The 57671-nt window shown below is 44.5% G+C and carries 58 protein-coding genes and 2 tRNA genes (1 of these 60 only partly in view); 47 read left to right on the top strand and 13 right to left on the bottom strand.

Going from position 1 to position 57671, the window contains the following annotated elements:
• Positions 1-59 precede the first annotated feature (59 nt).
• The 3 genes from NLX78_RS20650 to NLX78_RS20640 all read left to right on the top strand — a co-directional run bounded on the left by NLX78_RS20650 (position 60) and on the right by NLX78_RS20640 (position 2376).
• The gene (locus NLX78_RS20650; RefSeq protein ID WP_250261995.1) at positions 60-1121 is read left to right on the top strand and encodes an SPFH domain-containing protein; all 1062 of its coding nucleotides are present in this window, start codon (positions 60-62) and stop codon (positions 1119-1121) included.
• Positions 1118-2119, top strand: coding sequence for an NAD(+)/NADH kinase (locus NLX78_RS20645; RefSeq protein WP_254351402.1), 1002 nt, complete (start codon positions 1118-1120; stop codon positions 2117-2119). The genes NLX78_RS20650 and NLX78_RS20645 overlap by 4 nt, the downstream gene beginning before the upstream one ends.
• 77 nt (positions 2120-2196) lie before the next feature.
• Positions 2197-2376 (top strand): hypothetical protein, encoded by a 180-nt coding sequence (locus NLX78_RS20640; protein WP_013309345.1) that lies wholly within the window; start codon positions 2197-2199, stop codon positions 2374-2376.
• A gap of 76 nt (positions 2377-2452) precedes the next feature.
• On the opposite strand, the gene NLX78_RS20635 is transcribed toward NLX78_RS20640, so the two are convergent.
• Positions 2453-3544: a LuxR C-terminal-related transcriptional regulator gene (locus NLX78_RS20635; RefSeq protein ID WP_254351433.1), complete on the bottom strand. Its 1092-nt coding sequence runs from the start codon at positions 3542-3544 to the stop codon at positions 2453-2455.
• A 172-nt stretch (positions 3545-3716) separates the two neighbouring features.
• Here NLX78_RS20635 and NLX78_RS20630 point away from each other — a divergent pair, with 172 nt between their 5' ends.
• The 11 genes from NLX78_RS20630 (at position 3717) to NLX78_RS20580 (ending at position 12458) form a co-directional block, all read left to right on the top strand.
• Positions 3717-4484, top strand: coding sequence for a class I SAM-dependent methyltransferase (locus NLX78_RS20630; protein ID WP_250267847.1), 768 nt, complete (start codon positions 3717-3719; stop codon positions 4482-4484).
• Positions 4471-5556: a saccharopine dehydrogenase family protein gene (locus NLX78_RS20625; protein ID WP_254351401.1), complete on the top strand. Its 1086-nt coding sequence runs from the start codon at positions 4471-4473 to the stop codon at positions 5554-5556. The genes NLX78_RS20630 and NLX78_RS20625 overlap by 14 nt, the downstream gene beginning before the upstream one ends.
• A 302-nt stretch (positions 5557-5858) precedes the next feature.
• The gene (locus tag NLX78_RS20620) at positions 5859-6416 is read left to right on the top strand and encodes an SMI1/KNR4 family protein (RefSeq protein ID WP_061829100.1); all 558 of its coding nucleotides are present in this window, start codon (positions 5859-5861) and stop codon (positions 6414-6416) included.
• 46 nt (positions 6417-6462) lie between these two features.
• Positions 6463-6633: a hypothetical protein gene (locus NLX78_RS20615; RefSeq protein ID WP_250267849.1), complete on the top strand. Its 171-nt coding sequence runs from the start codon at positions 6463-6465 to the stop codon at positions 6631-6633.
• Between the two features lie 33 nt (positions 6634-6666).
• Entirely contained in the window at positions 6667-7380 is a 714-nt protein-coding gene (locus tag NLX78_RS20610) for an HAD family hydrolase (RefSeq protein WP_254351400.1), read from the top strand.
• Positions 7377-7964: a GNAT family N-acetyltransferase gene (locus NLX78_RS20605; protein WP_250261990.1), complete on the top strand. Its 588-nt coding sequence runs from the start codon at positions 7377-7379 to the stop codon at positions 7962-7964. The genes NLX78_RS20610 and NLX78_RS20605 overlap by 4 nt, the downstream gene beginning before the upstream one ends.
• Before the next feature lie 222 nt (positions 7965-8186).
• Positions 8187-8669 carry a ribosomal maturation YjgA family protein gene (locus NLX78_RS20600; protein WP_165176205.1) on the top strand — a complete coding sequence of 161 codons (483 nt, stop codon included), beginning with the start codon at positions 8187-8189 and terminating at the stop codon, positions 8667-8669.
• Between the two features lie 60 nt (positions 8670-8729).
• A complete protein-coding gene (locus NLX78_RS20595) occupies positions 8730-9941 on the top strand; it encodes a rhamnogalacturonan acetylesterase (protein WP_254351432.1) in 1212 nt (403 codons plus the stop codon).
• Positions 9942-10056: 115 nt separating this feature from the next.
• On the top strand, positions 10057-11001 hold the full coding sequence (locus NLX78_RS20590; protein ID WP_250261989.1) for a class I SAM-dependent methyltransferase: 945 nt from the start codon (positions 10057-10059) through the stop codon (positions 10999-11001).
• 309 nt (positions 11002-11310) lie between these two features.
• Positions 11311-11868, top strand: a complete 558-nt coding sequence (locus tag NLX78_RS20585; RefSeq protein ID WP_250261988.1) for a hypothetical protein — start codon at positions 11311-11313, stop codon at positions 11866-11868.
• A gap of 29 nt (positions 11869-11897) precedes the next feature.
• Positions 11898-12458 (top strand): GNAT family N-acetyltransferase, encoded by a 561-nt coding sequence (locus NLX78_RS20580; protein WP_061829107.1) that lies wholly within the window; start codon positions 11898-11900, stop codon positions 12456-12458.
• 2 nt (positions 12459-12460) lie between these two features.
• On the opposite strand, the gene NLX78_RS20575 is transcribed toward NLX78_RS20580, so the two are convergent.
• On the bottom strand, positions 12461-12802 hold the full coding sequence (locus NLX78_RS20575) for a GIY-YIG nuclease family protein (protein WP_069291460.1): 342 nt from the start codon (positions 12800-12802) through the stop codon (positions 12461-12463).
• Between the two features lie 33 nt (positions 12803-12835).
• Positions 12836-13594: a DUF2087 domain-containing protein gene (locus NLX78_RS20570; RefSeq protein WP_254326444.1), complete on the bottom strand. Its 759-nt coding sequence runs from the start codon at positions 13592-13594 to the stop codon at positions 12836-12838.
• Positions 13595-13802: 208 nt separating this feature from the next.
• On the opposite strand from NLX78_RS20570, the gene NLX78_RS20565 reads away from it, so the two are divergent.
• The 5 genes from NLX78_RS20565 (at position 13803) to NLX78_RS20545 (ending at position 17097) form a co-directional block, all read left to right on the top strand.
• On the top strand, positions 13803-14291 hold the full coding sequence (locus NLX78_RS20565) for a HEAT repeat domain-containing protein (protein WP_254351399.1): 489 nt from the start codon (positions 13803-13805) through the stop codon (positions 14289-14291).
• Between the two features lie 162 nt (positions 14292-14453).
• On the top strand, positions 14454-14966 hold the full coding sequence (locus NLX78_RS20560) for a hypothetical protein (RefSeq protein ID WP_254351398.1): 513 nt from the start codon (positions 14454-14456) through the stop codon (positions 14964-14966).
• A gap of 135 nt (positions 14967-15101) precedes the next feature.
• Complete coding sequence (locus tag NLX78_RS20555; protein ID WP_254351397.1) at positions 15102-15470, top strand: barstar family protein; 369 nt, start codon at positions 15102-15104, stop codon at positions 15468-15470.
• Between the two features lie 332 nt (positions 15471-15802).
• Complete coding sequence (locus NLX78_RS20550) at positions 15803-16177, top strand: hypothetical protein (protein WP_254327682.1); 375 nt, start codon at positions 15803-15805, stop codon at positions 16175-16177.
• Between the two features lie 197 nt (positions 16178-16374).
• Positions 16375-17097: a hypothetical protein gene (locus NLX78_RS20545; protein ID WP_254351396.1), complete on the top strand. Its 723-nt coding sequence runs from the start codon at positions 16375-16377 to the stop codon at positions 17095-17097.
• Between the two features lie 644 nt (positions 17098-17741).
• Here the strand turns inward: NLX78_RS20545 and NLX78_RS20540 are convergent.
• A complete protein-coding gene (locus NLX78_RS20540; RefSeq protein WP_016820594.1) occupies positions 17742-17954 on the bottom strand; it encodes a helix-turn-helix domain-containing protein in 213 nt (70 codons plus the stop codon).
• Between the two features lie 284 nt (positions 17955-18238).
• Here NLX78_RS20540 and NLX78_RS20535 point away from each other — a divergent pair, with 284 nt between their 5' ends.
• A complete protein-coding gene (locus NLX78_RS20535; protein ID WP_254351395.1) occupies positions 18239-18643 on the top strand; it encodes a hypothetical protein in 405 nt (134 codons plus the stop codon).
• A gap of 42 nt (positions 18644-18685) precedes the next feature.
• Here NLX78_RS20535 and NLX78_RS20530 read toward each other — a convergent pair whose 3' ends face one another.
• Positions 18686-18991, bottom strand: coding sequence for a hypothetical protein (locus NLX78_RS20530; protein WP_076158061.1), 306 nt, complete (start codon positions 18989-18991; stop codon positions 18686-18688).
• A 165-nt stretch (positions 18992-19156) separates the two neighbouring features.
• Here NLX78_RS20530 and NLX78_RS20525 point away from each other — a divergent pair.
• Positions 19157-19230 (top strand) — tRNA-Pro (locus NLX78_RS20525).
• 247 nt (positions 19231-19477) lie between these two features.
• Here NLX78_RS20525 and NLX78_RS20520 read toward each other — a convergent pair.
• Positions 19478-20749 carry an MFS transporter gene (locus NLX78_RS20520; protein ID WP_254351394.1) on the bottom strand — a complete coding sequence of 424 codons (1272 nt, stop codon included), beginning with the start codon at positions 20747-20749 and terminating at the stop codon, positions 19478-19480.
• 523 nt (positions 20750-21272) lie between these two features.
• On the opposite strand from NLX78_RS20520, the gene NLX78_RS20515 reads away from it, so the two are divergent.
• The 3 genes from NLX78_RS20515 (at position 21273) to NLX78_RS20505 (ending at position 26138) form a co-directional block, all read left to right on the top strand.
• Positions 21273-24164, top strand: a complete 2892-nt coding sequence (locus NLX78_RS20515; protein ID WP_254351393.1) for a 2-oxoglutarate dehydrogenase E1 component — start codon at positions 21273-21275, stop codon at positions 24162-24164.
• A 5-nt stretch (positions 24165-24169) separates the two neighbouring features.
• A complete protein-coding gene (odhB, locus tag NLX78_RS20510) occupies positions 24170-25468 on the top strand; it encodes a 2-oxoglutarate dehydrogenase complex dihydrolipoyllysine-residue succinyltransferase (protein WP_254351392.1) in 1299 nt (432 codons plus the stop codon).
• 139 nt (positions 25469-25607) lie between these two features.
• The gene (locus NLX78_RS20505; RefSeq protein ID WP_302057454.1) at positions 25608-26138 is read left to right on the top strand and encodes a YfiT family bacillithiol transferase; all 531 of its coding nucleotides are present in this window, start codon (positions 25608-25610) and stop codon (positions 26136-26138) included.
• A gap of 96 nt (positions 26139-26234) precedes the next feature.
• On the opposite strand, the gene NLX78_RS20500 is transcribed toward NLX78_RS20505, so the two are convergent.
• The 4 genes from NLX78_RS20500 to mnmL form a co-directional block, all read right to left on the bottom strand.
• Positions 26235-27242, bottom strand: coding sequence for an alpha/beta fold hydrolase (locus NLX78_RS20500; RefSeq protein ID WP_235307870.1), 1008 nt, complete (start codon positions 27240-27242; stop codon positions 26235-26237).
• 25 nt (positions 27243-27267) lie between these two features.
• Complete coding sequence (locus NLX78_RS20495) at positions 27268-28242, bottom strand: type I phosphomannose isomerase catalytic subunit (protein ID WP_254351390.1); 975 nt, start codon at positions 28240-28242, stop codon at positions 27268-27270.
• A gap of 169 nt (positions 28243-28411) precedes the next feature.
• Positions 28412-28993 carry a tRNA 5-(aminomethyl)-2-thiouridylate-methyltransferase MnmM gene (gene mnmM, locus NLX78_RS20490; protein WP_250267863.1) on the bottom strand — a complete coding sequence of 194 codons (582 nt, stop codon included), beginning with the start codon at positions 28991-28993 and terminating at the stop codon, positions 28412-28414.
• A complete protein-coding gene (gene mnmL / locus NLX78_RS20485; RefSeq protein ID WP_250267864.1) occupies positions 28994-29947 on the bottom strand; it encodes a tRNA modification radical SAM protein MnmL/YtqA in 954 nt (317 codons plus the stop codon). It lies immediately after the preceding gene.
• Positions 29948-30253: 306 nt separating this feature from the next.
• On the opposite strand from mnmL, the gene NLX78_RS20480 reads away from it, so the two are divergent.
• Both NLX78_RS20480 and trmB read left to right on the top strand, forming a co-directional pair.
• Positions 30254-30451 (top strand): hypothetical protein, encoded by a 198-nt coding sequence (locus NLX78_RS20480; RefSeq protein WP_013309373.1) that lies wholly within the window; start codon positions 30254-30256, stop codon positions 30449-30451.
• A 104-nt stretch (positions 30452-30555) separates the two neighbouring features.
• On the top strand, positions 30556-31269 hold the full coding sequence (gene trmB, locus NLX78_RS20475; protein WP_250267865.1) for a tRNA (guanosine(46)-N7)-methyltransferase TrmB: 714 nt from the start codon (positions 30556-30558) through the stop codon (positions 31267-31269).
• Positions 31270-31310: 41 nt separating this feature from the next.
• On the opposite strand, the gene NLX78_RS20470 is transcribed toward trmB, so the two are convergent.
• Entirely contained in the window at positions 31311-32444 is a 1134-nt protein-coding gene (locus NLX78_RS20470; RefSeq protein ID WP_414126425.1) for an MGDG synthase family glycosyltransferase, read from the bottom strand.
• Positions 32445-32495: 51 nt separating this feature from the next.
• Entirely contained in the window at positions 32496-33023 is a 528-nt protein-coding gene (locus NLX78_RS20465) for a phosphatase PAP2 family protein (RefSeq protein ID WP_061829122.1), read from the bottom strand.
• A gap of 612 nt (positions 33024-33635) precedes the next feature.
• Here NLX78_RS20465 and NLX78_RS20460 point away from each other — a divergent pair.
• The 9 genes from NLX78_RS20460 (at position 33636) to NLX78_RS20420 (ending at position 42054) form a co-directional block, all read left to right on the top strand.
• A complete protein-coding gene (locus NLX78_RS20460; protein ID WP_069291469.1) occupies positions 33636-34874 on the top strand; it encodes a glycosyltransferase family 2 protein in 1239 nt (412 codons plus the stop codon).
• Positions 34875-35185: 311 nt separating this feature from the next.
• Positions 35186-35683, top strand: coding sequence for a translation initiation factor IF-3 (gene infC / locus NLX78_RS20455; protein WP_013309378.1), 498 nt, complete (start codon positions 35186-35188; stop codon positions 35681-35683).
• 20 nt (positions 35684-35703) lie between these two features.
• Positions 35704-35904, top strand: a complete 201-nt coding sequence (gene rpmI / locus NLX78_RS20450; RefSeq protein WP_013309379.1) for a 50S ribosomal protein L35 — start codon at positions 35704-35706, stop codon at positions 35902-35904.
• A 52-nt stretch (positions 35905-35956) separates the two neighbouring features.
• The gene (rplT, locus tag NLX78_RS20445) at positions 35957-36316 is read left to right on the top strand and encodes a 50S ribosomal protein L20 (protein ID WP_007429517.1); all 360 of its coding nucleotides are present in this window, start codon (positions 35957-35959) and stop codon (positions 36314-36316) included.
• A gap of 378 nt (positions 36317-36694) precedes the next feature.
• Complete coding sequence (locus tag NLX78_RS20440; RefSeq protein ID WP_061829124.1) at positions 36695-37732, top strand: BMP family lipoprotein; 1038 nt, start codon at positions 36695-36697, stop codon at positions 37730-37732.
• A gap of 141 nt (positions 37733-37873) precedes the next feature.
• Positions 37874-39412, top strand: coding sequence for an ABC transporter ATP-binding protein (locus NLX78_RS20435; protein WP_023987756.1), 1539 nt, complete (start codon positions 37874-37876; stop codon positions 39410-39412).
• Positions 39405-40484, top strand: coding sequence for an ABC transporter permease (locus tag NLX78_RS20430; protein ID WP_069291470.1), 1080 nt, complete (start codon positions 39405-39407; stop codon positions 40482-40484). The genes NLX78_RS20435 and NLX78_RS20430 overlap by 8 nt, the downstream gene beginning before the upstream one ends.
• Before the next feature lies 1 nt (position 40485).
• A complete protein-coding gene (locus NLX78_RS20425; protein ID WP_010349245.1) occupies positions 40486-41445 on the top strand; it encodes an ABC transporter permease in 960 nt (319 codons plus the stop codon).
• Between the two features lie 261 nt (positions 41446-41706).
• The gene (locus NLX78_RS20420) at positions 41707-42054 is read left to right on the top strand and encodes a hypothetical protein (RefSeq protein ID WP_023987757.1); all 348 of its coding nucleotides are present in this window, start codon (positions 41707-41709) and stop codon (positions 42052-42054) included.
• Between the two features lie 34 nt (positions 42055-42088).
• Here NLX78_RS20420 and NLX78_RS20415 read toward each other — a convergent pair whose 3' ends face one another.
• Positions 42089-42529: a GNAT family N-acetyltransferase gene (locus tag NLX78_RS20415; protein WP_250267868.1), complete on the bottom strand. Its 441-nt coding sequence runs from the start codon at positions 42527-42529 to the stop codon at positions 42089-42091.
• Between the two features lie 613 nt (positions 42530-43142).
• On the opposite strand from NLX78_RS20415, the gene ilvB reads away from it, so the two are divergent.
• The 12 genes from ilvB to abc-f form a co-directional block, all read left to right on the top strand.
• Positions 43143-44888, top strand: a complete 1746-nt coding sequence (gene ilvB, locus NLX78_RS20410; protein WP_061829126.1) for a biosynthetic-type acetolactate synthase large subunit — start codon at positions 43143-43145, stop codon at positions 44886-44888.
• 1 nt (position 44889) lies between these two features.
• Positions 44890-45375, top strand: coding sequence for an acetolactate synthase small subunit (gene ilvN / locus NLX78_RS20405; RefSeq protein ID WP_023987760.1), 486 nt, complete (start codon positions 44890-44892; stop codon positions 45373-45375).
• A 163-nt stretch (positions 45376-45538) separates the two neighbouring features.
• Positions 45539-46531 carry a ketol-acid reductoisomerase gene (gene ilvC, locus NLX78_RS20400; protein ID WP_013309387.1) on the top strand — a complete coding sequence of 331 codons (993 nt, stop codon included), beginning with the start codon at positions 45539-45541 and terminating at the stop codon, positions 46529-46531.
• A gap of 124 nt (positions 46532-46655) precedes the next feature.
• Positions 46656-48197 carry a 2-isopropylmalate synthase gene (locus NLX78_RS20395; RefSeq protein WP_025724101.1) on the top strand — a complete coding sequence of 514 codons (1542 nt, stop codon included), beginning with the start codon at positions 46656-46658 and terminating at the stop codon, positions 48195-48197.
• 204 nt (positions 48198-48401) lie between these two features.
• Complete coding sequence (leuB, locus tag NLX78_RS20390) at positions 48402-49478, top strand: 3-isopropylmalate dehydrogenase (protein WP_069291471.1); 1077 nt, start codon at positions 48402-48404, stop codon at positions 49476-49478.
• Positions 49479-49800: 322 nt separating this feature from the next.
• On the top strand, positions 49801-50340 hold the full coding sequence (locus NLX78_RS20385; protein ID WP_023987763.1) for a peroxiredoxin: 540 nt from the start codon (positions 49801-49803) through the stop codon (positions 50338-50340).
• Between the two features lie 260 nt (positions 50341-50600).
• A complete protein-coding gene (locus NLX78_RS20380; RefSeq protein ID WP_013309391.1) occupies positions 50601-51017 on the top strand; it encodes a hypothetical protein in 417 nt (138 codons plus the stop codon).
• Between the two features lie 337 nt (positions 51018-51354).
• Positions 51355-52458, top strand: a complete 1104-nt coding sequence (locus NLX78_RS20375) for an ATP-binding protein (protein WP_061829128.1) — start codon at positions 51355-51357, stop codon at positions 52456-52458.
• A 341-nt stretch (positions 52459-52799) separates the two neighbouring features.
• A complete protein-coding gene (locus tag NLX78_RS20370) occupies positions 52800-54941 on the top strand; it encodes a bifunctional diguanylate cyclase/phosphodiesterase (RefSeq protein ID WP_254351389.1) in 2142 nt (713 codons plus the stop codon).
• Between the two features lie 106 nt (positions 54942-55047).
• Positions 55048-55118 (top strand) — tRNA-Gly (locus NLX78_RS20365).
• 310 nt (positions 55119-55428) lie between these two features.
• Entirely contained in the window at positions 55429-56430 is a 1002-nt protein-coding gene (locus tag NLX78_RS20360) for a polysaccharide lyase family 1 protein (protein WP_254351431.1), read from the top strand.
• Between the two features lie 365 nt (positions 56431-56795).
• Positions 56796-57671, top strand: the start of a protein-coding gene (gene abc-f, locus NLX78_RS20355; protein WP_254351430.1) for a ribosomal protection-like ABC-F family protein. The gene runs 975 nt beyond the window's last position; 876 of the gene's 1851 nt are visible here — the first part of the coding sequence; the start codon lies at positions 56796-56798; its stop codon lies off the right edge, out of view.

Here is a 57671-nt window from a genome sequence, read left to right as displayed (position 1 = left end):
TAACAACAAAATGATAATAACAAAATATTACAAACTATAAAGAAAGCAGGGAAGCGGCTATGTTTGGATTTAATTTTGTTAAATTTCAGCCCAGTGAATATGTGATGAAGGTGAAAAACGGGAAGGTGGTTCGGGAGGGTGTTGGATTATCTTTTTATTATTACGCCCCGACCACCTCGGTCGTCGTCGTGCCCGTCTCTTCCATTGATGTACCGTTCATGTTTGAGGATATGACGAATGATTTTCAGGCGGTGACGGTGCAGGGGCAACTGACTTATCGGATTGTGGATTACCGGAGAACGACGCAGATTTTAAACTATACGTATGACTTGAAGGAACGACGCTATATTTCGGATGATCCGAGCAAGCTGGCCCAACGGGTGATTAACATCGCCAAGGTGCTTACCAAAAAGTATTTGGAGCGTGTCCCGCTCAAAGAAGCTGTTCAGTCCAGTGAACGTCTGGCCCAAAATATGACGAAGGATATTGCTCAGCATACGGAAATGGAAAAGCTCGGCATTGAGGTTATGGGGTTGTCGATTTTGGCGATTCTACCCAATAAGGAGACGATGAGAGCGCTGGAGGCTCAAGCGAGGGAAGAGATTCTTCGCAACGCGGATCACGCTTTGTATGAGCGTCGTAATGCATCTATTGAGCAAGAGCGGCGTGTGAAGGAAAACGAGCTGAACACCGAGATTGCAGTGGAGACGAAAAAGAAACAAATCCGCGAAACTCAACTCGATGCCGAGCGTTCTGTGAAGCAAAAGCAAAGCGAGATGAAAGAGGAGCAGCTACGATTTGACACGGCCTTGGAGGAGAAAAAGCGTGAGCTGATTGAACTGACCGTAACGAATAAAAAGGCAGAAGCCGATGCCAAGGCCTACGAGCTGACAGCAGTCATGAAATCGTTGCAGGATGTTGAGCCGAACGTACTTCAAGCTATGGCCAACATGGATATGAGCCCGGATAAGCTAATTGCGATAGCATTCCAGGAGCTTGCAGAAAATGCAGGGAAAATCGGTCAGCTGAATATTACACCGGATCTGCTGCAAGGTCTCATGTCAGATACGGGAGCAAACGGATCAGCAGGATCGAGAGGGTCTGGAGGAAGAACACGATGAGCAGCCGAATGACAGAGCAAAAGATCATTTTAGTGAAGCGTAAAACGCGACTGGAGGAACTGATTGTTCGATACAATACGGTGCAGCAGGCTCGCTTCTTTATGGAACGGCTGGGTGCGGATTTCAGTGATTATGTGCTGGAGGACGAAAATTACCGCAGGGCGGTGGCAAAGGCTACGTCGGAGTTAACGGCCTTGGGTCGAGTTCAGATTGTGGAGCGGGAGCATGTGCCGAACTTTATTTTTGGTGAGCAGGATACAGTGGTGGTGCTGGGTCAGGATGGGCTGGTAGCCAACACGTTAAAATATTTGACCGAGCAGCCGCTTATCGGTGTGAATCCAGATCCATTGCGCTGGGACGGGGTATTGCTGCCGTTTACTGTATCCGATCTGCGCTGGGTGGTGCCGGATGTATTCGTGCACAGACGGCCAATTAAGGAAGTTACGCTGGCTAAGGCCCAATTAAATGATGGCCAATCCTTGTATGCTGTAAATGATTTGTTCATTGGGCGCAAAACTCATGTCTCCGCGAGATATGAGTTAAGACTGGAGGATCAGGTAGAGCAGCAATCCTCTAGCGGCATTATCGTTTCAACCGGATTGGGAGCGACAGGCTGGCTGACCAGCGTGCTTGCTGGAGCGGCCGGGATTGTCGGCAGTGCTACACGGCATCCAATCTCGCTGACTCCAGGCCAGCTGATGCCAGGTGCAGCCTTCAGTCAGGAAGGGGCTGTAGACGGAACGAGTCAGGATCATCGTGCAACCTGGAGTTTGCCATCACTTTATTTTACAGTGAGAGAACCCTTCCCCAGTCGAACGACTGCTGCGGATCTTGTGTTTGGTCAGGTAGCAGCCGAAAAGCCGTTACGGATTGCATCGCAGATGCCGGAAAATGGAGTTATTTTCAGCGATGGAGTGGAAAGCGACTTTCTGGAGTTTAATGCTGGCATTGAGGCGACCATTGAACCAGCGGAGAAAAAAGGACATCTGGTCGTGTAGAGGTTTGTACAGGACGGCAATGGGTAATTATGAGTAAGGTACAACCATCAGATGAAATTAAAAAAGGAGGAATCAACATGAGCGATCACACTCAAGACGAAGCGAAAATCCGCAACAAGAAGGACGAGGACGGAGATTCCTTGATGGAGAAAACGAAGCTGGAAAATGGCGTGGATATCGAGCCTGAGGCTGATGAATGGATTGCGAAGCCCTCACCAGTGTCATACGATGATACGAACTCCTCTTCGAAGAAATAAGGCTCTTGTGTCCAAATAGAGCAGTGAAGCAAAGACAGATGACCCCTAATTGGGTCATCTGTCTTTTTTACATAGGTTAGTTGAATCTGGAATATACCTTCCATACGAGCTCACGACGGCTGCTTACATCTGTTTTCAAGAAAATCGCTTTCAGATGATCCTGCACCGTGTAGGCAGTAATATGAAGTGCGCTGGCCAGCTCCTTGGTCGAAAAGCCTTGAACAATGAGCTGGACAATTTGTCTCTCTCGTTCGGACCATGAGTACACCTCGGTCATAAGCGGCAGCATGTCAGTTGCTTTAGCAGCCTCAAACCATACGGCTAGCTGTTTCTGGCCCGTATGCTCCTGTCCGCCTTGCAAATGGGTGGCCCTGATGGTTACCCATGGGGTTCCTGCGTCTGCGGAAGGAATACATAGTCGGGCTGGTGCAGTGGCAGTGGATAGCGCTCGCAAGCATACCGCCCGGACAGGAGCCGGAAGGCTGTCTTCATGGATTCCCTCCTGCTGCCGAAGCAGCTGTAGCCACTGCTCTGCTACTGTATTGGATGAGATCGGTTCTAGCTTATCAGAAAGTATGAGAACTCCTGGTTCAAGTTCATTTTCCGTAATCATGGCAGGGGCTGGAGATAGACCGACACTGGCCTGACGCAGATGGTAGGCAATGGATGGCGCTAACGCTTCAAGCAGTTGTTGCTCTTCCTCGCTGAATACAGGTTTTCCATGATGACGGAACAACGTAAGAAATCCCCAACAGCTCCCTTTGTACATAAACGGAACACGTAGCTCGTCCCCGAATCCAGCGGGGTGCAAAACATCTCTATATCGTGTGCTCCGATCCGGTTGGCCTTGTGTAGACCCATGTAGCGTGGCTACAGACTGTCCGTCTCGCACCAACTGATCATACTTCATCATATCGTCGTGCAGATATTCGTATTCTAGCAGTTTGTTATGAATGTCCTCCACACCCGATTCTGTAAATGCCCCCGTGGAAAGCAGCGTACGCGGATCTACTGAGGTACAGCACGCCGCATCGAAAGCAACCTGAGTACGCAAGCGGTCGATTAGGGTGTGCTTGTACGTTAGGGATGAGGGGGCTTTTTTCCCCAGATTAATGATCTGCTGTCGAGCGTCCTTAAGCTGTGCAAATGGCGTGTAATGTGCGTTCATCATTTACTCCTATCGTGAAAGCTGGAGATTCTCAAGCACGATTATTAAATCCCACATTTATGGGATGGTGGATATTCGTATTGTCTTTATAATTGAGAATGATTCTTAATTAAATCAACAATAAACGAATGGTCTGAGAAGATCAAGGCTAAATGTTTGGAGGAAAGCACATATGAAACATACCCCTATTGGAAATACGGACTCAAATCAACCGATGAGCTGGAATCATCCGAATGTGCATAAGTACGCGGATACGATTGCTTTAAAAATACCTGGATATGCTCATTTGTACGAGATGACAGACTGTTTGATAACCGCACAGCTTGAGGCACAAGCTCATACTCGAAATATAGATCCAAATGTGCTAATTGTCGGTGCTGGAGGCGGTCAGGAATTGATAACGCTCGGAGGGCGCCATGAAGCATGGTCCTTTACGGCAGTTGATCCCTCTGAGCACATGCTTGATTTGGCACGTAAGCGTGTGACACATGCGGGCATCAGTTCAACAATATCGTTTGTTGCAGGTACGTTGGAAGAGTCATCCAGAGGACCGATCTATGACGCTGCAACCTGCCTGCTGGTGCTTCATTTTCTTCAGAGCTTGGAAAGTAAACAGGCATTGCTACGCCAGATATCTGCTCGACTCAAGCCGGGTGCACCTTTTTGTCTAGCTTCTATTAATGGGAATTCGCAGGAGCCTTCTTTTTCTATCCAAATGCAGGCGTGGAAGGGTCATATGCTGAGTCAGGGCATTTCACTGGAGGATTGGGAACGATTCGCTGCTTCCATCGGTCGTGAGTCAAACCCGGTGTCCAATGCGGCAATACAGGAACTGTTGATAGATGCAGGCTTTACCCATATCACCCGGTATTATGGCGCTTTTTTAATAAATGCATGGTTTGCGGTTAAAGAGGGAGAGACGACTTATGACAAAGGATAACATCATCATCATTGGCGGGTATGGCCATGTTGGAAAAATTGTATGCACGGAGTTAAGTGAAATGTTTCCCGACAAGGTATTTGCCGCAGGTCGTAGTCTGGAGCGGGCCACTGAATTTAGTAGACAATCGAATGGTAAGATACGGCCCTTGCAGCTAAATATTCATGAGCCGATGGACCCGTCGATATTAGAGCAAGCTAAATTGGTTATCATGTGTCTGGATCAGGACAATACGGCCTTGGTACGTGCCTGTCTACAACATGGGGTGCATTACATGGATATTACAGCGAATGCGGCCTTTTTGAGTCAGGTGGAGCAGTGTCATCAGGAGGCCCGAGCTTATCAGGCCACAGCCCTGTTAAGTGTAGGATTAGCTCCGGGCCTGACCAATCTGTTGGCACTGCAAGCGACACAGCTCATGGATCAGACAGATGAGTTGAACATATCTTTGATGCTAGGCTTGGGGGATCGACACGGTCAGGCTGCCATTGAGTGGACAGTAGATCAGATTCATGCCGATTTGGAGGTTATAGAACAGGGACGCCCTGTGACTCGAAAAAGCTTTACCGACGGCATAGTGGCAGACTTTGGTGCAGGAGTGGGTCGTCATCGGGCGTATCGATTTCCTTTTTCGGATCAGCAGACACTTCCTCGTACGCTCAAAGTTCCTACCGTTAGCACACGCCTTTGCTTTGATTCGCGCTTGACCACCCGGCTTCTGGCAGGTCTTCGGACGATAGGAGTATCAGGTTTACTCCGACAGCAAACCGTGCGTGATGCGGTGGTTCGCAGCTTTGGCAAGGTACATATAGGAGGGAATGCTGTAGCGGTCAAGGTAGATGCCCGAGGAACGCTCAATGGCAAAGAGACGAAGGTTGATTGCCGGCTAAGGGGCCACCATCAGTCTGATTTAACCGCTAAGGCAGCCGTCTTTGCAGCGCTCGCCCTGTACCGTTCAGAACTTCCATATGGTGTATTTCACATGGAGCAGGTTTTTTCGTGGAATCGCATGCGGGCTTGGTTGGGGCAGCAAGTATCCGTAGATATTCAGGTGAACGGACAGCATGTATAGAAGTCATATTTTCAAATAAAGGACTCTCATATAATCCAAGCTTATTCAGCAACGCATTGCGGATAGGTCTTGGATTTCTTTTCCTGTTAGATTACACTAGAATGAAGTACATATTTTTGGAAAAGACCTAAGGGGATGATATGAAATGTGGAACCCCTATGAAATAGCAGACAGCATACGCAGGAACGAGGGGATATTTTATGGAAGGCCCGCGCCGTGTTGGTGAAGTTGAAGTTACAAGCCTGGTAGGCCTCTTGACGAATCCGGTCAACTAGCTAGCTACTGAGGAGTCGATAAGAGAGATGGATATCGCTTATATCATAGATTTATTACGTAAACACGATGTGACCTTAGCTCCAGGCTTATCCATGCAAGAGGTTACCGATGTCGAAGGCAGGTATGATATTCACTTCCCGCCCGATTTGAGGGAGCTTCTGATGAGTGTTCTTCCCATCGGTAAAAGCTTTATCCCTTGGAGAGATACGTCACCACAGCGGATGGGTGTAATTCGGCAAAGGTTGAATTGGCCGCTGGAAGGTATGATTTTTGATGTGGAGCAGCATATATTCTGGCCTCCCGAATGGGGCGAAAAACCGACAGATTCGGCGGAAGCCGTTGATATATGTAAACGTGAGATTTTACGTGTGCCCAAGCTAATCCCGATCAACGGACATCGATATATCCCAGAGCAGCCATCTGAAGAAGGAAATCCGGTATTTTCAGTGTATCAAACGGATATTATCGTGTATGGGGAATGTTTGCAGGAGTATTTCAAGCTGGAATTTGGAGAGAAGCCTTATGAACAAATTGATTTTAATGCCGTAAAAAAGGTGCGTTTTTGGAGCAACTTTTGTGAGTGAGTGTCAGGAAGATGAATAAGTCGAAACGAAGGAAGGGGAGCATGATGTGAAGGTGGAGCAGGATTTGGAAGAAATCAAAGAAAGGTTGACCCAGATCGAGACCAAACTGGAACAAAAGTCGACCTCCAAGAGAATCTTGAAGTACATGATCATCATTTTCTTGTCTATTTTTTTTCTTTTATTTCTAATAGGAATTATTCAATTTGTTTCAACCTAATCGGTGCAAGAGGATGAAGGAAGGGAGCTATTTATGTCCATAGAAGCGATTATTTTTGATCTGGATAATACTCTTATTCATCGCAAACAGGCGTTTGCGGCATATACAGAGTGCTTTATAGAACGATTTATTGTGGCAGAAGAACCTGCGATCCGCGCGGCTGTCGTTGAACAGATACGTTTGGCGGATCAGGACGGATATCGGGATAAGAGGGAACTGTATACCGAGCTGCATGCAGACTTGGAACTGAAAAATCCCGATACGTCAGTACAAGAGATGTTGGGCTTTTGGTATGGTGAATTTCATAAGTTTACGGTGTTGATGGACGGGGCCAAGGAAGTGCTGTCCGAACTGCGGTCGCGTGGCTTGAAGCTTGGTATTATTACCAACGGCTCACTCCGTACGCAGCAAGCGAAAATCGACCGAGTTATGCTGAGGGATTATGTGGATTCTATTATCGTATCGGGCGGCGTCAACATCCAGAAGCCTAATCCTCGAATTTTCGAGTTGGCTCTGAATGAGCTGGGCATTGTCGATCCCGGCCATGCCTGCTATGTAGGCGATCACCCGACAAATGATATTCGTGGTGCACAAAGTGCAGGATTGCATACCATCTGGCTGGAAGGCTTTATGACGTGGCAGGAAACGGGCATTGTACCGGACTATCAGATTGGGAGTTTGCGTGAAATCACAGGTTGGCTGGATCGTCGCAGTTATTCAACGAATAAGGAGGAGGGTGCATCATGAGTATGGAGCAGCAACCGAATCCCATTCTCTTATCGTTCCCTGACCAATTCCAGACGGAACGATTGACCATACGTGCCCCGCAGTGGGGGGATGGGGCGGCAGTCAATGAGGCGATGCGAGAGAGTGCGAATGAACTGCGGCCTTGGCTTCCGTTTGCAAGAAATCTTCCTACGGCAGAGGAATCTGAAATCCGTTCGCGCCAAGCCAGACTTAAATTTCTGGATCGGTCTGATATGATGTTGTATATATTTGATACGGTTTCGGGAGAATTTGTAGCCAGCAGCGGTCTGCATCGTATTGATTGGGATGCACGAAGATTTGAAATTGGGTATTGGCTCAGAACATCATGGACCGGAAAAGGCATTATCACAGAGGCCGTGCACGGTATTACGGATTTTGCCATACAGCATTTGAATGCCAATCGGGTGGAGATTCGTTGTGATTCCAGAAACACACGCAGCGCCAAGGTAGCGGAACGTGCAGGTTTTACACTGGAGGGGATTTTAAGAAACGTCGAGTATGATGAAGAGGGAAGCATGGCACACGAAATGGTTTTTGCCAAGGTGCGTGGTATTGAATTTTAGTATCCTCACATGAACAGTTTGGAAGTTGCTGATGGTTTGTACGATATTACGGAGGCTCATTATGATTAATTATATTATGAAAAATACAGACAAGTTAGTGTGCATACAATATGTCATCAGCAAAAGGTTCAGCAATCTTGCAAGCGCTATCCAAGAGAGGATGATTTACGAATTTCCAGCAGCTTGGCGAAGATGTCCCAGCATTAGGACAGGTGATTTAGCATGAGGAGCGTTCGTAAGAGCATCATCAGGAAGGCCAATCGGGAAATAAAGGCGAAATTCCGCTGGAAGGCCCGCGCTGCGTACCTAATTGCTGTGCTGGTCACGATTTTGTTGGGTTTGGGAAGCCGGGTTTTCTCCTCCCAGTTGCCTGAATTCGTTGCTAATCACTTTGGGGATGCTTTGTGGGCGTGCATGATTTATTTTGGGCTGAGAATGTTGTGGGTGAATCGTCAATTGTCTGTAGCCCTGTGGGGCAGCTTGCTGTTTTGCTTCGCCATTGAGTTCAGCCAGATGTACCAGGCTCCCTGGATTAACCATATTCGGGCAACGACGCTGGGCGGCCTGGTGCTTGGGAAAGGGTTCCTAACCGCGGATCTGATCAGGTACACGGTTGGCATTGTGGTATCCTGGGCGCTGGATCAAGGTTGTCAAAAGCTGGCGGGGAGCAATACACGTAGAGACAATGACAAACCACTCAAATAACCTGAAAAGCGAGGGTTGCGCTTGAAACAAAAGGGAAAGCGTCACAGGTTGTTCGGTAAGATGATTGGATTATGCGCAGGGTTCAGCTTGTTGTTTGCAACCATACTTATCCCAGGGCAGGCACTGGCCGAAAGACAGCTTGCGGCGCCTCTTCGATTTGACTTTGGCCCTGGGAACGTAGCTGACGGCTACACCCAAGTCACTGCCAAGGATGTTTACACGCCTGAGCGAGGCTATGGATTTACCGATCTTTCCAAAGTGAATGAAGAGGATCGTGGTGGAAGTAATGCTATACGCTCAGATTTTGTTCGTGTTCAAGGATCATCATTTGTCGTCAATTTACCACCTGCGGATTACACGCTTTCCCTAATTGCCGGAGATACTGCCGGAAACACAGACATTACGGTTAAAGCCGAGTCCATCGTCAAGGTAGAACCTACTGCCAAAACAGCAGGACAATTTGTCGAGGCTGGATTTGAACTTGCACTCATCGACGGTCAGCTCGAATTGTATTTCTCAGGTAATGAAGCGAAGATTAACGCTTTGGTTATTACTCCAAAGGATGCTCGAACGGCTGGAGAACGCCCTTCGGTATATCTTGCGGGAGATTCTACGGTTCAAACCTATAAATCCGCGATGAAGCCTCAAGCGGGCTGGGGGCAAATGATTGCTCCGTTCTTCACAGATGAGCCTATTTTTGTGAACCGTTCTATTGGTGGACGAAGCACGAAAACCTTTCTGGTACAAGGGCGGTTAGATGATATTTTACGCAATATCCGTCCAGGAGATTATCTGCTCATTCAGTTTGGACATAATGATGCCGCGATCAACAACCAAGAGCGTTATGTTTCACCCGCGGATTACAAAGTTTACTTAAAAACCTACATCCAAGGAGCCATCCAACGCGGTGCAACACCTGTGCTAATTACTCCTGTTGGCCGCCGGGATTATGATGCGGCAAGTGCCTCGTTTCGGATTAGTTTCCCGGAATATGTGCAGGCCATGAAGGAAACAGCATCGGAGACAAATGTTGCACTGGTCGATCTTAGCCGCTTGAGTGTAGCGTACTATGATACACTTGGCCTCGAAGGAACACTTCCGTTATTTTTACATGTGGAGCCAGGGGTGTATCCTGCATTTCCTGATGGAGTGAAGGATGATACACATTTTCAGGAATACGGTGCGGAGCAAATAGCTCGGCTGGTAGCTCAGGGAATACGTGAGTTGAATATTCCTTTATCCTCTTATGTACAGGCGGAAGATTCGCAATAAAACATTATTTCCATAGTCATGGTATACTTAGAAAATAAGCTGGCCCTACCCAAAGATAGCATTGCTTAGGCTTGGGTAGGGCTTTAATGTTCTGGATCTTAAGGAGGAAGCGAGAATGACAGTCGCTCAACTTCATAATCTTATTAACGGTCAACTCCTGTACAATCAGCATCGGAGTTTATTTTATATGCGCGAGGGTTCTGTTCTGTTAGGACCTTCAACAGAAATGACGTACTGGTTGACGCAGAGAAGCTCGGAGCTGATCCTCATGCTTCAAAGCTTGAAGCGCCAGCATACGTATAACGCTTTTGTGACGGATGTAGCGGCTAAAATACTGTCCCAGTTTGTAAATACCAATCAGTATCTACATTTTCACACAGATCATGCGAGGGAGCTTACGGAGCTGTATGATCGACTCTTCACTCGGATTGAAAAGTTGTTCCAGAAGAAATCTATAGATAGAGCAATCCTGGACCTGCTGCTTCAGCAGCATTACGGACATTTGAGAGATTTTTTAACTCGTACCAATGGACGTGAAATGTTTGCTAAGTATGCAGAGTGTGAGTATACCTTTTGGATACCTTGTGAGGAATATACGCCGGAGTTGCAAGCTAATCTACTAGGATTGGATATTGCTCGTTTACAAGAGCCTGTTCTAGATGTTGGTTGCGGATCTGAGGCACGGTTAATTACTTATTTACGTGCCTGTGGAATTGAGGCTTACGGAACAGATCGGCTGGCTGAAACAGAAGGTTGTGTCACTCGAGGAGATTGGTTAGAGACCACCTTTGGAGAAAGTGCATGGGGGACGATCATTTCACATATGGCATTCTCCAATCATTTTATACATCATCATCTGAAGGCAGATGGTAATATTCATGAGTACGCTCGCAAATATATGGAATTGCTTAGAGCCATTCGGCCAGGAGGGAGTTTTATTTACAGTCCGTGCCTGCCGTTTATGGAAGAGCTTTTGGATGCCCGAATGGGTTATCAAGTAGAGTATATCCAGTCATCTGAAGGTTACAGGGCCACGAAAATAACGCGTGTACATTCATAAGCGCGAGTAGTAGTCCATTCATTTGTCAGATTCATTCTTGGAATGGTAGTATAAGGATAGATATTACTCTATTTGGGATTCTGTTAATGATAAAGATTCTCATGAAGCTAATTAGACACCATTAGAGGATGATCATTAGCTGTATGGCTGCACTGAATAATAATAATTAGCTTACGGATAACGGAATTTTCAGGAAAGATTAAATCATATTTTCCTAAAAGCCGATATATGGGAATGAGGCGAGAACATACTGTTATTATACCCGCCCGAAAATGGAAGTATATAATTTGGGTTAGGAGAGTAGAAGAAGTGTCAGATCTGTATACGAAAAAAGAAGTAGAAGATTATGTAACGAACGTGGTTTTCGAACGACCTTTAGGTGTAAGCATTTCAGCCATTTTATTGATCTTTAATGGGGCACTTCTGTTGGTGACCCAGCTATTGACGCTTAATGCATTAAATGAGGCTTCTACGTTAGTAGGCATTTGTAGGGGCATGTTTCAAGGATTTATCGCGTTACTCGGTTTGGCAGGGACGACTGCCGGTGTCGGTATGTTATTTGGTAAGAAGTGGGCTTGGTGGCTGGCAGTATTTTATTTTACATATGAGACCATGCGTTATACGTGTGCAATTCTGTTTATTCCAGATGTCCCTCCAACGTTGGGCGGTGTACAGCTAAACCCTGCTCTATACTACGTAAAATATGGTATGCGTATTATTTGGAATTTGTTGTTTACGTTGTTCATGTGTCGTAGTAAAGTCACAGGTTTTTTTCAAACAAGTGGAATCCACAAGTGGAGAGCATGTATTGTATTATTCTTCATAAATGGAGTGATGGTTGGGATTGGCTGGTGGCTGATAAGATAGGTTCTTCGATGTAAAGGAGGAGATGGATAATGTCAATGGAAACGTTTCCGATTTTAGAAACCGATAGGCTTCGTTTAAGACAGCTTACAGTAGGGGATGCGGAGGATGTGTTCGGCTATTTTTCCAAGGATGAGGTCACACAATATTATGACTTGGAAAGCTTTACAGAGGTAGAGCAAGCCGAAAAATTTATTCGTTCGATGCTAACCAGATATGAGAAGCAAGAGGGCTTTCGTTGGGGGATTACGTTAAAAGAAGCTCCTGAGCGGATCGTGGGTACAATTGGATTCCATAACTGGCACAAGGAGCACTCCCGTATTGAAATTGGGTATGAGCTGGCACCGGAATATTGGCGGCAAGGTCTGATGACAGAAGCGATGAAGGTGGTCGTGAATTATGGCTTTCAATTGCCGCAGGTTCACCGTATAGAAGCCTTCATTGATCCAGATAACGAAGGCTCCAGACGGCTACTGCTCAAAAGTGGCTTTACTAAAGAAGGTCACCTGAGAGACTATTTTTATGAAAAAGGTCAGTTTGTCGACGCTGTTATTTTTGGCTACCTTCGGAAGGAGTTTTCCGTGGATCGGTAAGTTTACAAATATCCCTTGTCTCCGTATGGCTGGAGTCGATCAAGCCAGGTCTGCTCCAGCTTTGTCAGTGCATCTTTGACATCAAAGAACGCTGAGTCCTTTTTCTTCAAAACGTCCAGCACTTCAAATTCAAACGAATCTTCGCCATACTCATTCCATTCCTGTTGCAGTTGTTTATTCTTAAATCCACCCATGTTCAGCTCAAAACGCCGTCCATTCAGCGACTTTAAATTCGGCGTGGAAGAGACGAAAATTTTCCCGTTACGTGTATTTCGAATGCAATAGATTCCTGCCTCTGTCTTCATCTCCATGTACTGCTGCACCAATTCTTTTCTTCGATTCATTGTCGAATCCTCCTATTGTATAAACGTTAAGATTCAAGATTCCTTCAACCAATATTCACTGCCATCCGGCTTACGATCCAATAGATTGTATTCAATCATATATCTTCGCACCGTGACATAATCGTCATATACTTCCTGTAAAATCGCATTGATATCTTTCTCATGATATATTTGTCCATTTACAAAACGGCCCGCAATTTCACGCAGCACAATCAGCTTGTGCTTTTCTTGCATTTTAAAGGTCTTTAGGCGTCCGTCTGTCCCATTCGGAAAATACTTCGTGAGTACCTTTTGCCGCTCGTTTTCCGTAATGTTGTAGCGTTCGTCCACCATCCGTGCTTGTACTGGTACTTCTACAATGGCAGGAGCGTGTCGGTCTTTCTCCTTTAACAGCTCCATTAATGTGAGAAAAACCTTGGCCTGTCGTTCTTTTTCTTTGAGACCAAAGCGATGATTACGTATGGTGGATGCGCTGCCGATTCCAGTTTCCTTTTGAATATCCGCATCGCCCATGCCTTGATAAAATAACTGAAGCAACCGATTCTGATGATCCGTCAGTCCAGTCAGCTTTTTGTCCAGACCGATCAAATAGTCAAAGACCGAACCGTACGTCCGCTCAATATGAAGTCGCATGTACCTCTCCGCGTCATAAAATACCCCTTGATCCTGATATATGATGCCTTGCTCAAATCGCTGTCCGTCCAGCAGGCAAATTACCTGTTCTTCTTGGCGAATATATCCTCGCTTCAGTTCTTCGATTCCAGCATTCCAGAACAGTTCGGAATGATCCATTTTAGCAAACACCTCAATTAAATGATGATTATTTTATAGACAATATAACATTTTGTTTGTTTTAAATCAATGAGTGGATATTTATTTAGGGTCTCAACAATGTTCGCTATATACAAAAGAGACATCGGATTGTTATCATATGTAAATTATTGAATTGCTTTAAGACTGGATAGTTGCTATATATTGTAATAAGGTGGGTTGGTAAACTATGAACAAAATGCGATTAGAAGAAGTCATAGAAAGTGGAGATTTAAAGGAAGCGGTAAAGATTATAGAGGAGATAGGTGAAAAGCTGGATTATACATTCACTCCAATATTATTGAGATATTTAGCAACGACGGATAGTGTATTGCTAAGAAATGTAATCGCCATTACGTTAGCTGATCTAGGAGACCGTGAAGCGGTGTTGCCTCTTATCGACTTGTTAAGAAATCCAAAGACCAAGGGGAATAGAGGAACACTGTTATATGCTTTAGAATTTTTTGACGTATCTACTCATGTTGTGGCGCTGGTAGATTTACTGGATGATACCTTTGAAGCGAGTAGACATTCTTATCAACTGATAAGTAACGTGCAAGATAAAATCTCTGAGGCTCAAAAGGACATATGTAGACAAATGATAAGAAGAAAGCTGACCGATCATAAAAACAAATATAAGCGTGACTTTTTGCTAGAATCTTTAGAGCTTTTTACATGATTCTTTTATTAGAGAGGTTTGGTTGGAGTGGTAAAAAAAACTGTTTTATTCGTGATCATCATTGTAATTGCATATACAGTTGTATCCATTACAACAGGAAGTCCGATAGAAAGAGTCCAATTTCGGAGTAACGTCACTGACTACCTACATAAAACGTACACTATGAACTGGAAAATTGATTCAGTTGATTATGATTTTAAGAATGATAAATTTATAGCTAATGTGATTTCTGACTCAGGGATTTCTTTTTTGGTGGATGAAGACTATTATGGGCAAATGATGGATAACTATGCCTGTTCTATTTGGATGGATGAGATAAAAACTGCCGTGACCAAAAAAGCAAAGCAAGTTACAGGATCAGATGCAGAAGTGATAGTAGATATATATAGTCTTGGAAGTCATACTATAATATACCGCGATGAAATTCCAAGCTATTCTACTGTTAGCCGAGCCTTCTCATCAAACGCTACAATTTATATTAAAGGTAACTTTTCAGCCACTCATTATCTTCAAGAGATGTTGGAAATAAAGCAGTGGATTGTTGAAAAGAAGTATGATGCTTCGTTAACGTTTGAGCCCAAAGATAAGGATGTTTACTTCTATTTACCTACTGAAGATCTGAAAAAAATTAAAAAGCCAGAGGATCTCAATCCTTATCGCCTTCAAATTAATTAATTATTCTACCCAAGAACTTGAAACAGAGCCCTCCCCTGTGGAATTAAGATTATGGGAGTTTTTAAAGGGTGCTCAGTCGCTTGATAATAATATATGGCAAGGCTTTTCTAAAGAAGAACGTCTGGGTGGCTAAACGTGACTAGAATACATTCTGCATCTAATCATTTTACCAGACAGGATAAACGAGGAGAAGTCTACACCTTAGACGGCGAATACATATCTGATTTTAAAACATTTTTTATAGCACTTGGTGAAGCGATGAATGGGCCTGGAGGGTACTATGGATTTAGCTTGGATAGTATATCGGACTGTCTCTGTGGAGGTTTTGGGACAGTAGGACCGTTCACGATCCATTGGAAAAACGCACATTATTTTTTGGAAAGATTTAAGGAAGAATGGGATCAAGAAGAGAGATGTTATGGATTTTTACCACAGCAATATTTTATGGATCTTCTCACGATCTTAGTATCAGGTGATGTTACCGTGAATTTTTCTTCGCATTAAGATGGCAAAGCAAGAAGGGAATTTTGAATGGAATATAAATTAATGCAACCACCTTTTGACATGAAATAATACTCTGAAATGAGTAAAAACGAAGGGAAAGAACATTTAGAAGCAGATGAACTTGTGGCAAATTCCTTAAAAGAAATTTTAATCCGGGAAATGGAACGAGAAATCTAATAAGAGATATTAATTACTTAAGGGGGAAAAAGGAGCAAGAGTGTTTTTTAGAATGAATAATGGCCAAATGAACATTTTGGCTAAGGCTAATATGGCTAACGAACAAACAGTTATTGATATCATATATAATGTTTATGGTAAATGAGGAGGCCCAAATGAGAGTGAAAAAAATTGTATATCCAACTTCACTATCTCAGATAGCAGATATTGAGGATGATAATATAGATGTATTTATTGAACTTGAAGATGGGACTAATATTTCTGTTGCTGTATGTACCCCAAAAAATCTAATTAGTTATATGACCAAAGAGAATATTAATTTTATTCCTGCATCGCCACCAGATATTATTGTGAAGTCATTAACAGAAGAAACTATTGAACAAGCTATTGAAAATTACGCTCAGGAGGATGCTTTCTGGCTAAAGTTGTTTTTTGTAGCTGGCGTTGATAAAACAGTCATAGATTTAGACAGAATTGATTTGTGCCTTAAAGAAATGAAAAGAATAAATCAGGAACTCTTGAACGATTAAAAATTAATTGTATAGTTAATTTGACCATATGGAGTATAAAACTCTATGAGGTTTCTTTTTAGCTCCTCATTCTGAAAATATATAAATTAGGAGACAACATGCTCTAAGATGATCATTTGCTCGTTAAATTGAGAGTAGGATGATTTTTTCCTGTTCCACGGATGCATGTTCCAATTATCTTGTAAGGAGAATATTTTGTGAAAATATCAAATATTATCAGAAAAACCATAGGGAACAAATTAGCTGCTTTGAACTTTACTTATGAGCATTTAAACAATACTTGGTTTTTTACAAGAGTAGTCAATGGATTTAAGGAAACAATCCAAATCGATAAAAGTTATTGGACAGAGAATGCAATACGCATTACTTTTATGACTGAGTCCGAATCAGTGTATAGCTTTTATTTCATTGATGGATCAAAGATGGAGAAATTTCATTATTATGAGGATGAAGAGTCATTACGAGATATATTTATCACCCTAGAAAAGATTATTGATCAGTGTGCTCTAAAATGGTTTGAAGAGAATGTGCCTAAAGATAATCTTCCTCCTGCTAACTTTTTAGATAAAGGATGGTTTGAGAAGCTACAGAAATTTGTCGAGGTAAATAATCTGAACTTTAAAGATGAAAATTCATTAAAAACCATCGAAGCTTTGCTAAGTTCAGAACCGACGGAGGAAAACGTTCTGTTATCAAGCTATTTCTTGGGAGAATTTTTTATCCATACGTTAGATGGTGAGTGGTACTACGATCAGAATTATGGTCCTTCTATTAAAAATATAGGTGGAATTAGTAATTTTAATAGAGAGCCATACCAAATCTCTAATAGTTTTGCTTCTAATCCTCAAAACAACTCAATTATTAATCACTATCAAGCCATTGCTGGAACTGTAAAGAATCTTCAAGGTAATAGGAAATAATCAAATTAAATTGAGAGCAAAAACATGTTCCGATTTTTTATTCGGTCTAAGATGATTCTTTAATAGTGAGTTTGCACTCCAACCACATGGATTAATTCTGTGTGGTTTTTCTTTTCTAAGGGTTTAAAAGGAGTTAAAGGAGGAAAATATATAAGTGAACTATAAATTATGCAACCACCTTTTGTCATGAAAGAATACTCTGAAATGAGTAGGAGAGACTGTAAAAAGTAATCACAGTGGGTTGGATTGGGGAGTTATTTTTGAACCAAAGTCTTATATTAGCGTTAATCGCCCAGTTATTATTGGATTCAGGAACAAAGAAATGGATGTGATCAGGATTGTATCGAATAAAATGTACGTAATTTTAAAAGGAAAACGTAACCCTAATGCATTATTTGATATTTATCATACGTGTGAAGAGTTTATTTGAAATCGCTGATAGGAAGGGATTATGATCTTCAAGCCTAATTTGAATGGGAAGATCGTTAAAAATTTGAATATTATATAAAGAACAGAGAGCCGTTAAGCGTGTTAACGGCTCTCTTCGTCGTCTTCCGGCAAATATTCGATCAGTTCACCAGGGAGTCGCCAAGGGTTCTAAACCTAATTGAAACAGTTTCTCATAACAACAGAAGTTCATTTTACTAATTTGTATCATCCTCTACATACTCGATAACATCTTGAACATGGCAGTCTAGAGCTTTACAAATTTTATCTAGCGTATCAAATTTCACACCGTCTGTTTCTTCGTTGTAAAGTTTGGTGATTCCGTTTCTATGTAATCCAGTCATGCGGGAAAGCTCGGCAATATTTATTCGTTTTTCGCCCATAATACGGGAAAGATGAATCTTTATCATATTTTCCTCCAGCTAAATGCATTCTATAGTGTTAAAAAGAAACATCAAAGTATTGACAATAAACACTGTTCGATGTATTCTGGAAACAACAAAAATAACACTGTAATGTGCATTTGGTTTATTGAAATGTTATTTGTGAACGTCGTAGTAATATGCTTATCGTACCAAAACGTTTTACAATTAGCAATTAATTATCGTTCAACCACCTAGTTTGAAAAACTACCTGTAGAAGAAAGTATATTGGCAAATAAGAAACTTTGAACAAAGGAATGGAGCGAGGATGTATGACAGAATCGGTAATGGAATTGGAACGGGTATCCATGGTTCAGGGGCCGTATGATTACCCTCATATGTATGAGATATGCGAAGGGGTTCTTTATGACCATCAATATTTCTTTTACCTCGAAAATGGCATACTGTGTTTGCGCCATGTGAAGAAGGTGGAGCAATCATATCATACGCATCTTTATCTGGATGGAGAGAGCGGAGGCTTGCAACTGGCAGAGGGCGTACAAGGGGAAGTTATGCAAGTTGTTACGGAGATCATCGAGCGCTTACGCGCTAAGGATGGACTGACATTTTTATTCGATGAACTGCTGTGGCTACATGGGAGGGGCCCCATTGAATTAAACCTTTTCAATAAGAAGGATGGAGTGACCCCGAGTGGCAGACAACTTGCTACGAAATAAATGATTCTTATGCTCTATATCATGGAACTTGTAGAAAAAAAATTATGATTTCAGTGAATGTACCAGTTGTTGACTGATAAAAATGAGCGGATACCGAATCAATATGGTCAATTCCACTACAACAGCATCACCAGAGGGAGTAAATCCAAAATCACCTCCCAATAATATGTTTTGCTGCTGCTTTGATGAAGGAAATTCCGGTTCATCCAAGCCATATTGTTCTTTGATTCTCTCTTTTGTTTCATGATCTATGACAAGGTTATCCTGTGCAAAGGTATAGAAGATAGGAACACTTAACTGTATTAAAAGAAGTAATGCAACGGGTATAAGCACTTTTTTGCTTTGCATGGTTAGCTCCTATGATCTCTGTTTTTGACCTCTTAACTTTTGTATCTACCATAATGAAAACAACTTAAAAATGCAACGGAAGGATGAGAAAATAATCCCTTTACAGGATTTTATGACCAGAATATAATGGTAAATAACAGCATCGATCTACATACACTTGGTTATCGGGGTATAGCGCAGCTAGGTAGCGCGCACCCTTGGGGTGGGTGAGGTCGTGGGTTCGAATCCCGCTACTCCGATTTCAATCAAAATGTCCTGTTGATGCAGCTAATGCGTCTGCCGGGCGTTTTTTTTGAATATTACATACCCTATCGGTCTATGTATCTACTGGGTTGTGACGAGCTAGTCGTATGCAACGAATGTGTGTACTTGTGGAGCATTTGAGAGGAGATATGATGAAGCCACCTCTGCACTGGATTTGGAGGCAGAAGTGGCAACTCAACAATCGCTGGCGGAATGGTCTGCTGTTTGACTTTTTTAATTTGCCTATAAAGATTCCTGAAGGGTCTTGGAAGAAGTGCTGTAATCAGCATAACGGGGAAGCACAATAGTGTAATATATTCCTACAATAACGGTACAGACCCCAACTAATAAAAACAAGAACTCAATTGAAATAAATGAAGGAAAGCTTATAGCAATGAAACCTAATGTAAGAGACTGGGACAGCATCATTAACGGATTAATCAAGCCTTGCACACGTCCCATCATTTGAGGATCTACAATACGAGGAAGCCATCCTCCTATGCCAATGTTAATGAACGGAAGTATCAGTGCAATGACAAAATTGATAATCAGAAAGGCGTAGATGTGGTTAACAAATCCAAGTATGCACATACCTATTCCGGCTACCAGAACTCCCGCTGCAATCATTTGGTGTAGCTTTAGCTTGGCGGAGATGAGAGAAGCGATTAGGGTACCAAGCAACACACCAGCTCCAAAAATAATACCTGTCCATACCATATACTGCTCATAGTTGCCCGGAGCTAGCTTATATTTAAGAATAAACATCGGTAAAACGCTAAATCCACCATTTAAAATACCGAACATAAAAAAGCCTGAAACCAACCAAAGCAGTAGTCTGTTGCGTAATATGTAAAGAAACCCTTGTTTAAAATCGATCATGACAAGTTTGAATTTTAATTGTTTGAAATGATGTGCCCCGTTCGGAAGGCGTACTTCCTTTGGAATTTTGCAGGAACGAATAAGCAGTGCAGACACAATAAAAGAAATAGCATCAATTAGGATGGCTCCAGTAATTCCAAAGTGCCAGTAAACGACGGCCCCCAGAGTTCCTCCAAATAACATGAAAAGACTCCCCATCATTTGATTGAGGCCTGCGGCAATAGTGTAATCATCTTCGCTTAATATTCCCTGTATAATGGCACTTTCGGCTGGGAAGAAGAATTTGGAGGCAGCACTACGGATAAAGAGAAGGGCAAATATCAAAGGAATCGAATCGACCCAAATAAAAATAAGCAAACATAAGGATAAAAAAGCGCTGATCCAGTCACAATTAACAGCAATTTTTTGTCTGTCCATCCGATCTGCCAGCACTCCAACCACGAGAAACACTACCAGCATCGGGAGCGAATACATTAACTCGGCAAGCGTTGCATAGTATGGCTGGTTTGTAAACCGTTTCAACAAATAAAACATGAATGCAGTAACCCCGATAATTCCTCCCATTTGTGAGGCGAAGGTTGCCAGAAAAAACCTGACATAATTCTTGTTTCTGAGTACTTGTTTTAATCCAGTCACAGTTCCATCCCTTTCGCTTTCAAAGCGGTTTTTAGATGCCTAATTAAAATAATAGTGAAAAGTAGGAATATTGTACAGAAAAGTGACTTTAATGTCACTTTAAGTTTGAATTTGCATCGTATCGGACCCTCTACCTTTTAAATTCTGCTGTTAACGATAATCATAGTGAGGTGGACTGGGAAGTTGTTTTCAAAATGGTTTGGCGTAGTATGAGGAGCAATATAAACTTAAATAACCAGCCGACGGTTGATATCCAACGGCTGGTTATTTAAGTTGCCAGGTGTTTGATTACAGATTAGCCCGATTCATCTCATTTACGCATGGATATGTTGAGAAAAAGGAAATGCTCCTAGCTAGAAAACTTTATACAATGGAAGAGAAATAAGAATTGTGAAATTCGACTTTTGATGAAGGATTTCATATAATGTGAGCATATTGTGAACAACTTAAATTGAAGACTTAATAAAAAATGAAAATGATTTCCGTCCAGCTATGAATTTCAAAATTTGACGGAGGGAACGAGATGACAATGGAAGAGAGCAGCAGACAGGTACCTTGGCAGGCGTATTATGGACCTAATCTAGGTTATGTGCAGGACCAGTATGAAAAGTATGTAGCGGACCCCGGAACGGTTGATCCGGCTTACCGCGAGCTGTTTGATCAATGGGGTGAGCCGCCACAATCCGAATATTCGGCTGCTTCCATGATAGACAACAAATTGCAAGGCCCCCCCACAAGTGCTTTGGGGCACCTTGATTCAAACACATTACAGAAAGCGGTTACAGCGGGGAAAATGGTGTGGAATATCCGTGAGTACGGACATTTAGCCGCCCAGATTGATCCGCTGGGACTGGATGCAGAGCAGGATACACGCTTGCTTAATCCAGCATCTTACGGTTTAACTGAACAAGACTTAAAGGCTTTTCCAGCCTCTTTAATATGGGATAACGCTCCTGCGGGAACACTTAACGGATGGGAAGCCATTCAACGGTTACGTGTAGCATACACAGGTCCGATTGCCTATGAATTTAGTCATATTCACAACGAGGAGGAACGCCGCTGGCTGAACAGCTATGCAGAATCTGGCTGGTCCTCCAAGCCACTTACAACACAGGAACGCAAGTCGTTGCTAGGCAGATTGGTAGAAGTAGAACAGTTCGAAGAGTTTTTGCATAAAACATTCGTCGGACAGAAACGTTTTTCCATCGAGGGTAATGATGTGCTTGTCCCTGTTCTCGACGAGATTATTCGTCTAACCACAAATGCAGGAGCAAGTCATGTCCTGATGGGTATGGCGCATCGCGGCCGTTTGAATGTACTGGCTCATGTGCTGGGCAAGCCTTACAGTAAAATTTTCTCTGAATTTCATCATTCGCCGAATAAGGATTTGATCCCGTCGGAAGGTTCCACAGGAATTAACTACGGCTGGACTGGCGATGTGAAATATCATCTGGGTGCTGATCGTTTTGTAAAAGATGGGGGAGCAGTGCAAGCCCGTCTAACATTGGCGAATAACCCGAGTCACCTGGAATATGTAAATCCGGTAGTACAAGGATTTTCACGAGCTGCACAGGAAGACCGCAGTGAGGCTGGTTATCCGAAGCTGGATGTGAGCAAGGCAGCTACAATTATTATGCATGGTGATGCGGCTTTCCCAGGTGAAGGTATCGTGGCAGAATCACTTAATTTCACAAATTTGCGTGGTTTCCGTAATGGCGGCACGGTCCATATTATTGTGAATAATCGTTTGGGTTTTACGACAGAGAGTGTCGATTCACGTTCGACCCGTTATGCCAGTGATTTGGCTAAAGGTTATGAAATTCCAATTGTACATGTGAACGCGGATAATCCTGAAGCCTGCATTGCAGCGGCACGTATGGCTGGTGAATATCGCAATCGTTTCAAGAAGGATTATTTGATTGATCTGATTGGTTACCGTCGTTATGGTCACAATGAATCCGATGACCCGGAAACAACACAACCGCTGGTATACCGTAAGGTGAAGAATCATCCGACGGTGAGCAAATTATATGCTCAAAAGCTGATGAAGCAGGGTATAGTGGATGAAGCGTTTAGTGCCGGCCTCATTGAAAAGGTCCAAAACAGACTGAAGGAAGCGCATGAGCATGTGAAGAATCAACCGGAACAAGAGCCGGAAATGACTCCTGTGAAGGCGAAAAAGAATCAGAATTCTATGGTACGTACTGCAGTGGAATTGAAAAAGCTGCGCCAAATCAATGAAAACTTACTCAAATGGCCACAGGCTTTTCATGTATATCCGAAGCTGGATCGAATTTTACAGCGTAGAAAAACCGCTCTGAACGAAGGGGAAAAGGTAGATTGGAGCTTGGCGGAGACGCTGGCTTTGGCCACCATTCTCGCAGACGGCAAGCCTATTCGTATGACAGGTCAGGATGCGGAGCGAGCTACATTTGCTCACCGTAACCTTGTGCTGCATGAGCCTGAAACAGGCCGTACACATTGCCCGTTGCATACATTGCCGGAAGCACGTGCTTCATTCAGTATTCATAACAGTCCATTGTCTGAGGCATCTGTCCTCGGCTTTGAATATGGCTATAACGTGTATTCTCCTGAAACGTTAGTGATTTGGGAAGCACAATTCGGCGATTTTGCCAACTGTGCACAGGTTATTTTTGACCAATTCATCTCCGCAGGCCGTGCCAAATGGAGACAGAAATCGAGTCTGGTGATGCTGTTACCGCATGGTAGCGAAGGACAAGGACCAGAGCATACAAGCGCACGTCTGGAGCGTTTTCTCCAGTTGTCCGCACAAAATAACTGGACTGTCGCTAATTTGAGCAGTGCCTCACAGTATTTCCATCTACTGCGCCGTCAGGCTGCATTAAGCGAAAGTGAGGAAGCTCGCCCGCTTGTGATGATGTCGCCGAAGAGCCTGATTCGTAATAATCGTGTCGCTTCGCCTGCTTCTGAATTCAGCGAAGGAGCGTTCCGTCCTGTGTTGGAACAGCCTGGTCTGGGTGCACGTCCGGATCGTGTAGAGCGCATTGTACTGTGCAGTGGCAAGATTGCCATCGATCTCGAAGAAGCATTGGAAAAGGATAAGAATGAGGCAGAAGAGCGTCTGCATATTATTCGTGTGGAGCAGCTATACCCTTTCCCGGAAGAGGAAATTCGGAATATTTTCGGCCGCTTCCCGCATGTTAAGGAATTTGTATGGGCTCAGGAAGAACCTAAAAATATGGGGGCCTGGAGTTACATTGAACCTCGTCTGCGGAATGTAGTGCCACAGGGAGCGGAAATTCGTTACGCAGGCAGACCAGATCGTTCAAGCCCGGCCAGCGGTTATCAGCAAGTACACAGCCTAGAACAACAGCGAATTATTCAATCGGCGTTGAAGCAGGATTCCAAAAACAATATTACACTTGGGAGGTAGCGGCTGTGAGCGATATTATAGTGCCAGCAATGGGAGAATCCATCACGGAAGGAACAATCTCCAAATGGCTTGTGAAGGAAGGGGATTCCGTAGGACAGGGAGATGTTCTACTGGAGTTGGAAACCGATAAGGTCAATCTGGAAATTAGTGCGGAAGAAGCAGGTGTGGTCCAGAAAATCCTTCGTCAGGAGGGTGATACTGTAGTCATCGGTGAAGCTGTTGGCTTGATCGGAAGCGGCAGTGGTGGTGCGGAATCAACCGGTGCTGGAGAAGTTGCAGCGACTCAAGCGCCTGAAGCACCGTCCGTAGCGACTTCACCGTCTTCCGTAGGAGGCGGCGTTAAAGCAGAAGAAAAGTCTGCACCGCCTATTTCATCGAATGGCGACGGGAATGGCCAGACGGCATCACCATCCGCCCGGAAGTTGGCGCGTGAGCGCGGGATTGATCTTGAGCAGGTACAGGGAAAGGACCCGCTCGGACGTGTTTTCCAGGAGGACGTAAAAACGCATAACAGCTCTGAAGTGTCACGTGCAGCATCTGTACCTGCGTCTCCCGCTACTAGCAAGCCTGCGCCTCCGTCTCCAGCACAAACGGAGTACAGCAAGCCTGTGGAACGCCAGCGGATGTCTCGGCGCAGAGCGACGATCGCTAAGCGTCTTGTTGAAGCACAGCAAACAGCTGCCATGCTCACCACTTTTAATGAAGTGGATATGACCGCCATTCTCGATGTGCGTAAACGCCGTAAAGATAAGTTTAAGGAAAAACATGATGTAGGTTTGGGCTTTATGTCCTTCTTTACAAAGGCAGTGGTTGGCGCACTCAAGCGCTTCCCTACCGTGAATGCAGAAATTAACGGCGATGATATCGTACTGAAAAAATACTATGATATCGGGATCGCTGTATCTGCCAAGGAAGGTTTGGTCGTGCCAGTTGTGCGGGATGCCGACCGTCTTGGCTTTGCTGAGATCGAGAAAAGTATTGCAGATTTGGCTGGCAAAGCACGCTCCAATTCGCTTTCTCTGGCCGACTTGCAAGGAGGAACGTTTACTATAACCAATGGAGGTATTTTCGGTTCCCTGCTGTCTACGCCAATTCTCAATACGCCGCAAGTGGGTATTTTGGGCATGCATAAGATCCAACTTCGCCCGATTGCCATCGACGAGGAACGCATGGAAAATCGTCCGATGATGTATATCGCGTTGTCCTACGATCACCGGATTATTGATGGTAGCGAGGCGGTTCGTTTCCTGGTAACGGTCAAAGAATTGCTGGAAGATCCGGAATCATTGTTACTCGAAGGATAAAATAAATCGGGCAAGTGTATCTTCTCTTTACGTGTATGACAAAAGCAGACTCTTGCGAGTCTGCTTTTTTTCCTGCATAGTTATAACATAAAGCAACTGACATTACAGGCAGTAAATGCAGAGAAGGGCGGGAACTGTTTTGGACAAAGACTTGCGCTATCCGATAGGATCATTCGTTGTTCCAGATACCATTACAGAAGAACAGCTTATCGCATGGATTCACGACATTGCTGAATTGCCTGCACAGCTGCGTCAGGCGGTCGAAGGACTGAATGAGCAGCAGCTCAATACGCCTTATCGCGAAGGGGGCTGGACGATTCGGCAGGTAGTTCATCATATGGCAGACAGCCATATGAATAGCTATATCCGTTTTAAGCTGGCACTGACGGAGGATACGCCGACGATTAAGCCATATGATGAGGGGCGTTGGGCCGAAATACCAGACGCCAGGGAGCTTCCACTGGAACCTTCGTTGCAATTGCTGGAAGGACTGCATGAACGGTGGGTGACCGTATTACGATCGTTGGGAGAGGATCAGCTACACCGAACATTTATTCATCCTGAATCGGGCCAGACGATCCGCCTGGAACGAAACATCGGCATCTATGCCTGGCATGGCAAGCATCACACAGCTCATATTACTTCCCTGAGAGAACGGAATGCATGGTGATTTTTAAAACTATATCCAAATGAATATAAGGCAATAAAAAAGAAACCTTCAATCCCACTTTAATCGTGGTTTTTAAAGGTTTCTTTTCTTATTTCCTCACAAGGTTGACGACTTGGGCGAGGTTGAATGTCCAGGTGCCTCGGAGTCTCCAGACAATGCGGAAACAGAGGTTACCCCTGTGTTAACATGACGGTCGAGCCAGTCCACGATGTCACTCATCACCTCGTCGCGGTTTGTTTCATGAAGCATCTCATGGCGACCGTCAGGATAGAGGCGATATTCGATGTCCTGAAGCTCTAGGCTTCGATACATTTCCACTAGTGACAACACACCTTTACCGAACAAACCCACTGGATCACGATCCCCGGCAAAAATATAAACTGGCAGTTTGGGATTGATGTGTTTCAGCGAGGAAGGCCAGTGGATTTCTTGTAATAGCCTGAAAAAATCCAGAAAAAAGCCTGTCGTGCATATAGCTCCACATAATGGGTCGTGCACGAATTGATCTACTTCCTCAGGATCACGGGACAGCCAGTCGAACGCCGTACGCACCGGACGAAAGGCACGATTAAAGCCGCCAAAGACCATAGCGTTGAGCAGCATGCTGCGATGATCCATTCCTTGCAACTTGGCTTGCAGTAGAGCAACTTGCTCTCCGAGTTTTAGGAGACCACGTCGTCCGTTGGTTCCCGATAAAATAAACCCGTGATACGTTTGCCGATCATCATACATAATTTTCTGGGTTAAAAAGGACCCCATGCTGTGACCCAGCAAAAAACGAGACTGATCAGGGAATTCCTTAGCTGCAATTTCGCCTAGCTCCAGCATGCCGTTTGCCATTCGATTAAACGCATTAGCTCCCGGCATACCCAGCTTATCAGGATCACCAGCCGTGCGCCCGTGACCGATATGATCGTTGGCATAAACGCCATAACCGCAAGCAGTAAGTTTTTCGGCCAGTCGGATGTAGCGATAGGACGTCTCACACATACCATGCGAAATTTGGACAATCCCCTTAATGGGCAAATTCTGATCAGGCAGCCAGCGGTAGGCAAAAAGCTCTGTTCCGTCATTTTCAGCGATGGTGAAGGTGTATTCCCGCATAATTAGACATCACATCCTTTAAGCTTTAAGGAAGATAAGATCTAAGTACGGTCATTCCGTCATTCAGCGTGTAACCACTCAGGTTAGCGGGCAACAGGAAGCAATCTCCAGCTTTACAGGAAAGAGACTCGGTATTATTGTTCCATGTTATGGTCCCACTGCCTTCACAAATCACGAGAATGGTGAAGCTGTCTTCCGTTGTAGAAAGTGCCCAACTTCCATCTACGATACCCTTTTCCACAACAAAATACTCACATGCTGCCAACTGGAGCCATTTACCAGGCTGTAAGCCGTCCGTTTTCATCGTTGTTGCGCCTGCACCTTCGTAGGAGGTTACATTGAGGGAATCCTCGATATGCAACTCACGAGGCTTGCCGTCCAGTCCGGGGCGATTGTAGTCATATAAGCGATAGGTAGTATCCGAATTTTGCTGGATTTCAGCAACGACAACGCCTGCACACAGTGCATGTACGGTTCCGGCGGGGATGAAGAACGTATCGCCTGCTTCGACTGGAACCTGGCGCAAACTGCCAAGGATATCCCCACTTTCAAGAGCTGAGCGCAGACTCTCGCGGGTTACACCTTCGGTCAGACCATAAATAATCTTGGCATCTGGCTTGGCATCAAGCACGTACCACATTTCAGTTTTTCCTAATTCTCCGGCTGGAAGTCCTGCGTAATCATCTGTCGGATGCACCTGAACGGATAAGTCATCATTACAATCCAGTAGTTTGATCAAAAGTGGGAATCGTCCGCCTTTTTCCGATACACCCTTGGCCCCGAGCCAATCCTGCCCGTAGGTCTCGCGGATTTCATCCAGTCCTTTGCCTGCCAGCTCACCATTGATAACCGTTGTTGTTCCGTTTGGATGATCGGCAATCATCCATCCTTCCCCGATATGTCCTTCTGGTGGGGTTAGACCAAATTGCTCTAAGGCCCGTCCTCCCCAAACTCTCTCTTTGAACTCAGGTTGAAATTGCAGCGGGTATGGCTTTAGCATAATTTCTCTCCTCCATATTGAGTAATGAGTGCGACTTAACAGAATAGGGAAATCAATAACGTGCCGCTGTGGCAATAAACTGGGATGAATAGTGCCCAAACGAGCTTGAAAAATAATATATGTAAGGCGGCTTAAAAAGCCGCTCATAACCTGAGTTTAAAATCCGACATTATTTCTTCTCAACCGCCACTACGAAAGGCGAAGCGGCTCGTTGTAATTGTCGATAAATAATGCTTTGACCACTGGAGACCGGGAGAGCAGAAGCCCATTGAAGAACGGCATCTGCTTCTTCACTGCCTCCGGCGTGTCCTGGATATAACACGGCAGTCAGAATGCCGCGTGGTCGCAGCAATTGTAAGGCAGCATCAAGTGCGACGAGCGTGCTGTCTGTATGGGTGATGACCGTAGGATCGGCGCCTTCGGAAGGCAAGTAGCCGAGGTTAAACATGACCGCAGCGACTTTGCCATGCAGCATGTCCGGAACGGCCTCCCGCATTTGCTCATGACCTTGTAGCAGTAGCGATACTTCTGCTAATGAAGGAGAAGCGTTTTCTTCCAGTCGACGACGGGCGCAATGCAGTGCTTCTTGTTGGATGTCGAAGCCATAGACACGGCCCCGTTTACCAGCAGCTTTTGCCAGAAACAACGTATCTGCTCCTGTGCCGACGGTGGCGTCTATAGCAGTATCGCCTGGCTGCACCCGCGCAGCCACCAATTGATGAGCGTAGCCCAGGACGGATAGGAAGCCCATTTAAGGTTGCCTCCAGTATTTTCCCTGCCACGTTTCACGTGACTTCAGTTCATGATCAATGGCATTAAGCACTTCCCATTTTTTAAGCGACCAAATGGGTCCCATTAGCAAATCGCGTGGGGCATCTCCGGTTAACCGATGAACGATCATTTCGGGAGGTAAAAACTCCAGCGTATCAACTATCAGCTTAACGTATTCGTCCTTTTCCAGAAAGCGTAGCAATCCCGCTTCATACTGCTTGACCATGGGCGTTTTGCGCATGAGATGCAGCAGGTGGATTTTGATGCCCTGCACATCCATAGCGGCTACCGCCCGTCCCGTATCGAGCATCATTTCATGCGTCTCTTGGGGCAGACCATAAATAATGTGGGCGCACACGCGGATATTCCGCTTGCGCAGCTTTTCCACCGCATCCAGATAGCATTGAGTATCATGAGCGCGGTTAATCAGCTCTGAGGTCGATTCATGGACAGTTTGCAGACCCATTTCGACCCATAGGTACGTGCGTTCGTTTAGCTCGGCAAGGTAATCCACTACATCGTCAGGCAGGCAATCAGGACGTGTAGCGATGGACAGACCGACAACACCGGGCTGCTCCAGAATAACCTCGAAGTATTCTCGCAGTTCCTCAACCGGGGCATACGTATTAGTATAGGCTTGAAAATAGCCAATATATTTGGCGTTTGGCCATTTTAGATGCTGCCGATCCCGAATCGTATTGAACTGGGTGACCAGATCATCACGACGACGCCCGGCAAAATCACCCGATCCGCGTGCGCTACAAAAGGTGCAACCCCCTTTAGCGATGGAGCCATCGCGATTCGGACAGGTAAAACCGGCATCCAGCATGACTTTGAACACTTTATTTTGAAATTGCTCACGCATTTCGTAATTCCAAGTATGGAACCGTTTATCTCCCCACAGGAGAGGAGCAGGCAATAAATCTGTTTTCATGGGTGTACTCCTTTTTTTACGATCACCCTATTGTAACAAAAATCAGTCTTCATTGGGAATCATTTGACCGAACTAGTCAATAAAATGTGCGTATTTTATGGCGTTGCGGATTGAAAAAGGTTACACAATGTGTTATATTGTAAGCGGTACCAGACATACAATAAAAGGACTGTTTTCGATCCTGAAGATAAAAGTTATCCGTTGCTAATGATTATTCTTCAGGGAGGCAGCTATGCTGTTTCTATCGCCTGTTTTAGGGTAAGTGCACGTCGGTTCCATCACAAATAACCCGTGAGGTGATCTTTTATGAATGCGCAGGATAAGACGCGTATGGATAAAGTTACTGTTGAGTTAACCTTTGATGAGGCGTTGGCATTGACTGGTGTCCGTTTTGGGCAGGATCGTCAGATTGGAACGACCGCACGTCAAAAAATCAGAGCGGCTTGCCAAAAGACAATTGATTTTTCACCTGCTGATGGGGTAGACTATGAACAATTAAATTAGTTGGACCCCAATCCAAATATATTGAAAAAGGAATTTCATTTCCGTATCTTCAAGCGGGGGTGAAATTCCTTTTTCCTTGATAACAGAGTATATGGAGGAGTAACATGCGTTTACGCGGAAGAAAAGGAATTCGGGAAAGTCTGGAAGAACAGCAGGACCTAGTCATCTTGGAGCCAGCACAGTATAAGGGGAAATGGCAGCAGCTTTTTGGTAATGATCGTCCCATTCATGTAGAGTTCGGTATGGGTAAAGGGCAATTTATAAGCCAAATGAGCTTCCGGAATCCGGAGGTTAACTATATTGGCTTTGATATGTATGATGAGCTGGTTCGCCGTGCAACAGAAAAGTCTCGTCTGGCCTGGAGTAATTCAGAGGTTGATACGCCGCCTAATATCAAATTGGCACTGGCAAACATCGAACAGATCGAAAATGTTTTTGAACCAGGAGAGATTGAACGCATTTATCTGAATTTTAGTGATCCCTGGCCTAAAGCCAAACATGCACGTCGTCGTTTGACGCATCCGCGTTTTTTGGACAAGTACCGTCAGCTTTTGAACAGCAAAGGACAAATTCATTTTAAGACCGATTCGGAGACACTGTTTGAGTTTTCTCTGAATTCGTTTGCCGATAGCGGTTTGCAGATGACGAATATTTCGTTAAACCTTCATCGTGAGGGGATTAACGAGGAGCATGTCATGACGGAATATGAACAAAAGTTTATGGGCAAAGGTATGAATATTCATCGAGTCGAGGTGCTGATCGGCAAAGATGCTTTGAAAGAGTACGAAAAAACACGCCTTGAAAAGTACGGGAAATAAAAACAGATCAAATGGATAAAATAAGACAGGGTGCTTCCTTATTAGGAAAGCACCCTGTTCGGTTCCAGTATATCCAAAATACTCTGTGCGCTCTGAAGAGGATAATATCGCGCTACATTATGGACGTGCTCCTGCCGCTTACGGACGATTTCTGGAAAATCGTGTAGCAGTCGGTTCATCCATTTAACGACAACATCCAGCGAAGTAATCGGTTCTCCGAAGCCTTGAGCCGTAAAGTATTGACAATTTTCCTCCTCCTGTCCAGGGAGAGGTTTGTGAAACAGCATCGGAATCCCTTTGGCCAATCCCTCGGTGCATGTCATTCCGCCGGGTTTGGTGATGAGCAGATTCGATACCTCCATTAATTTGTCGATTTCCCGTGTAAATCCGAAGATATGAATATTTGGATGATTAAACCTGGGATCCAACTGCATTTTACGACGAATTTTATCATTATGCCCCAAACAAAAAATAAATTGAATGTTATCTCTCCACTGAGTAAGCGAACGATGTATGACTTCGTCATTCATAAGGCCCCAGCCGCCACCCATAACGAGTACGGTCGGGATGGGTTTAAGTCCAAATTGTTCTCTAATTTCATCGTGCCCAGGATGTTCCCAAAAATTTGGATGAACGGGAATACCGGTCACCTGGATTTTCGAGACGGATACTCCGCGTGCGCGCAGCTTACGCATGACTTCAGGCGTAGATACAAAGTACCGGTCAACCTCGGGACTAATCCATGTTCCATGTGCATCGTAGTCTGTAATGACAGTACAAAGCGGAACATGTAAGCCTAAGCGCTTCAAACGTGAAATTACCGCGCTTGGGATGGGATGAGTACATACCACCAAATCGGGACGAAGCTGCCGGAGAATGTTTCGGGTCTGCGTGTAGAACAGACGGTGCAAAGCGAGCGTTGTAAGACGGTTTAATGATTTTTTGTACTGATGACGGTAAACCAATCCGACTAGACGAGGCTGCGATACAACAGTCTTCTTGTATGCTGTAATAATAAGCGGGGCCATTCTTGGATTCAAAAAACTCCCCAGCTCCAGCACTCTGGTCTGCACATTCGGAGAAAGCTTTCGCAAACTGCTTGAGAGCGCGTAGGCAGCTTGAGTATGTCCGGCACCGAAACCTTCCGATAATAATAACACTCGTTTTTTAGCCACTCTCATTTCACCTGTTCCTGCTGGGATGTTCTCAATCATACCATATCGGCTTTAAGGCCAGAATGCAACCGTTCCTATTGCTGCAGACGTTCCGATGACCGCTCCTGCGAGTACATCCGTTGGGTAGTGAAGACCCAGATAAATTCGAGAAAAACCAACAATTGTCGCTACAGGCAACAGCAGCAATGTTAGCATCGGTGACTGTAGCATAAAAGGCACGGTAGCTGAAAAAATAGCGGTCGTGTGCCCTGAGGGAAAAGAATGGTCCGACAAGGGGTTGCGGAATGTATTTGTACCTGGTAGCGCCAAATACGGGCGAATCCGCGGGTACAGCTTTTTAACGATAGCTACGGGGATGTGACTGACCCCGAGAGCGATGGCTCCCTTCATACCGGTATCTTTCCACGGATTCGGAGCGAGCCACCAAATAAGGAGTGTGGAGGCTATAGTAAAGGTAGCCCCGCCTAAATGTGTGAGATAATAAAGCCAGAAATTCAAAAAACGGTTGTGTAAGCGTCCGTTGATCCATTTGAACAACTGCTGCTCCAGATTTACAAGTTTTACGACTAGACGTTGCATTTGGTTTCCTCCGGTTGCCGGTTCAGGTCAGTCGGCAAATATTTTGAGTCATTTTGACATAATCAGACCATAAGTAATTATTCTCTTGCTCTCATCATATTTTTAAACGCTGTTCATTTCAAGAATCACTAAAGATTCAAACTTACTTGGTTCAATTCTACACAAAAATGTTAATGGAATATAAGCCAAATTGTATAACTTTCTTTGCGTTCATCCGTCTAATAAGATAGAGTGTTTAGAAGTGGTTGCTAATTGGCCCACAAAAAGGAGGGACCAAAGAAATAAAAAGTTAGCAAATGGATGAAAATAAGACCTAAGCGTCATCAATGAGAAGACCAGCGCCGTATTCCCGGTTCAAACGGGAGTTTGTTGTGTTTTTTTGCTGCTGAGACCGGTTTAAGGGCTTTGACAAAAGATTGAAAACCAACGAAAATCGTAATGGCATTCCTGTGTCAGCCAAAAGGGGGCTGCGCACAGCCAATGAAGAAAGCAAGGGTCGGGTCAAAAACTACAGAAAAGGCGCGCGCAAAGCGCCGCAACTTGCGCTACACAGATAGAAAACAAACAAACGCAAGATTTTAAGGGGTATAAAAAAGGGGGTAACAAGAGATCATGTTAGACGCTATTTTCGTGACGCTCCAGGTCATACTGGCGGTGATCGCAGTCTATCAGTTTGCATTCTCCTTGTTCGGATTGGTTCGCAAGAAAAGGAAAGAGCACGCGGCTCCAGAAAAATCATTTGCCATTTTAGTCGCTGCCCACAATGAAGAACAGGTTGTCGGAGCATTGATGGAAAATTTGAAGCAACTTGATTATCCGAAGGAACTTTACGATGTGTTCGTAATCTGTGATAACTGTACAGATAAGACTGCGGACATCGTTCGCGCTCACGGCATGAATGCTTGTGAACGTACGAATCCGAATCTGCGTGGTAAAGGCTACGCTATTGAGTGGATGCTCAAGGAATTATGGGCTATGCCGCGCCAATATGATGCCATTGTCATGTTTGATGCTGACAATTTGGCGCATACCAATTTCTTGAGTGAAATGAACAATGATCTGTGCACAGGTGCCCGTGTTATTCAGGGGTACATTGATACTAAGAATCCTGAGGATTCTTGGATTACAGCGGCATACGGGGTATCTTATTGGTACATCAACCGTTTGTGGCAGCTGTCACGTCACAATCTGAACATGGCTAATTTCCTCGGTGGTACAGGCATGTGCTTTGAAACAAATCTGCTTAAGGAAATGGGCTGGGGTGCAACAAGTCTCGTAGAGGATTTGGAATTCACCATGCGCTGCACACAACGCAACGTATATCCAAGATTTAATTACGATGCCAAGGTATATGATGAAAAGCCGTTGACATTCAAAGCTTCGTCCAGACAGCGTCTGCGCTGGATGCAAGGTCATTTCACGGTTGCTCGACGTTATTTCTTCCCGTTGCTGTGGCAAAGTATCAAGCATAGAAGCCTGATTAAATTCGATATGGCTCTTTATGGTCTAAACGTGTATATCGTACTGCTCACCTTCTTGATGACAGTAGCTATGTGGATAGATATAGCGTTATTTGGTGGACCTAATATCGAAAATATTTATGTACAATTCCCGGCTTGGACTGGTGTTATAGCTGTGGGTCTGAATATTACTACCTTTGTGATCGCGATGATTTTGGAAAAGGTCACGTTCAAAAAAGTATATCTGTACCTGCTGCTATTCCCGGTATATCTGGTCTCGTGGTATCCGATTACGTTCTATGCGTTCTTCACACAGAACAACAAGCAATGGAGCCATACCCAGCATACGCGTGTCGTTCGCCTGGAAGAGGTTCAGAGCAAACAAGGTTAATTGGACGGTGAAATAGGACTGAAGATCGGTGTCATTCATTTTTTCATTAAAGTGTTGACACCTCGATTGCACCGTGATAAGATATTCGAGTATGTTAATTGAAAAGTATGGATTAACAAGTAGAAGGTCCGACTTCTCACCTGCCCGGTATTGCCGGCTGGTCATGATCCAATGATTTGTGAATTGAACTTTCATGATGAATTGAGTATCAGACAGGGATGTCGGCTGTATAGTCGTCATCCCTTTTTTGTGCTTAAACACAATACAACAATAACAGGTTCTGGAGGTGGAGGGTTATTAGTAAGGAACATATGATCAATGATGAGATTCGGGTGAGAGAAGTACGTCTAGTTGGTGCGAATGGGGAACAAATCGGGATTACACCGACGCGTGAAGCTTTGCAAATGGCGATTGACGCAAACTTGGATCTCGTAAACGTGGCGCCTCAAGCGAAGCCGCCCGTGTGTCGGATTATGGATTACGGTAAATTCCGCTATGAGCAACAGAAGAAAGAAAAGGAAGCCCGTAAAAACCAGAAGATCGTTGACATCAAAGAGGTATGGTTCCGTTCCAACATCGAGGAACATGACTACCAAACCAAGTTTCGCAATGTGGTAAAGTTCCTGAATGAAGGGGACAAGGTGAAATGCTCCGTTCGTTTCCGCGGTCGTGAAATTACCCATGCTAATGTGGGTCAAAAAATTCTCGAACGTGTGAAATTGGAAGTTGCTGATCTTTGTACCGTGGAGCGCCAACCCAAGCTCGAAGGACGCAGCATGATTATGATATTGGCTCCAAAGAGTCAATGACAAATTAAGGAGGAAGTTCAATGCCTAAAATGAAAACACATAGCAGCCTTAAAGGCCGCTTCAAAATTACCGGTACTGGTAAAGTAATGCGTTACAAAGCTTACAAAAACCATTTGCTTTCCCACAAATCCAAACGTGCAAAACGCGTTCTGGGTACTAACCCTGAGATGGCACCTGGGGACGTTAAGCGTCTGAAACAAGGTCTTGCTAACCTGAAATAGCACTAGCACTGCAATGAATGAAGTATAAACATTATTTGGGAGGTCTATTGATATGGCAAGAGTAAAGGGCGGATTCGTCGTTCGTCGTCGTCATAAAAAAGTATTGAAGCTTGCTAAAGGTTATTTTGGTTCCAAACACCGCATTTTTAAAACAGCTAACGAGCAGGTAATGAAATCGCTTGTTTACGCATACCGTGACCGTCGTCAGACGAAACGTAACTTCCGCAGACTGTGGATCGTGCGTATCAATGCAGCAGCTCGTTTGAACGGTTTGTCTTACAGCAAATTGATGCACGGCCTGAAATTGGCTGGTGTGGACATTAACCGCAAAATCTTGGCTGATCTTGCAGTCAATGATATTAATGCATTCAACTCTTTGGCAACTGTTGCTAAAGGCAAAATCAACGCTTAATTATTAATAATGAAGGCGTGGAAACCGCGAAAGCGGTAAAAAGGTATCCCAAGCAGTACGCTGTGTAGGGATGCCTTTTTTTGTACATACTCAATGTTACGGAAAAGACTTCGTTTTCTCCAAAATACGAATAAATATGACGTGAGATGGAAGAATGTATGTTTTTTTTAACTTTGTAACGCTTACATTGATGAGATTTTAAAAAAAATTGACCCAAGGTTATTAATTGTCTAGATTTTAGCCGATCATAATTGTATAATCTCTAAAGTAAGTCTTCTGTACGATCTGTCTCGTCAGTAAATGACATGCATGAGCATGTACATGTTCAAAGAAAAGAGACAGTCCAGGGATCTAACACTAAGGGGGAACAGTATCAGCATGAAGAAAATGTTCAGTATGTCTTTGGTTATGCTGCTGGCGATCTCGGTCATTCTCGCAGGCTGCGGTAACAAAAATCAAGGTGCGTCCAACGCAAATGGTGGAGACACAGGTGGTTCTGCCAAAACATCGAATGTCCAAATCGGCATGGTTACAGATGTGGGTGGAGTAAACGACAAATCGTTTAACCAATCTGCTTGGGAGGCACTACAAGCCACTGAGAAAGAATCGGGCGTTAAAGTTAAATACCTGCAAAGTAAGTCCGATCAAGATTATATTCCTAACCTGAACCAATTTGTTAAGGGTGATTTTAACCTGACTTGGGGAATCGGTTTTAATCTGGCGAATGCGATTGGACAAGTAGCGAAAGACAACCCAAGCAAGAATTTGGCGATCATTGACAGTGTCGTGGATGCGCCTAACGTAAAATCGGTTGTTTTTGCTGAAAATGAAGGTTCCTTCTTGGTGGGGGTTGTAGCTGGTAAGCTTACCAAAACAAACAAAATTGGTTTTGTGGGTGGACAAGACAGCCCATTGATCAAACGTTTTGAAAAAGGATTCGAAGCAGGAATTAAAGCTGTAAATCCAAATGCAAAATTGGAAGTTAACTACACAGGTGCATTTGATAAGCCGGACCTGGGTAAAGCAGCAGCAGCGACGATCTATAACAGCGGTGCGGATATTATTTTCCATGCAGCTGGCGGATCTGGTACAGGTGTATTTAATGAAGCACTCGCACGTAAGCAACAAGGCCAGCAAGTATGGGTTATTGGCGTAGATAAAGACCAATCGCTTGAGTTTGGTGACGACGTAACATTGACTTCGATGGTAAAACGTGTAGATGAAGCTGTAAAACGCGTATCTAAAGAAGTAATTGATGGTAAATTTAAGGGTGGTGTCGAGACACTGGCTCTGAAGGATAATGGTATTGGTTTGGCAGACACATCAACGAAAAACGTACCTAAAGACGTGCTTGATCTTGTAGAACAATACAAGCAAAAAATTATTAAGGGCGAAATTACAGTCCCTTCGAAATAAGTTTTGACTTGAAGAACATAGAAGTAGCGACAAGGCTGGTTCATAAGACTAGCCTTGTTCTTACGTCTGGAGTTATATGGATTATAACGGGCAAAATCAGCTCATTGGAGCACATACTATAAAGTGTATAAGGGTGATCTCATGGATGCAGCGACCCCCGTCGTTGAGTTAAAGCAAATTACAAAACGATTCCCCGGCATCGTTGCCAACGACTCCATCAGCATCAAGCTGCATAAGGGAGAAATTCATGCCCTTTTGGGTGAGAATGGCGCGGGTAAATCTACGCTTATGAATATTCTTTTCGGACTGTATCAGCCGGATGAAGGGACAATTGAAATCGGAGGTAAACCCGTACAGATTGATAGTCCAAATAAGGCGATTGATCTGGGGATTGGCATGGTGCATCAGCATTTTAAACTCGTACAGCCGTTTACCGTTACCGAAAATATTGTCCTGGGCTCGGAGCCACGTAAGGGTCTGAAAATCAATTATAAAAAGGCTGCCGCAGAAGTACAGCGGTTGTCTGAGCAGTACGGTCTTCAGGTAAATCCGAATGCCAAAATTGAGGATATATCTGTTGGTATGCAGCAACGTGTAGAAATTATCAAAACGCTCTATCGCGGTGCAGATATTCTGATTTTCGATGAGCCTACAGCTGTGCTGACACCGCAGGAGATCACTGAGTTGCTGGACATTATGAAGCGCTTGGTCGCTGAAGGCAAATCCATTATTCTTATTACTCATAAACTTAAAGAAATCATGCAAATTGCAGATACCGTTACGATCATTCGTCGAGGTCAGGTTATTGATACGGTCAAGACGTCTGAAACAACACCAAATGAGCTGGCTGAGAAAATGGTGGGCCGTCGCGTGTCCTTTAAAGTGGACAAGCAGCTTGCGCAACCAGGACAAACGGTACTGGAAATGAACAATGTAATTTCTAAAAACAAGGATGGCATTAATGTTCTAAATGAGTTGAACCTGCAGGTCAAGGCGGGCGAGATTTTGGGGATTGCCGGAGTAGATGGAAATGGACAGAGTGAGCTGATTGAAGCTTTGACAGGCTTACGCAAGGTGGATGGCGGAAGCATTCGTTTGCTCGGACAAGAGGTGGCCAATCAGCCACCGCGCAAAATTTCAGAGGCAGGCGTTTCCCATATACCAGAAGACCGTCATAAGCATGGGCTGGTGCTCGATTTTTCTATGAGTGAAAATATGGTACTGGAGACGTATTACCAGGCGCCTTACAGTAAAAATGGCTTCTTGAACAAAGATGCTATAGAGAAACAGGCCAAAAGTCTTATCGAAAAGTTTGATGTAAGAACACCGGATATTCACACGAAGGCAAGAGCATTATCTGGTGGGAACCAGCAGAAGGCTATCATTGCGCGTGAAATTGATAAAAATCCAGACCTTCTCATTGCAGCACAGCCTACACGCGGTCTGGATGTCGGAGCTATTGAATTTGTCCAGAAACAACTGATTGCCCAGCGGGACCAAGGTAAAGCTGTGTTGCTCATATCTTTTGAACTGGATGAGATTATGAATGTATCCGACCGAATTGCTGTCATCTATGAGGGCAAGATTGTCGGGGAAGTGCTGCCAGAAGAAACGAATGACCAGGAACTGGGACTGATGATGGCAGGAAGTGCAGTGAAGAAAGGAGTAGAGAATGGCTAATCTATTGAAAATATTCACAAAAGACTCCTTTGTACTGGCGCTGGTCTCTATTATTTTGGGTCTCCTTCTGGGTGCTATTGTGATGCTGATTGGCGGGTATGACCCTATTGTGGCCTATTCTGCTTTGTTTAGCCGTGTTTACGGAGATTCTTATAACTTTGGAGAGGCTATCCGTGAGATGACTCCGCTGGTTTTAACGGGGTTGGCATTTGCTTTTGCGGCCCGCGCCGGATTGTTTAATATTGGCGGCGAAGGTCAGTTTCTGGTAGGTATGACAGCTGCTTCGATTGTGGGCATTAAACTCCATGGGTTGCCAGCTATCATTCATGCACCGTTGGCTGTGATTGCAGGTGCAGTTTTCGGAGGTCTGTGGGCTGCGATTGCTGGCTATTTGAAGGCCAAACGAGGCGTGAATGAAGTTATTACATGTATTATGATGAACTGGATCGGTCTGTATTTGGCTAATTTGGTGATCAATCAGTTCGCACTTATGGAAGGTGAAAATCGTTCTGTGGATATTCAGCCTTCTGCTTCAATTTCCATCGAATGGCTGTCCCAGATGATGGGGAATGCTCGGGTACATTGGGGTACAGTTATTGCAGTGCTGGCGGCAGTCTTTTTCTACATTTTCATGTGGAAAACAAAGCAAGGCTATGAGCTTCGGGCTGTCGGATTTAATCAGGATGCATCCCGCTATGCAGGTATGAATGTAAATCGTAATATCATAAAAGCGATGTTTATTAGTGGAGTTTTTGCCGGATTGGCAGGCGCCTTTGAAGTACTGGGAGTATTCCATTATCAATCTGTCATGGCAGGATCACCGGGAACCGGCTTTGACGGTATCGCTGTAGCTCTGATTGGGATGAATAACCCATTCGGTGTGCTGCTCGGTTCTGTTTTGTTCGGAACGCTTACGTATGGTTCTGCGGGGATGAGCTTTAGCGCAGATGTACCGCCCGAAATTATCCGGGTTGTCATTGGCTCGATTATTTTCTTCATTGCGGCCCAAGGTATTGTACGTTGGGTTGTGAAGCCGCTCTACTCCAAGCGGAAGAAAGAGAAGGTGTTGTAAAATGAGTTGGTTAACACTTGGTGAATTAATCCATACAACGCTCGTTTTTGCGACGGCGATTATTTTTGCGTCTCTCGGCGGAGTTTTTTCAGAAAAATCCGGTGTAACGAACCTCGGGTTGGAAGGACTTATGGTATTTGGAGCGTTTGCAGCGGGTGTTGGCGGATTTTATGCCGAGCAAGCTGGACTAGGAGGCACCTCTGCGGCTTGGGTAGGTGTGCTGTCAGCTGCGGTGTTCGGTATTCTGGTTTCGCTAATTCATGCTGTAGCCTCTATTACGTTTAAAGCTGATCAGGTAATAAGTGGTATAGTTATCAACTTTTTGGCAGCAGGTAGTACACTGTACATGGTCAAGCTTTTATTTGAGGGTGATGGTGACACGGGTCGGATTCAGGGTTTCAACGAAATATCCATCCCTTACCTTGTGGATATTCCGATTGCAGGAAAAGCCTTTTTCCAAGCCTATCCAACGACATACTTAGCCATTCTATTAGTTATTATTGGCTATTTTACTTTGTATAAAACACCGTTTGGCTTGCGTTTGCGTTCCGTTGGGGAGCATCCAGGAGCGGCCGATACAGTGGGTATTAAAGTAAATCGTCTTCGGTATATTGGTGTTATGATCAGTGGGGCGTTGGCTGGGATTGGTGGGGCTACAATCACTCTGACTACAACCAATATGTTCTCGCACAATACAGTTTCGGGACAGGGATATATTGCTATTGCCGCTATGATTTTCGGTAAATGGAATCCGCTCGGCGCTTTTGGCGCAGCAGTGTTTTTTGGTTTTTCACAAGCCATTCGCAACTATGTGCAGCTGTTCGCATGGTCCCAAAGTATTCCCCAGGAAATTATTTTTATGTTGCCATATCTCCTGACGATTATTGTACTGGTAGCGGCTGTCGGACGTTCACGTGCTCCGGCCGCTTTGGGTCAACTTTATGATCCAAGCAAGCGTTAAAACTTATAAATAGCTGATGTGTATGTTTTGAAAATGTACATTGGTGTATAAAAAATCTGGTATCTGCATGTGCAGGTACCAGATTTTTTTATATTGTGCAGGCATTTAAACATACGCCACTGGCATGAATGGAATAGACTGTGCTATGCAGATTGGACGGGACGCTCGGCCCCTGTCAGCTCCGGTCTATTTTGTGGTGGTGATGAGCTATCAAGGAGCCGTTCAATCTGTCCATCCGTTGAGAAAGAAGGAGGAAATACGATGAAACAGGCAGTAACCAGAAAGCAGGTGGAGAAGCTTGTTGGCAAAGTCATCTTTGCTACTCGCAAGGATGGTTCCCAGGTCAGCGGCAAGCTGATTCGCATTTCGGGTAACCGACTGGTTCTTCAACCAAACCGCAAGAAAAAAGTAAACACGAAGGCGATTATTCCTCTGGTGCTGTTTGACTTGCTTGCCATCGGCACAGCTCCATACATTGGTGCCTATGGTGGGGGATATGGTGGCTACGGTCCAGGTTATGGAGGACCAGGATATGGTCCGCAGCCAGGCCCGTATACAGACGGGGGGTACCCCGGAGTAGGATATCCGTATTACCCTAATTTATTTTAGTCATACAAAATCTTGAGCTCGAAAAAGATACTTTTTACAGTGACTTTTCGAGTTCGTGGCATCGGCTCAGAGCTACGTAGCGCAGCATTTGATATTGATGACGCAGATAAAAATGGATCCCCCTAATATTGTCTTCGTCCACCATAACTTTAGCCCGCTTGCAGCGACGAAGTCGTCCGTAGTGTTCGGCATGCTCCAGCAGTTTTTTTCCGTATCGCATACCTTGATGAGCTGAAGAGATTGCGATCAAATCAATGTATAATAGTTCGCCATGCAGCATAACATGAATGAAGCCAACAACCTGTGCATTATCCGGTCTGCAAGCTACAAAAGTGATGCCCCGGTTTAAGCGCCGGGGTAATTCTTTGCGTATTTGTTCCATTTCTTGGGCACTTAAATGCGATAGGGGGACAAGCTCTTGCTCGATGAGACGAAAGATAATGGTGTCATCTTGATAGCTGCGTTTTCGAATCATAAACGGGCCTCCTTTTCTACCCTTTTAACAAGATAAGACGTGGCTTTGGAGGAGTGCACTGTCTCACCGTGTGGTCTTTTTTATAATATGCGGGTACCTCTTACAAGCGTGCGACTCTGAGGTGCTTCAGAAAAGAAACATGAATTTTTATGAAATATGGGTATTGACTATCCCAGATGAGAGACATATAATGTGTCTAAACATTTGAAAGAATGACATGAACTCAACGGCAATGAAGAGGACGAAGTGATTAGGGCTCTTTTGTTCAGAGAGTGAGGCATTAGCTGCAAGCTTCACCAAAATCCCTTTTTAACGAGCTCACCTTGGAGCTGTTTTCCTGAAAAGTATTTGGGCCCGATGATATTAACGGTGCGCTGAATCACCTATTAGGGAAAATCGTACGGTCTACGTTACAGACGCCAGATATGGAGATCCTTTGTGATTTCTGTACCTGCCAAGGTTCGATATTGCGAAATATCGGGCAAACACGGGTGGTACCACGGAAGCTACAGCCTTTCGTCCCTCAGTAACAGCAAGTCTGTTCTAGGGATGAAAGGTTTTTTTGTTTTTACAAATGTCAGATGTATGTAAATTTTGTAAAGGAGGATGACCAATGAGTGCACAAATTCCTGAAGTTAGGTCAACCAATGAATTACGTGAAAAGTGGATGAAGCCTGAAGTGATTACAGGTTCGGAAATTTTACTCCGTAGCCTGTTGCTGGAGGGAGTAGATTGTGTCTTCGGATATCCTGGTGGTGCAGTGCTTTATATCTATGATGCCATGTATGGCTTTAAGGATTTCAAGCATGTCCTCACTCGTCACGAGCAAGGAGCTATTCATGCGGCAGATGGTTATGCACGGGCGAGCGGTAAAGTGGGTGTCTGTATCGCGACTTCCGGACCTGGAGCGACAAACCTGGTAACTGGTATTGCGACGGCTTTTATGGATTCGGTGCCGTTAGTGGTCATCACGGGTAACGTTATATCTTCCCTGATCGGTACGGATGCTTTCCAGGAAGCCGATATCACGGGAATTACAATGCCGATTACGAAGCACAGCTATCTGGTAAGAGATGTGGAGGATCTGCCGCGAATCATCCATGAGGCATTTCATATTGCCAACACAGGGCGCAAGGGACCGGTGCTGATTGATATTCCGAAGGATATTTCTGCAGCCCAGACGTTGTTTGTTCCACAAACGGAACCTGTGACCATGCGGGGTTATAACCCGAAAGTGATACCCAACAAAATTCAACTAGACAAGCTAACTCAAGCTATTTCCGAAGCAGAACGTCCATTCATTCTGGCAGGTGGAGGAGTTGTATACTCCGGTGGACATGAAGCGCTTTACGAGTTTGTTCGTAAAACGGAAATTCCTATTACGACAACATTGCTCGGATTGGGTGGTTTCCCAAGTGGACATGAACTGTGGACGGGGATGCCGGGGATGCATGGAACATACACCTCCAATCAAGCGATTCAACAGTCAGATCTGTTGATCTGTATCGGAGCCCGCTTCGATGATCGGGTAACAGGCAAGTTGGATGGGTTTGCTCCTCAAGCTAAAATCGTCCACATTGATATCGACCCTGCTGAAATTGGAAAAAATGTTGCAGCAGATATTCCTATCGTGGGTGACGTGAAGGCAGTGCTGGAATTGCTGAATCAGGATGTGAAACGTGCGGATCGAGCTGATGCATGGAGAGCGCAAATTCAGCATTGGAAGAAAGAGAAACCTTATTCATATAAGGATTCTGAAACGGTGCTTAAACCACAATGGGTTGTTGAGTTGTTGGATGAAACGACCAAGGGCGGCGCAATCGTAACGACGGACGTGGGACAGCATCAAATGTGGGCAGCTCAGTATTACAAATTCAATCAGCCACGTTCATGGGTCACCTCTGGTGGACTCGGTACGATGGGATTTGGTTTCCCTTCTGCAATCGGTGCTCAGATGGCCAATCCCGACAGATTGGTAATATCGATTAACGGGGACGGCGGTATGCAGATGTGTTCGCAGGAATTAGCCATCTGTGCAATCAATAACATTCCGGTTAAAATCGTAATTATCAACAACCAGGTTCTTGGAATGGTTCGCCAATGGCAGGAATTGATCTATAACAATCGGTATAGTCACATTGACCTGGCTGGAAGTCCGGATTTTGTGAAACTTGCCGAAGCATACGGAGTCAAAGGACTGCGTGCTACGAATAAGGAAGAGGCACGTCGGGCTTGGCAGGAGGCGCTTGATACACCCGGACCGGTCGTTGTCGAGTTTGTAGTCAGCAAGGAAGAGAATGTATATCCAATGGTGACGCAAGGTTCGACAATTGATCAAATGCTGATGGGGGACGAGTAAAATGACAACAAAAAATACCATTGCTGTACTGGTAAATGATCAACCCGGCGTTTTGCAACGTGTGTCCGGCCTGTTCGGTCGCCGAGGCTTTAACATTGAGAGCATAACTGTGGGACAATCGGAAGAAGTTGGATTATCCCGTATGGTCATTGTGACTGTAGGGGATGAGAACAACTTGGAGCAGATTGAAAAGCAGCTTTACAAGCTGGTTGATGTGATCAAGGTCATCGATCTCAGTTCCAAGCCGATGGTAGCTCGGGAATTGGCGATGATAAAGGTAAAGGCAGAACCGCCTCAGCGGCCAGAGATCATGGGTGTGGTAGAAACATTCAGAGCAGCTGTAATTGATGTTGGAACGACGAGCTTGATCGTACAGGTCATTGGCGATACAGAAAAAATTGATGCCATGATCGAGTTGTTGAAGCCTTACGGTATTCGGGAGTTGACTCGAACCGGGGTTACAGCTATGATACGTGGCAATGCTTAATATGAAGCTTTAACGAATTACCGCTTATAGCGCATTACATCAATAAAGAACCGCCCGCATAAGAGCGGGAGCTCGAAGAGATTTTTGGATACTGAGCACGAGGGAAAGTCTCTTGGGGTACCCGCTCATTATGAAGGGTCCAATTAAAAGGAGGAAATTAACCATGGCAGTTACAACGTACTACGAAAAAGATGCAGAACTCAGCGTATTGAAAGGAAAGACAGTAGCCGTTATTGGTTACGGTAGCCAAGGACATGCTCAAGCACAAAACTTGCGTGACAGTGGTGTGAATGTTGTTATTGGTTTGCGTGAAGGCAAATCAGCTGATGTCGCAAGAAACGACGGTTTTGAAGTTCTGAACGTAGCTGATGCAACAAGCCGTGCAGATGTGGTTCAAATTTTGTTACCTGATGAAACTCAAGCTTCTGTATACAAAAATGAAATTGAACCTAACCTGAAAAAAGGCGCAGCTCTTTTGTTCTCCCATGGTTTCAACGTTCATTTTGGACAAATCGTAGCTCCTAAAGATAGCGATGTATTGCTGGTTGCTCCAAAATCCCCAGGACATATGGTACGTCGTACCTATGTAGAAGGGTTTGGAGTACCGGGGTTGATCGCAATTGAGCAGGACGCAACGGGTCAAGCCAAAGAAATCGGTCTTGCATACGCAAAAGGCATTGGCTGTACACGTGCGGGCGTAATTGAAACCTCCTTCCGTGAAGAAACGGAGACGGATCTGTTCGGTGAGCAGGCGGTATTGTGTGGCGGCGTGAGCGCACTCGTAAAAGCGGGCTTTGAAACATTGACTGAAGCAGGTTATGCTCCTGAGATGGCATACTTTGAATGCTTGCATGAGCTTAAGCTGATCGTTGACTTGATGTATGAAGGTGGATTGGCAACGATGCGTGATTCCATCAGTAATACAGCGGAATATGGCGATTATGTAACTGGACCACGCGTGGTAACGGAAGATACGAAGAAAGCCATGAAGGATGTATTGACTGACATTCAACAAGGTAAATTTGCTCGTGACTTCATCCTTGAAAATCAATCTGGACGTGCATTCCTGACGGCTACTCGTCGTAATGAAGCTAACCATCCGATTGAAGTGGTGGGCGGACAATTGCGTGAAATGATGCATTGGATCAAAAAGTAATAATCTTTTGTACTATGAACTCGACAACATGAATTATTTATAAATATTAATTACAATGCGGCCCTGCTTATTGCGTGAGCCGCATTGTAATTTAAGGGTCCTAATCCTGAGGAGGTGCGTTAGGTTGCGCAAAATATATATATTTGACACAACGTTGAGAGACGGAGAACAGTCACCTGGCGTGAACTTGAATACTCGTGAGAAAGTGGAGATCGCTCATCAGTTGGAGAAGCTGGGAATCGATCGTATGGAGGCTGGGTTCCCGGCTGCTTCTCCGGGTGATCTGGCGGCTGTTAATGCAGTAGCAAAAGCTGTGAAAAATTCGACGGTTATTGGTCTTTCGCGTGCAAGGGAACAGGATATTGATGCGGTTCGCGAGGCACTCAAGGGAGCTCAGGACCCGTGTATCCATATCTTCTTGGCAACTTCTCCTATTCACCGTCAGCATAAGCTGCGGATGGAGAAGGCACAGGTCTTGGAAACTGCTCGTGCTGCCATACGCTATGGGTTGAAATATTTGCCTAAAGTGGAGTTTTCTTTGGAGGATGCAGGTCGTACAGAGCTTGATTTTGTGGTTGAAATGGTTACCATGGCTGTACAAGAAGGGGCTTCTGTCGTCAACATTCCAGATACGGTAGGTTACTTGACCCCCTACGAGTATGGAAATATATTCAAACACATTAAGGAAAATGTGGTCGATGTGGAGAAGATTCAATTGAGTGCACATTGCCACAATGACCTGGGAATGGCTACTGCTAATACACTCGCTGCCATCCTGAACGGTGCGGATCAGATCGAGGGAACCATTAACGGTATTGGTGAACGCGCTGGAAACACGGCCATTGAGGAAATCGCCATGGCACTGGAGACGAGACAAGAATTTTTTCAGGCCAAAACATCTCTGCAATTGTCTGAAATTGCGCGTACGAGCCGTTTGGTTAGCCGTTTGACGGGGATGGTAGTGCCGGGCAACAAGGCGATTGTTGGAGCCAATGCTTTTGCGCACGAATCAGGTATTCATCAAGACGGCATGTTGAAAGAGAAAACGACTTATGAAATCATGACACCAGAAAGTATCGGTCTGAAAGAAAGCAAGCTGGTACTGGGCAAGCATTCAGGACGGCATGCTTTCCGTGAGCGTTTGATCGAGTTGGGCTACGAATTGAACGAAGAAGATCTGAATCGCGCTTTTGGGCAGTTCAAGGATCTGGCTGATAAGAAGAAGGAAGTTTCGGACGATGATATTTTGGCATTGCTGGAAGAAAAATTGGCCGATGCACCTGAAGTCTTCAAGCTGGAAACCATTTTTGTTACCTACGGGAACAAGGCTACGCCTTCCGCACAAGTACGTCTGGTTAACGATGAAGGTCAGGTTATCGAGACAGAAGCTGAAGGAAATGGTTCAGTCGATGCGATCTACAATGCGATTGACCAAGCCAGCAGCGAAAGCGTTGTACTTTCAGATTACTCCATCAAGTCAGTTACCCATGGTAAGGACGCCCTGGGTGAAGTCCATGTAGTGCTGACGCAAAACGGACTGTCTGTGCAGGGACGCGGGGTAAGTACCGATATTCTGGAAGCAAGTGCTCGGGCTTACGTAGATGCGCTAAATGGTTTGATCGACAAGCGTAAAAACTACAGTAATCGCGTAGATTATAAATCTTAATTTTATCGGACTTAAGAGTTGGATATATACAGGATCGGATGTTTCCGGTCCTGTTTTCTTTTTTCTCTGATGAAAAAATCAGCTTATAGGCTGTGCCTATTGAATTGATAGATTCTATATCTTGGTCAAAGTCCTGCCATGTATGTTACAAAGAAGGTATGAAAAATACGGTTGTATAGCCGTATAACAAGAGGAGTGTACGTGATGGCAGACGTTAAAAAGATTGCGGTAATAGCGGGAGATGGAATTGGACCTGAAGTGGTCGCAGAGGCAGAGAAAATTTTGAAACGTACGGAAGAAGTGTTCGGCCTTTCATTTGAAACGGAGCATGCGCTGTTCGGCGGGATTGCGATTGATAAGAAGGGCACACCATTGCCGGAAGAAACACTGGCAGTATGTCAATCTGCAGATGCCGTTCTGCTGGGAGCGGTAGGAGGACCACAATGGGACAACAATCCAAAAGAACTTCGTCCTGAAACTGGACTGCTGGGCATTCGTAAAGAGCTCGGTCTGTTTTCGAATCTTCGTCCTGCTGTCGTCTTTGACTGTCTCAAGGACGCATCTACATTGAAACCGGAAGTGTTGGAAGGAACGGACCTGATCGTGGTGCGCGAACTGACGGGCGGCATTTATTTCGGTGAGAAGTTCAGACGAGAAAGTCCTCAGGGTGAGGAAGCAGTCGATACTTGTGCATATAATGTAACAGAAGTAGAGCGTATAGTGCGCCAATCTTTCGAAATTGCACAAAAACGTCGCAAGAAACTTGCATCGGTGGATAAGGCTAATGTACTGGAAACCTCCCGTTTATGGCGTGAAGTCGTTAACCGGGTTGCTGTAGACTACCCGGATGTCGAGCTGGAGCATGTATTGGTTGATAACTGCGCCATGCAATTGCTGCGTCGTCCATCTAGCTTTGACGTCATCGTGACGGAAAATATGTTTGGTGACATTCTCAGTGATGAAGCGGCTATGCTGACCGGATCCATCGGCATGCTCTCCTCCGCATCACTTGGAGAAGGCAGCTTCGGCCTATACGAGCCGGTACATGGCTCGGCGCCTGACATTGCAGGTCAAGGGCTGGCGAATCCCATCGCAACGATTTTGTCCGTTGCTTTGATGTTCCGTCTCACCTTCGGGTACGAGAAGGCAGCTGATGCCATTGAGAAAGCGGTAGCTGAGGTATTGGATGCAGGGCACCGTACGGCGGATATTGCGGTGGAAAAATCTCAAGCGATCTCGACAACTCAAATGGGCGATCTGATCGCAGCAGCTATTCGTTAAAAGCTCCGTAAATCACCTGTTCTGAAAAAAAAGCTTCCTATTATATAGTAAGGTTATACAGTACAGCCTTTTCGACAAATGTTTAGCACAGTAGCTCCTGAGCAATCAGGAGCTACTTGTATATTCAAAAGTTCAAAATGTGAATAAAGCGTGAATTTTTAAGCTAGTTTAAAATAATTATAAAAAAGTAATGGTTATAATGTTGACTTTGATTTCAGTGAATGATAACATTTATCAAGTAAGTTGTTCATTACAATACAGATGATTGAGGAAAACACATTCGGTGTTTTTCTTACATATTTTAAAGGAGGATTTCATTATTATGGCAGAAAGATTGGTAGGAAGACCCGCCCCTGATTTTGCATTGGAAACAGTGACTGGAGACGGTCAAGAATTTGGTTCGGTGAAGCTTTCCGATTACCGTGGCAAGTGGCTCGTATTTTTCTTCTATCCACTGGATTTCACTTTTGTGTGCCCTACGGAAATTACAGCGTTGAGCGATGCTGCTGACCAATTCAAAGAGCTGGATACTGAAATTCTGGGTATCAGTGTAGACTCCGTGCACAGCCACAAAGCATGGATCAACACAGCTAAAGAAAACAATGGTCTGGGCAAACTGAACTTCCCATTGGCTTCTGACATCACGAAGAAAACAGCAAGCGATTATGGCGTTCTGATCGAAGAAGAAGGCGTTGCATTGCGCGGCTTGTTCATCATTGATCCAGAAGGCGAATTGAAATATCAAGTGGTTAACCACAACGACGTAGGCCGCAGTGTGGAAGAAACTTTGCGTGTACTGCAAGCTTTGCAATCCGGTGGCTTGTGCCCAATGAACTGGAAACCAGGCGATCAAAATCTGTAATATAAGCTTCACAAGTTGAAATTAAACAAGCAAGCCCCCAACTAGCGGTTACTCTGCCGTTATTGGGGGCTTGCTTGCCTGCTCTGTGCAGCGCAAGATGTGAGGATATCCTGTTTAAATGAGACAATATAGAGTGAAGTAACAAATAATTATGGAAATGTTGTTGTGTTCTGGAGGAATTTTGCCTGATGAAAGCGAATAAGGTATTGTAGAAGATAAACAAGGCAGAACAGGTTTTGTTCAGAGGAGGCTGAGCCCGGATGAGTTATTGCTGTGGAGCAAGCATGGTAGGAACCAAGGGAACGCTGAAGCATTACCGCACCCAAGTTCATAATGTTCCTTTGCTGTTTTGCCCGGTATGTCGTCGCATTGAAGTTCATTATAAAGTCGAAAATGAGTATGAAATTCTGGCTGAATATGCACATGGAGATGGGGCAACCGAGATTGATTTTCAGGATTATGTCATGGAAGACGATGATACGATATTTGAAAATTGTGTGAATCGTGAAAGTGAAGATGCCTTTGAAATTGTGAAGCGTCAAATTGATATATCTCTGGATTTATTGATGGTAGCCAAACAGATGAATGATGAAAAATGGCAGGGAGAGCTTAAGAGAAGACTGGCCGTTATGAGCCAAAGACGATCCCGGCTTCAACATAATAAGAGCGGCAGTTGACATCCTACACACCAAAGAAGCTCTCAATTCTGGAGAGCTTCTTTGGTGTGTAGGGCGCTTGTTCATAACGTAATCTTTCATTTTGGTAATGTTGCGCAGATATTATGACGAAAGAAAACAGGATAAAAATTTGGATTCGACACTTTTTCCGATTGACTGCGATCCTTAATCTTGTCTATCATAAAATAAGACTCGAATTGGAAAGAGATGGTCGGATTTCTGTGAAACTGTTTTCTACATCATTGAAGGGTAGTCGATAGATGCCTTTCTCTTCTTCAAGATTATTACGCGTCCGAAACGGCCAGTTTGTCATTCCGAAACAAGGGGGAAGCCTGGCATGATCAGTGAATTCCAAGAAGCCTTGCTTGATACCGTGGGAGCTTGTCCTTCCACACAGATCGCCAATAACAAGTATGAAAATGTGCTGGAGAACCTGGATAGTGGTATCATGCTGTTTGACAGTGACGGGGTACTGACCTTTATTAACGTGCAAATGGCGAAATTGCTGGAGCTACCACGGAGTTCGCTAGCAGGTCGCAATTTGATGCAAATTTTGCATCATCCTGAGTTAAGTCGGTTTAAGAAGAAGAAAATCATGCGGATTTATAAAGAAACTATCTTTCATAGAAAGCGCTATCACGAGTTGATTGATGAGTATGGTCGGCATTGGTTGATAACAGTGACCTATGGTGATCAGATGGATGGGGATTTTTTGTTTAGCGTCAAGGATGTGTCGGATTATAAGCAGATTGAGCAGACGGCGTATCAAAACGATAAGCTGGCGATGCTGGGACGCATCTCTGCCTCTATCGCCCATGAAATCCGTAACCCGCTTACCGCAATTCGGGGCTTTATTCAATTGCTTCGGCCACATTTGGTGGAGTTGGGCAGGGACGAGTATGCCCGCATTATATTAACAGAGATTGATCGTGCGAACGACATTATTTATGAGTTCTTAAATTCGTCCAAGCCTTCGGCTCCGCAAAAAACAGCTGTATCTGTGATGGGCTTGCTGAAAGAGGTAGTGATGCTGACAGAAAGCGAAGCATTAATGAAGGGTTGCCAGATTGCATTGGACGAAAATGATGAGCTCATGAAGGTTTCCATTGATGTGAAGCAGATTAAGCAGGTTATCCTCAATATGATTAAAAATGCGATGGATGCCATTGAAAGCATCAGTGGGGAACGAGAGGGCTTCATCGATATCCATACAGTGCTTGAGGGTAATTATGTCCACATTTGTATTGAAGATAACGGATTAGGTATGGATCACAATACATTGGCGCGTTTATTTGATCCTTTTTTTACAACAAAAGAAAGTGGAACCGGATTGGGATTGGCTGTGAGCTATCGAATTATCAAAAATCACGGAGGCTTCATACATGTAGACAGTAAACATGGAAGTGGCACACAATTCAAAATCACGCTTCCTGTAGTTTAATATGGGGAGGTTTTCGCAGAGGGGTCCTGTACATACTATTTCTTTTATGTTGTGCAGCGTTGGGGTATAGGTATCACCTTTTTGGAAAAGGTTGTCTGAAGCGCATTATCTGACAAGATGATGCGCTTTTTTGGTGCTGTAAGCTCGGTTATTTGCGTAAATGCGAAAATGAATTCATGAATTTAAGACAAAAAAATGATTCACCTTTCACAGATTAAATGCTATTATATACCAGAATACAACATTATTTTTGATACTATAGACTTAAACAACGGCTTCCAAAGCTGTCAAACGTCTTAGATGATCGGAATCTCCGATATGCAGGGGGCTGAAGAGGCTGAATGAGTATACGGCTGGAAGTAAAAAAAACGATAGGTATCGGCATTGCTTCGATAGTTTTGTTTGTCTTGGTTCAGTTATTTCACGTAACTTTGAATAAGATATACTCCCATAATGTTTTTTTCTTGTTATATCCGATTGTAGGATTTTCCTGTGCTGCGATTTGTTTTTCTATTTTTTATCAGTCCTGGTCCGTTTTACTGGAACAGTTATCCTTGCAGAGACTTTTTATTGCCCCGACGTTTTTGGTGGCTGGTCTGCTTTACCTTGTTCATATTGTTTCGTTTAGTTTCGTAAGCCTGACGGACTTTGCTTTGTCTCCGGGCATTTCGTTATGGCTGCTATTTGTAAATCGTGCCGTTACTTCTGTCTTGCTCTTATGTGTTTGTTTCCTCCCGTTTAGCAAGACGAAGTCTGAATACAAGACAGTGGCTTTGTGGGCAGGGATAGGCTGCACTTTGCTGATTCTAGGAGTTATTAAGACATTTGGTGCAGACTTACCGGATCTACGTATACGATACGAAATAGGCAACTTCGGCTGGACATTAAATCTGGCTGTCATGTTACTGCTTGTGCTCACTTTTATTTTCGGGGTGCGAAAATATCGGAAAGCCCGCCCGGCGGAGTTGGGCATGTTGCTTATTGTTCGTGGGATTGGGCTGTGTGTTGTGAGTCAGTTGTTCTATTTATTTTCTGAGCAAATGAGCGATATTAATCACCTTTTGGGACTTTTGACCAACGCGGTAGCATTTTATAATATGTTGAGCGGGCTGGTTCGGTTGATGGTTCTGGTTCCTTATCGTGAAAAGCAAGCAGCAGAATCTGAGTTTAATCACATTGCCTATAATGATGATATAACAGGACTCCCCAATCGTCGTCGCCTTTCCCAACGCTTAGATAAAATATTGCGCAAATCATTGAAATCGGATGAGACAGTAGCGCTTTTAGTGCTAAATATTGATCGTTTCAAGGCGATTAATGATTCGCTTGGACATATGGCAGGGAATTATTTGCTGTATGCGGTAGGCGAACGCTTGGGGCATTTTAGCCATGAAGGGGAAGCTGTCTTTAGCATGGGCGGAGATGAATTTGCCTTTCTTCTAACGGGATACGAAGATACAGATGCTATGAGAAATCGTATTGATGATATGGTGAAGCTGTTCGATCAGCCTTTCGATATTAATGGCGAATCCTATCATGTGATGGTGAGTGTTGGTATAGCTTTATACCCGTTGGATGCGAATCAGAGCGAACAGCTTATTCAGCAGGCGGATACGGCTGTCCATAGTGCCAAAGAGCAGGGAGTGAATTTTCAGCGGTATGCTAGCGCGATGCAGATGCGAGCGCATGAAAGACTCCAACTGGAAAATGATCTGCGGCGAGCGCTTGAAAATGAGGAATTTTCATTGGTATATCAACCACGTGTCCACCTGCAAAGTGGCGAGCTAACGAGTTTGGAGGCGCTGGTGCGATGGAATCATCCTCATCGTGGGATGGTGATGCCGGGCGATTTTATTCCGGTGGCTGAAGAAAGTGGTTTAATTGTGCCCTTGGGGGAGTGGGTGTTAAGGGAGGCCTGTCTGCAAAATAAGCAATGGCAGGAGCTCGGGTACCCACCCATCCCGATTTCGGTCAATTTATCCATGCGCCAATTTCAGCAAAAAAAGCTGGTGGATGTCATTCGGGACATTTTGACCTATACGGAACTTGAAGCACGCTATCTAGAGCTTGAGATTACCGAAAGTATGACCTTTGATAAGGATCGGGCCTTTGAACAGTTAAAAAAAATAAAGGCTATTGGTGTCGCAATCAGTATTGATGATTTTGGAACTGGCTATAGCTCATTGCATTATTTGAAGAATCTCCCGATTGATCGTCTAAAAATTGACCGTTCCTTTGTAAATGAGGTACTGGTCGACAGCAAAAATGCGGCAATTGTATCTACTATTGCCTCCATGGCTCACCATTTGAAGCTGAAGGTTACGGCTGAAGGAGTGGAAAATGAGGAGCAGCTTCATTTTTTGCAGGCACAGGATTGTCATGAAGGTCAGGGATATTACTTTAGTCGCCCCATTCCTGCAGAAGTTTTTGAAAAATTGTTTTTACGTAAACCTATGAATTGGCTGGCTCAGGATAGTATGTAGTATGCTTGCATTTTGCTGAAAGGTAAGTTATACTAAATAACATCCTGATTCAGCTGGTTGACGATAGGTTAAGCGTGTCATACATAAGAATCGAGATGTTATAAATGCGGGTGTAGTTCAATGGTAGAACTTCAGCCTTCCAAGCTGATAGCGTGGGTTCGATTCCCATCACCCGCTTACTGTTTTAAGAAGTTCGGAACCCTTGTGACACAGGGGTTTTTGTTTTGTTTGGAGCTAGATAAATGCATTATAGCCGGGGTGCCGACGGGGTATCACGGCTTTTTGCGTTCTTACGAACTATTTTTACATGGCTGCACAAAAATAAAATATAAAATATTTAGCTTAGATGCTATAAATAAACAGATAAAAAGAACTATTTACCAATTACTAAAAAATATGTATAGTCGGATTGTCGGGATTTAACTTAAAAAAGGATGGTGTAGCTGCAATGAGGAAAATTTCTTTTCTGTTTTTAGCATTAACTTTGATGCTGTTTACTTTTTCAGCAAGTTCTACGTTCGCCGCTGCTGATTTTCCAAATACGTCGACGAATGGAATGACTGGTTTTGCCGGACAGGCTAAAAGTGAAAATGGAGCTACAAAGCCTGCCACAACGGGGGGAAAAGGCGGTCAGGTCATTTATATCAATAATCTAAACGATTTGAAAAACCAGTTAGGGGATTCAACTCCTAAAATTCTGGTAATCGAAAAAAATATCTCTGCCTCCTCTAAAACCGTGGTTAACATTGGTTCCAACAAATCACTCATTGGTTCTTACGCGCAACACAAGCTGGTTAACATTCATTTGAAAACAACAAATAATTCGGGAAATGTGATCTTTCAAAATTTAACTTTTGAGCACAGTGCCAACATTAACGGTAACGATGACATCCAACTTTATCTCACTGCAGGTACAAATTATTGGATTGATCATATTACATTTGCAGGTCACAGTTATAATGCGAATGGCTCGGATCTGGACAAACTTTTGTACATAGGCCAATCGGCTGATTATGTAACCATTAGTAACTCCAAATTTGCTAATCATAAATATGGTCTCATTTTGGGATACCCTGATGATGGCAATAAAAATTATGATGGCATGCCCCATATCACGATTGCCAATAATTACTTTGAAAACTTACTTGTACGTGGCCCAGGGCTTATGAGATATGGATATTTCCATGTTAAAAATAATTATATTAATAATTTCCAGCTTGCTTACACCATTGCTACGAATGCAAGAATCTATTCTGAGTACAACTACTTTGGAAAAGGTAGTGAAAAGGGAGGTATTCTTGATGATAAAGCCAATGGCGAGTTTAAAGATGTGGGGAGTTTTCCCGCCATCAACAACCAAAAATCGCGTGTAACCAGCTGGAATCCAAGCAAAAACTATAGCTATCAGGTTCAGACTCCTGAATATACGAAAGAGTTTGTAACGAAATATGCAGGTTCGTCCAATACAACTTTGGTATTTGGAAAATAACGCGGGTTATTTGCAAATGCATTGTGATCTGCTATACTGACTGCAAGTAAGTATCCCATGAAAAGGAAGGTAACCATACGTCCGATGAAGTAAGCACACTGATTTTCCCACTTAACTGCACAGTTACTGGCAGGCGGCTGTAAGCTGCAACGGGAGAAGTGTGTCTGAAAATGAATGTAGGGACGTATGCGTTTATTCCGGAACGGGATTTGGCTTATTCGTTTACGGTATTATTTTTCATAAGCGTATGTTCTGAGACGATTCATAACAGTCATTCTATATTCCTTGTATGCAAGCCGCAGCCTTCTGCGGCTTTTTTTATTGCTTCCGGGGTCAAAAAACCGGACTGGGAAAGGATGATCGGTATGAGAACGATTTTGCGTATTCGCAATGTAGTAAAGGATTGGAACGGGACATCTTTATTTGAGAATGTGTCGTTGGATGTGATGGAAGGAGAACGGCTCGCACTGTTTGGAAGAAATGGAGCAGGTAAGACGACGCTATTGCGAATATTACTGGGAGATGAAGCGCCAACCTCTGGTCAAGTAGAGCATGATTTGCCACTGGAAGAGCGGGGCTGGCTGAAGCAGCAGGATACGGTGGATTGGTCTCGAACCGCACTGGAGGCCGCACAGCAGGCCAGCCCTCGGCATTGGCTTCTCAAGCAAGCGTTGGGACAGCTGGAAGCTGACCTAGCCGATGCTGGGAAGGAGATGGAGAATCATCTGGAGCGTTACGGCGAGCTGATGGATGAATACGAACGCCTGCAAGGCTTTGCCTGGGAGTCTGAGGTGGAAAAGGCGCTCACTCGAATGGGAATGCCTGTCCAGACGTGGTCCATTGCTTATGGTGACCTGAGTGGCGGACAGAAGACGAGAGTGCGATTAGCCGGACTCATGGTCAGGCAGCCGAAGCTACTGGTGCTGGATGAGCCGACCAACCATTTGGATGCCGAAAGCTTGCTTTGGCTGGAGCAGTGGCTGTCCACGTATCCAGGAACACTGCTGTTTGTATCGCATGACAGAGCCTTTTTGGATCGGGTGGCTACGAGTATAGTTGAGCTCACATCGACAGGTATTGGGCGCTATAAAGGCGGCTATAAGGAATATAAAGCGCAAAAGGAGCGAGAACTGCGAGAGCAGGAAGCCAACTATCGGAAGCAGGAGCTGGCGAAACAGGCGCTGGAGGAAACGATTCGAAATTACAGGGAATGGTTTCATCAGGCGCATCGTGGCGCATCC

The organism is Paenibacillus sp. Lou8.1, from assembly GCF_024213565.1.
Taxonomy (GTDB): domain Bacteria; phylum Bacillota; class Bacilli; order Paenibacillales; family Paenibacillaceae; genus Paenibacillus; species Paenibacillus polymyxa_B.
The sequence above is the reverse complement of the archived record's forward strand: the minus strand, read 5'-3'. Positions and strand labels throughout refer to the sequence as shown.

Bases quoted from the DNA above. Each gene is read 5' to 3' on its own strand.
- NLX78_RS20650 (WP_250261995.1), top strand. From the start codon at position 60: ATGTTTGGATTTAATTTTGTTAAATTTCAGCCCAGTGAATATGTGATG.
- NLX78_RS20645 (WP_254351402.1), top strand. From the start codon at position 1,118: ATGAGCAGCCGAATGACAGAGCAAAAGATCATTTTAGTGAAGCGTAAA.
- NLX78_RS20640 (WP_013309345.1), top strand. From the start codon at position 2,197: ATGAGCGATCACACTCAAGACGAAGCGAAAATCCGCAACAAGAAGGAC.
- NLX78_RS20635 (WP_254351433.1), bottom strand. From the start codon at position 3,544: ATGAACGCACATTACACGCCATTTGCACAGCTTAAGGACGCTCGACAG.
- NLX78_RS20630 (WP_250267847.1), top strand. From the start codon at position 3,717: ATGAAACATACCCCTATTGGAAATACGGACTCAAATCAACCGATGAGC.
- NLX78_RS20625 (WP_254351401.1), top strand. From the start codon at position 4,471: ATGACAAAGGATAACATCATCATCATTGGCGGGTATGGCCATGTTGGA.
- NLX78_RS20620 (WP_061829100.1), top strand. From the start codon at position 5,859: ATGGATATCGCTTATATCATAGATTTATTACGTAAACACGATGTGACC.
- NLX78_RS20610 (WP_254351400.1), top strand. From the start codon at position 6,667: ATGTCCATAGAAGCGATTATTTTTGATCTGGATAATACTCTTATTCAT.
- NLX78_RS20605 (WP_250261990.1), top strand. From the start codon at position 7,377: ATGAGTATGGAGCAGCAACCGAATCCCATTCTCTTATCGTTCCCTGAC.
- NLX78_RS20600 (WP_165176205.1), top strand. From the start codon at position 8,187: ATGAGGAGCGTTCGTAAGAGCATCATCAGGAAGGCCAATCGGGAAATA.
- NLX78_RS20595 (WP_254351432.1), top strand. From the start codon at position 8,730: ATGATTGGATTATGCGCAGGGTTCAGCTTGTTGTTTGCAACCATACTT.
- NLX78_RS20590 (WP_250261989.1), top strand. From the start codon at position 10,057: ATGACAGTCGCTCAACTTCATAATCTTATTAACGGTCAACTCCTGTAC.
- NLX78_RS20580 (WP_061829107.1), top strand. From the start codon at position 11,898: ATGTCAATGGAAACGTTTCCGATTTTAGAAACCGATAGGCTTCGTTTA.
- NLX78_RS20575 (WP_069291460.1), bottom strand. From the start codon at position 12,802: ATGAATCGAAGAAAAGAATTGGTGCAGCAGTACATGGAGATGAAGACA.
- NLX78_RS20570 (WP_254326444.1), bottom strand. From the start codon at position 13,594: ATGGATCATTCCGAACTGTTCTGGAATGCTGGAATCGAAGAACTGAAG.
- NLX78_RS20565 (WP_254351399.1), top strand. From the start codon at position 13,803: ATGAACAAAATGCGATTAGAAGAAGTCATAGAAAGTGGAGATTTAAAG.
- NLX78_RS20560 (WP_254351398.1), top strand. From the start codon at position 14,454: ATGAACTGGAAAATTGATTCAGTTGATTATGATTTTAAGAATGATAAA.
- NLX78_RS20550 (WP_254327682.1), top strand. From the start codon at position 15,803: ATGAGAGTGAAAAAAATTGTATATCCAACTTCACTATCTCAGATAGCA.
- NLX78_RS20540 (WP_016820594.1), bottom strand. From the start codon at position 17,954: ATGATAAAGATTCATCTTTCCCGTATTATGGGCGAAAAACGAATAAAT.
- NLX78_RS20535 (WP_254351395.1), top strand. From the start codon at position 18,239: ATGACAGAATCGGTAATGGAATTGGAACGGGTATCCATGGTTCAGGGG.
- NLX78_RS20530 (WP_076158061.1), bottom strand. From the start codon at position 18,991: ATGCAAAGCAAAAAAGTGCTTATACCCGTTGCATTACTTCTTTTAATA.
- NLX78_RS20515 (WP_254351393.1), top strand. From the start codon at position 21,273: ATGACAATGGAAGAGAGCAGCAGACAGGTACCTTGGCAGGCGTATTAT.
- NLX78_RS20500 (WP_235307870.1), bottom strand. From the start codon at position 27,242: ATGCGGGAATACACCTTCACCATCGCTGAAAATGACGGAACAGAGCTT.
- NLX78_RS20495 (WP_254351390.1), bottom strand. From the start codon at position 28,242: ATGCTAAAGCCATACCCGCTGCAATTTCAACCTGAGTTCAAAGAGAGA.
- mnmM (WP_250267863.1), bottom strand. From the start codon at position 28,993: ATGGGCTTCCTATCCGTCCTGGGCTACGCTCATCAATTGGTGGCTGCG.
- mnmL (WP_250267864.1), bottom strand. From the start codon at position 29,947: ATGAAAACAGATTTATTGCCTGCTCCTCTCCTGTGGGGAGATAAACGG.
- NLX78_RS20480 (WP_013309373.1), top strand. From the start codon at position 30,254: ATGAATGCGCAGGATAAGACGCGTATGGATAAAGTTACTGTTGAGTTA.
- trmB (WP_250267865.1), top strand. From the start codon at position 30,556: ATGCGTTTACGCGGAAGAAAAGGAATTCGGGAAAGTCTGGAAGAACAG.
- NLX78_RS20465 (WP_061829122.1), bottom strand. From the start codon at position 33,023: ATGCAACGTCTAGTCGTAAAACTTGTAAATCTGGAGCAGCAGTTGTTC.
- NLX78_RS20460 (WP_069291469.1), top strand. From the start codon at position 33,636: ATGTTAGACGCTATTTTCGTGACGCTCCAGGTCATACTGGCGGTGATC.
- infC (WP_013309378.1), top strand. From the start codon at position 35,186: ATGATCAATGATGAGATTCGGGTGAGAGAAGTACGTCTAGTTGGTGCG.
- rpmI (WP_013309379.1), top strand. From the start codon at position 35,704: ATGCCTAAAATGAAAACACATAGCAGCCTTAAAGGCCGCTTCAAAATT.
- rplT (WP_007429517.1), top strand. From the start codon at position 35,957: ATGGCAAGAGTAAAGGGCGGATTCGTCGTTCGTCGTCGTCATAAAAAA.
- NLX78_RS20440 (WP_061829124.1), top strand. From the start codon at position 36,695: ATGAAGAAAATGTTCAGTATGTCTTTGGTTATGCTGCTGGCGATCTCG.
- NLX78_RS20435 (WP_023987756.1), top strand. From the start codon at position 37,874: ATGGATGCAGCGACCCCCGTCGTTGAGTTAAAGCAAATTACAAAACGA.
- NLX78_RS20430 (WP_069291470.1), top strand. From the start codon at position 39,405: ATGGCTAATCTATTGAAAATATTCACAAAAGACTCCTTTGTACTGGCG.
- NLX78_RS20425 (WP_010349245.1), top strand. From the start codon at position 40,486: ATGAGTTGGTTAACACTTGGTGAATTAATCCATACAACGCTCGTTTTT.
- NLX78_RS20420 (WP_023987757.1), top strand. From the start codon at position 41,707: ATGAAACAGGCAGTAACCAGAAAGCAGGTGGAGAAGCTTGTTGGCAAA.
- NLX78_RS20415 (WP_250267868.1), bottom strand. From the start codon at position 42,529: ATGATTCGAAAACGCAGCTATCAAGATGACACCATTATCTTTCGTCTC.
- ilvB (WP_061829126.1), top strand. From the start codon at position 43,143: ATGAGTGCACAAATTCCTGAAGTTAGGTCAACCAATGAATTACGTGAA.
- ilvN (WP_023987760.1), top strand. From the start codon at position 44,890: ATGACAACAAAAAATACCATTGCTGTACTGGTAAATGATCAACCCGGC.
- ilvC (WP_013309387.1), top strand. From the start codon at position 45,539: ATGGCAGTTACAACGTACTACGAAAAAGATGCAGAACTCAGCGTATTG.
- leuB (WP_069291471.1), top strand. From the start codon at position 48,402: ATGGCAGACGTTAAAAAGATTGCGGTAATAGCGGGAGATGGAATTGGA.
- NLX78_RS20385 (WP_023987763.1), top strand. From the start codon at position 49,801: ATGGCAGAAAGATTGGTAGGAAGACCCGCCCCTGATTTTGCATTGGAA.
- NLX78_RS20380 (WP_013309391.1), top strand. From the start codon at position 50,601: ATGAGTTATTGCTGTGGAGCAAGCATGGTAGGAACCAAGGGAACGCTG.
- NLX78_RS20375 (WP_061829128.1), top strand. From the start codon at position 51,355: ATGATCAGTGAATTCCAAGAAGCCTTGCTTGATACCGTGGGAGCTTGT.
- NLX78_RS20370 (WP_254351389.1), top strand. From the start codon at position 52,800: ATGAGTATACGGCTGGAAGTAAAAAAAACGATAGGTATCGGCATTGCT.
- NLX78_RS20360 (WP_254351431.1), top strand. From the start codon at position 55,429: ATGCTGTTTACTTTTTCAGCAAGTTCTACGTTCGCCGCTGCTGATTTT.